Source organism: Streptomyces sp. NPDC006610, from assembly GCF_040611575.1.
GTDB lineage: Bacteria > Actinomycetota > Actinomycetes > Streptomycetales > Streptomycetaceae > Streptomyces.
In genome coordinates, this window is record NZ_JBEXOP010000034.1 from 1 (window position 1) to 57,327 (window position 57,327).

50 protein-coding genes (1 of these 50 only partly in view) are annotated in these 57,327 nt (G+C 72.2%); 34 read left to right on the plus strand and 16 right to left on the minus strand.

The features are described 5' to 3' along the window. The 4 genes from ABZY13_RS24615 to ABZY13_RS24630 form a co-directional block, all read right to left on the minus strand. A partial coding sequence (locus ABZY13_RS24615) for a DUF3488 and transglutaminase-like domain-containing protein (RefSeq protein WP_356634262.1) occupies positions 1 to 2,126 on the minus strand: 2,126 nt, incomplete at its 3' end. After that, entirely contained in the window at positions 2,123 to 3,502 is a 1,380-nt protein-coding gene (locus ABZY13_RS24620; protein WP_356634264.1) for a DUF58 domain-containing protein, read from the minus strand. The genes ABZY13_RS24620 and ABZY13_RS24615, both read right to left, overlap by 4 nt. Then, positions 3,502 to 4,533, minus strand: a complete 1,032-nt coding sequence (locus tag ABZY13_RS24625; RefSeq protein ID WP_356634266.1) for a MoxR family ATPase — start codon at positions 4,531 to 4,533, stop codon at positions 3,502 to 3,504. Before ABZY13_RS24625 ends, ABZY13_RS24620 begins: the two co-directional genes overlap by 1 nt. Positions 4,534 to 4,785: 252 nt before the next feature. After that, positions 4,786 to 5,334 carry a carbonic anhydrase gene (locus tag ABZY13_RS24630; protein ID WP_356634268.1) on the minus strand — a complete coding sequence of 183 codons (549 nt, stop codon included), beginning with the start codon at positions 5,332 to 5,334 and terminating at the stop codon, positions 4,786 to 4,788. A gap of 424 nt (positions 5,335 to 5,758) precedes the next feature. Between ABZY13_RS24630 and rsmH the strand changes: the two genes are divergently transcribed. From rsmH to ABZY13_RS24710, 16 genes are all read left to right on the plus strand, one after another. Then, entirely contained in the window at positions 5,759 to 6,727 is a 969-nt protein-coding gene (gene rsmH / locus ABZY13_RS24635; RefSeq protein ID WP_356634270.1) for a 16S rRNA (cytosine(1402)-N(4))-methyltransferase RsmH, read from the plus strand. 6 nt (positions 6,728 to 6,733) lie between these two features. Then, the gene (locus ABZY13_RS24640) at positions 6,734 to 7,183 is read left to right on the plus strand and encodes a hypothetical protein (RefSeq protein WP_356634272.1); all 450 of its coding nucleotides are present in this window, start codon (positions 6,734 to 6,736) and stop codon (positions 7,181 to 7,183) included. Positions 7,184 to 7,454: 271 nt separating this feature from the next. Continuing rightward, the gene (locus ABZY13_RS24645; protein ID WP_356634274.1) at positions 7,455 to 9,395 is read left to right on the plus strand and encodes a penicillin-binding protein 2; all 1,941 of its coding nucleotides are present in this window, start codon (positions 7,455 to 7,457) and stop codon (positions 9,393 to 9,395) included. A gap of 186 nt (positions 9,396 to 9,581) precedes the next feature. After that, positions 9,582 to 11,102 carry a UDP-N-acetylmuramoyl-L-alanyl-D-glutamate--2,6-diaminopimelate ligase gene (locus ABZY13_RS24650; protein WP_356634276.1) on the plus strand — a complete coding sequence of 507 codons (1,521 nt, stop codon included), beginning with the start codon at positions 9,582 to 9,584 and terminating at the stop codon, positions 11,100 to 11,102. A gap of 4 nt (positions 11,103 to 11,106) precedes the next feature. Beyond that, the gene (gene murF / locus ABZY13_RS24655) at positions 11,107 to 12,537 is read left to right on the plus strand and encodes a UDP-N-acetylmuramoyl-tripeptide--D-alanyl-D-alanine ligase (RefSeq protein ID WP_356634278.1); all 1,431 of its coding nucleotides are present in this window, start codon (positions 11,107 to 11,109) and stop codon (positions 12,535 to 12,537) included. After that, positions 12,537 to 13,607 carry a phospho-N-acetylmuramoyl-pentapeptide-transferase gene (gene mraY, locus ABZY13_RS24660; RefSeq protein ID WP_356634400.1) on the plus strand — a complete coding sequence of 357 codons (1,071 nt, stop codon included), beginning with the start codon at positions 12,537 to 12,539 and terminating at the stop codon, positions 13,605 to 13,607. The genes murF and mraY overlap by 1 nt, the downstream gene beginning before the upstream one ends. Then, a complete protein-coding gene (gene murD, locus ABZY13_RS24665) occupies positions 13,589 to 15,022 on the plus strand; it encodes a UDP-N-acetylmuramoyl-L-alanine--D-glutamate ligase (protein WP_356634280.1) in 1,434 nt (477 codons plus the stop codon). Before mraY ends, murD begins: the two co-directional genes overlap by 19 nt. Before the next feature lie 72 nt (positions 15,023 to 15,094). Beyond that, positions 15,095 to 16,444, plus strand: coding sequence for a putative lipid II flippase FtsW (ftsW, locus tag ABZY13_RS24670; protein ID WP_356634283.1), 1,350 nt, complete (start codon positions 15,095 to 15,097; stop codon positions 16,442 to 16,444). Positions 16,445 to 16,450: 6 nt separating this feature from the next. Further along, positions 16,451 to 17,551: an undecaprenyldiphospho-muramoylpentapeptide beta-N-acetylglucosaminyltransferase gene (gene murG / locus ABZY13_RS24675; RefSeq protein ID WP_356634285.1), complete on the plus strand. Its 1,101-nt coding sequence runs from the start codon at positions 16,451 to 16,453 to the stop codon at positions 17,549 to 17,551. A 23-nt stretch (positions 17,552 to 17,574) separates the two neighbouring features. After that, positions 17,575 to 18,372 carry an FtsQ-type POTRA domain-containing protein gene (locus ABZY13_RS24680; protein WP_356634287.1) on the plus strand — a complete coding sequence of 266 codons (798 nt, stop codon included), beginning with the start codon at positions 17,575 to 17,577 and terminating at the stop codon, positions 18,370 to 18,372. Between the two features lie 288 nt (positions 18,373 to 18,660). Then, entirely contained in the window at positions 18,661 to 19,851 is a 1,191-nt protein-coding gene (ftsZ, locus tag ABZY13_RS24685) for a cell division protein FtsZ (RefSeq protein WP_356634289.1), read from the plus strand. Next, on the plus strand, positions 19,848 to 20,576 hold the full coding sequence (gene pgeF / locus ABZY13_RS24690; RefSeq protein WP_356634291.1) for a peptidoglycan editing factor PgeF: 729 nt from the start codon (positions 19,848 to 19,850) through the stop codon (positions 20,574 to 20,576). Before ftsZ ends, pgeF begins: the two co-directional genes overlap by 4 nt. Before the next feature lie 6 nt (positions 20,577 to 20,582). Next, on the plus strand, positions 20,583 to 21,302 hold the full coding sequence (locus ABZY13_RS24695; RefSeq protein ID WP_356634293.1) for a YggS family pyridoxal phosphate-dependent enzyme: 720 nt from the start codon (positions 20,583 to 20,585) through the stop codon (positions 21,300 to 21,302). 127 nt (positions 21,303 to 21,429) lie between these two features. Further along, complete coding sequence (gene sepF, locus ABZY13_RS24700; protein WP_356634295.1) at positions 21,430 to 22,071, plus strand: cell division protein SepF; 642 nt, start codon at positions 21,430 to 21,432, stop codon at positions 22,069 to 22,071. 50 nt (positions 22,072 to 22,121) lie between these two features. Continuing rightward, complete coding sequence (locus ABZY13_RS24705) at positions 22,122 to 22,412, plus strand: YggT family protein (RefSeq protein WP_356634297.1); 291 nt, start codon at positions 22,122 to 22,124, stop codon at positions 22,410 to 22,412. Between the two features lie 52 nt (positions 22,413 to 22,464). After that, positions 22,465 to 23,595, plus strand: coding sequence for a DivIVA domain-containing protein (locus ABZY13_RS24710; protein ID WP_356634299.1), 1,131 nt, complete (start codon positions 22,465 to 22,467; stop codon positions 23,593 to 23,595). A gap of 133 nt (positions 23,596 to 23,728) precedes the next feature. Here the strand turns inward: ABZY13_RS24710 and ileS are convergent, their stop codons facing one another. After that, entirely contained in the window at positions 23,729 to 26,866 is a 3,138-nt protein-coding gene (gene ileS / locus ABZY13_RS24715; RefSeq protein WP_356634301.1) for an isoleucine--tRNA ligase, read from the minus strand. 565 nt (positions 26,867 to 27,431) lie between these two features. Here ileS and ABZY13_RS24720 point away from each other — a divergent pair. The 4 genes from ABZY13_RS24720 (at position 27,432) to ABZY13_RS24735 (ending at position 30,718) form a co-directional block, all read left to right on the plus strand. Then, a complete protein-coding gene (locus ABZY13_RS24720; RefSeq protein ID WP_356634303.1) occupies positions 27,432 to 28,607 on the plus strand; it encodes a TraR/DksA C4-type zinc finger protein in 1,176 nt (391 codons plus the stop codon). 65 nt (positions 28,608 to 28,672) lie between these two features. Then, positions 28,673 to 29,254, plus strand: coding sequence for a signal peptidase II (gene lspA, locus ABZY13_RS24725; RefSeq protein ID WP_356634305.1), 582 nt, complete (start codon positions 28,673 to 28,675; stop codon positions 29,252 to 29,254). A 43-nt stretch (positions 29,255 to 29,297) separates the two neighbouring features. After that, complete coding sequence (locus tag ABZY13_RS24730; RefSeq protein WP_356634307.1) at positions 29,298 to 30,242, plus strand: RluA family pseudouridine synthase; 945 nt, start codon at positions 29,298 to 29,300, stop codon at positions 30,240 to 30,242. After that, a complete protein-coding gene (locus tag ABZY13_RS24735) occupies positions 30,239 to 30,718 on the plus strand; it encodes a GNAT family N-acetyltransferase (protein ID WP_356634309.1) in 480 nt (159 codons plus the stop codon). The genes ABZY13_RS24730 and ABZY13_RS24735 overlap by 4 nt, the downstream gene beginning before the upstream one ends. Before the next feature lie 218 nt (positions 30,719 to 30,936). Here ABZY13_RS24735 and ABZY13_RS24740 read toward each other — a convergent pair whose 3' ends face one another. After that, complete coding sequence (locus tag ABZY13_RS24740) at positions 30,937 to 32,061, minus strand: mechanosensitive ion channel domain-containing protein (protein ID WP_356634311.1); 1,125 nt, start codon at positions 32,059 to 32,061, stop codon at positions 30,937 to 30,939. Positions 32,062 to 32,168: 107 nt separating this feature from the next. On the opposite strand from ABZY13_RS24740, the gene ABZY13_RS24745 reads away from it, so the two are divergent. Continuing rightward, positions 32,169 to 32,738, plus strand: a complete 570-nt coding sequence (locus tag ABZY13_RS24745) for a dienelactone hydrolase family protein (RefSeq protein ID WP_356634313.1) — start codon at positions 32,169 to 32,171, stop codon at positions 32,736 to 32,738. Between the two features lie 38 nt (positions 32,739 to 32,776). On the opposite strand, the gene ABZY13_RS24750 is transcribed toward ABZY13_RS24745, so the two are convergent. The 5 genes from ABZY13_RS24750 to ABZY13_RS24770 all read right to left on the minus strand — a co-directional run bounded on the left by ABZY13_RS24750 (position 32,777) and on the right by ABZY13_RS24770 (position 38,932). Next, complete coding sequence (locus tag ABZY13_RS24750) at positions 32,777 to 33,781, minus strand: zinc metalloprotease (protein WP_356634315.1); 1,005 nt, start codon at positions 33,779 to 33,781, stop codon at positions 32,777 to 32,779. Between the two features lie 339 nt (positions 33,782 to 34,120). Next, entirely contained in the window at positions 34,121 to 35,782 is a 1,662-nt protein-coding gene (locus ABZY13_RS24755) for an alkaline phosphatase D family protein (RefSeq protein WP_356634317.1), read from the minus strand. 97 nt (positions 35,783 to 35,879) lie between these two features. Then, positions 35,880 to 36,680, minus strand: coding sequence for a DsbA family protein (locus ABZY13_RS24760; protein ID WP_356634319.1), 801 nt, complete (start codon positions 36,678 to 36,680; stop codon positions 35,880 to 35,882). 78 nt (positions 36,681 to 36,758) lie between these two features. Continuing rightward, positions 36,759 to 37,454 carry a hypothetical protein gene (locus ABZY13_RS24765; RefSeq protein ID WP_356634321.1) on the minus strand — a complete coding sequence of 232 codons (696 nt, stop codon included), beginning with the start codon at positions 37,452 to 37,454 and terminating at the stop codon, positions 36,759 to 36,761. A gap of 149 nt (positions 37,455 to 37,603) precedes the next feature. Continuing rightward, on the minus strand, positions 37,604 to 38,932 hold the full coding sequence (locus ABZY13_RS24770; RefSeq protein ID WP_356634323.1) for a DUF2252 domain-containing protein: 1,329 nt from the start codon (positions 38,930 to 38,932) through the stop codon (positions 37,604 to 37,606). A 193-nt stretch (positions 38,933 to 39,125) separates the two neighbouring features. Between ABZY13_RS24770 and dnaE the strand changes: the two genes are divergently transcribed. After that, positions 39,126 to 42,665, plus strand: coding sequence for a DNA polymerase III subunit alpha (dnaE, locus tag ABZY13_RS24775; RefSeq protein ID WP_356634325.1), 3,540 nt, complete (start codon positions 39,126 to 39,128; stop codon positions 42,663 to 42,665). Positions 42,666 to 42,810: 145 nt separating this feature from the next. Here the strand turns inward: dnaE and ABZY13_RS24780 are convergent, their stop codons facing one another. After that, positions 42,811 to 42,975, minus strand: coding sequence for a hypothetical protein (locus ABZY13_RS24780; RefSeq protein WP_356634327.1), 165 nt, complete (start codon positions 42,973 to 42,975; stop codon positions 42,811 to 42,813). Between the two features lie 221 nt (positions 42,976 to 43,196). Between ABZY13_RS24780 and ABZY13_RS24785 the strand changes: the two genes are divergently transcribed. The 4 genes from ABZY13_RS24785 (at position 43,197) to ABZY13_RS24800 (ending at position 47,724) form a co-directional block, all read left to right on the plus strand. Next, on the plus strand, positions 43,197 to 44,426 hold the full coding sequence (locus tag ABZY13_RS24785) for an NYN domain-containing protein (RefSeq protein WP_356634329.1): 1,230 nt from the start codon (positions 43,197 to 43,199) through the stop codon (positions 44,424 to 44,426). 692 nt (positions 44,427 to 45,118) lie between these two features. Further along, positions 45,119 to 46,093, plus strand: coding sequence for an ABC transporter ATP-binding protein (locus tag ABZY13_RS24790; protein ID WP_356634402.1), 975 nt, complete (start codon positions 45,119 to 45,121; stop codon positions 46,091 to 46,093). Positions 46,094 to 46,214: 121 nt separating this feature from the next. Further along, entirely contained in the window at positions 46,215 to 47,036 is an 822-nt protein-coding gene (locus ABZY13_RS24795; protein ID WP_356634331.1) for an ABC transporter permease, read from the plus strand. A gap of 34 nt (positions 47,037 to 47,070) precedes the next feature. After that, positions 47,071 to 47,724, plus strand: coding sequence for an AAA family ATPase (locus tag ABZY13_RS24800; RefSeq protein WP_356634333.1), 654 nt, complete (start codon positions 47,071 to 47,073; stop codon positions 47,722 to 47,724). A gap of 174 nt (positions 47,725 to 47,898) precedes the next feature. Here the strand turns inward: ABZY13_RS24800 and ybaK are convergent, their stop codons facing one another. The 3 genes from ybaK to ABZY13_RS24815 are packed head-to-tail and all read right to left on the minus strand — an operon-like array spanning position 47,899 to position 50,796. Further along, positions 47,899 to 48,399 carry a Cys-tRNA(Pro) deacylase gene (ybaK, locus tag ABZY13_RS24805; protein WP_356634335.1) on the minus strand — a complete coding sequence of 167 codons (501 nt, stop codon included), beginning with the start codon at positions 48,397 to 48,399 and terminating at the stop codon, positions 47,899 to 47,901. A 16-nt stretch (positions 48,400 to 48,415) separates the two neighbouring features. Continuing rightward, positions 48,416 to 49,156 carry an LON peptidase substrate-binding domain-containing protein gene (locus tag ABZY13_RS24810; RefSeq protein ID WP_356634337.1) on the minus strand — a complete coding sequence of 247 codons (741 nt, stop codon included), beginning with the start codon at positions 49,154 to 49,156 and terminating at the stop codon, positions 48,416 to 48,418. Positions 49,157 to 49,215: 59 nt separating this feature from the next. Further along, complete coding sequence (locus tag ABZY13_RS24815) at positions 49,216 to 50,796, minus strand: oxidoreductase (protein ID WP_356634339.1); 1,581 nt, start codon at positions 50,794 to 50,796, stop codon at positions 49,216 to 49,218. Positions 50,797 to 50,991: 195 nt separating this feature from the next. Between ABZY13_RS24815 and hisD the strand changes: the two genes are divergently transcribed. The 8 genes from hisD to hisF are packed head-to-tail and all read left to right on the plus strand — an operon-like array spanning position 50,992 to position 56,713. Next, a complete protein-coding gene (gene hisD, locus ABZY13_RS24820; protein WP_356634341.1) occupies positions 50,992 to 52,317 on the plus strand; it encodes a histidinol dehydrogenase in 1,326 nt (441 codons plus the stop codon). A gap of 14 nt (positions 52,318 to 52,331) precedes the next feature. Beyond that, the gene (locus tag ABZY13_RS24825) at positions 52,332 to 53,438 is read left to right on the plus strand and encodes a histidinol-phosphate transaminase (protein WP_356634404.1); all 1,107 of its coding nucleotides are present in this window, start codon (positions 52,332 to 52,334) and stop codon (positions 53,436 to 53,438) included. Continuing rightward, entirely contained in the window at positions 53,435 to 54,028 is a 594-nt protein-coding gene (gene hisB, locus ABZY13_RS24830) for an imidazoleglycerol-phosphate dehydratase HisB (protein WP_356634343.1), read from the plus strand. Before ABZY13_RS24825 ends, hisB begins: the two co-directional genes overlap by 4 nt. Further along, complete coding sequence (locus ABZY13_RS24835) at positions 54,025 to 54,189, plus strand: hypothetical protein (RefSeq protein WP_356634345.1); 165 nt, start codon at positions 54,025 to 54,027, stop codon at positions 54,187 to 54,189. The genes hisB and ABZY13_RS24835 overlap by 4 nt, the downstream gene beginning before the upstream one ends. Continuing rightward, positions 54,180 to 54,830 (plus strand): imidazole glycerol phosphate synthase subunit HisH, encoded by a 651-nt coding sequence (hisH, locus tag ABZY13_RS24840; RefSeq protein ID WP_356634347.1) that lies wholly within the window; start codon positions 54,180 to 54,182, stop codon positions 54,828 to 54,830. Before ABZY13_RS24835 ends, hisH begins: the two co-directional genes overlap by 10 nt. A 4-nt stretch (positions 54,831 to 54,834) precedes the next feature. Continuing rightward, complete coding sequence (gene priA / locus ABZY13_RS24845; protein WP_356634349.1) at positions 54,835 to 55,560, plus strand: bifunctional 1-(5-phosphoribosyl)-5-((5-phosphoribosylamino)methylideneamino)imidazole-4-carboxamide isomerase/phosphoribosylanthranilate isomerase PriA; 726 nt, start codon at positions 54,835 to 54,837, stop codon at positions 55,558 to 55,560. Next, positions 55,557 to 55,961, plus strand: a complete 405-nt coding sequence (locus ABZY13_RS24850) for a RidA family protein (protein WP_356634351.1) — start codon at positions 55,557 to 55,559, stop codon at positions 55,959 to 55,961. The genes priA and ABZY13_RS24850 overlap by 4 nt, the downstream gene beginning before the upstream one ends. Continuing rightward, on the plus strand, positions 55,958 to 56,713 hold the full coding sequence (hisF, locus tag ABZY13_RS24855) for an imidazole glycerol phosphate synthase subunit HisF (protein ID WP_356634354.1): 756 nt from the start codon (positions 55,958 to 55,960) through the stop codon (positions 56,711 to 56,713). The genes ABZY13_RS24850 and hisF overlap by 4 nt, the downstream gene beginning before the upstream one ends. 13 nt (positions 56,714 to 56,726) lie before the next feature. Here the strand turns inward: hisF and ABZY13_RS24860 are convergent, their stop codons facing one another. Further along, positions 56,727 to 57,327, minus strand: the 3' portion of a protein-coding gene (locus tag ABZY13_RS24860; protein ID WP_356634356.1) for a TIGR03085 family metal-binding protein. The gene runs 35 nt beyond the window's last position; the window shows 601 of its 636 coding nt (coding positions 36–636); its start codon lies off the right edge, out of view — the gene reads right to left on this strand; it ends in the stop codon at positions 56,727 to 56,729.

Consider the following 57,327-nt stretch of genomic DNA (forward strand, 5'->3'; position numbering starts at 1 on the left):
CATAGGCCTTGGCGGCGGTGACGATGTGCTGGGGGTCGGCGCCGCGTTCGATGGCGGCGATCCAAGCCTTCTTGGCCTCTTCCTTGGCTTTCCGCGACCCCGTCGACGCTCCCCGAACCGCCGCGCTCCCCCCGGGCGAGCGCACCCGGCGCCGACGCCGTGTGCAGCGCGGAGCCCAGCCGCACGGACCGCCGCCTGAGCCGCCACAGCATCGGCAGCAGCAACAGCACGACCACCGTGACCCCCAGCAGCACCCAGGCCGCCGTGCGGTACCAGGGCGGACCACTGTCCTCGGGGGTCTCCGGGGTGAGCGGCAGCACCGCGCCACAGGTGGCCGCCCGCTGGTCCCCGGCCGCGCAGCTCGCGCTCGCCGACGCCTCGGCGGACGGAACCGGCTGCGCGGAGCGGGACGCCTCGGGAAGCTCGGGGGTGCCGGTGCCCGGCAGGTCCGGCATGGTGTACTCCGGCGTCGTGCCGCGGCTGGGGGTCGGCTCGAAGCGGGTCCAGCCCACCCCCTCGAAGTACAGCTCCGGCCAGGCGTGCGCGTCGCGCAGCCCCACCGCCACCGTGTCGTCGGCCTGCGGGGTGCCGGGCGCGAAACCCACCGCGACCCGGGCCGGTATGCCGAGCGTGCGGGCCATCGACGCCATCGTGAAGGCGAAGTGGACACAGAAGCCCCGCTTGTCCTGCAGGAAGGTGACGATCGCCTTCGTCCCGCTGTCGCCGTCCACCTCGGTGTCGTACTGGTACCCGCCGGTGATCGCGAAGTGCTCCTGGAGCGCGACGGCCTGCTCGTAGGGGTTGTCGGCCTCCGCCGTGATCTCCCGTGCCCTGCGCTCCACCACGCCCGGCAGATCGTCCGGCACTTCGGTGAACTCCCGCACCAGGGCCTCGGGCGGCTGAGCGGCCGAGGCCAGCTGATCCGCCGTCGGGCGCAGGTCGAGGCTGGTCACCTCGTAGGTCGCCCCGCGGGTGTTCTGGCCCCGGTCGCCGACGAGGGTCATGCCGACCGGCTCGTACCTCCAGCGGCCGTTCACCTTCACGTCGCGCGGCGGATACGGCATCGGCAGCCAGTCCTGGTCGTACGTGTCGGCGGCCGCGATCGTCGTGCGCACCTCGGTGCGCACGACCTCGGGGCCGAGCCCGGGCGGCGTCGGCAGATCCTCCGGCACGTCGACGACGTTGCGGTGGGACGGCCTCCAGTCCTTGCCGTCGAAGTCGTCCACGGAGACGATCCGCAGATACATGCCGGACCGGTCCTCGCTGTCGGTGCGCAGGGTCAGGACCTGGCGGTCCTCCTCCACCTTGAGGCTGTTGCTCAGACTCACCACCGGGTTGACCGAGGAGATGATGCCGCCGCCCCCGACGCCGGTGCCCGCACCGGTGCCCGCGGCCTCCAGCAGCCCGCCGCTCATCGTGGGCAGGCCGAGCGGCACCACCAGGGCGATGCCCAGCGCCACCACGCCGATCCGCCGCCCGGTGCGCACCGGCGCCACCGGGTCGCCGGGCTCCCGGCCCGGACCGCGCGACGCGCCGCCGAAGACCCGGCCCCACTGGGACAGCCGGTCCCGGCTCTCAGCCAGCAGCATCATCAGATAACCGGCCGCCGCGATCAGGAACCACAGCCAGCCGCCGGCGCCGTCGGCCAGCCCCGCCGCCACCGAGTACAGCGCGAGCAGCGGCAGCCCGGCCGGGGCCGCGCTGCGGAAGGTGACCGCGATGACGTCCACCAGCAGCCCGATCACCAGCACACCGCCGACGACCATCAGCTCGATGCCGTCCGACAGCGGCGCCGGAATGGCATACCGGCTCACGTCGTCGGCGCCCTGCCGGAGCAGGTCGCCGAAGTGCGCGAAGGCCTCGGGACCGGGCAGCACCCCGGCGACCGCGTGACGCCGCGCGAAGACCACGGTCAGCAGCAGCAGCGTGACCAGCGCCTGCACCGCCACCGTCAGCGCACGGGCCAGCGGCACCCGCCGGGCCGCCGCGCCCACACCGGTCTGAACCAGCAGCAGAACCGCCGCCTGGAGGAACCAGCCGGGTGTGTCGACCAGCGGCAGCAGGGCGCACGCGGCCATCAGCGTGGCCGCCATCGCGCACAGCGCCATCCGTGCCCGCGCGCTCATGACCTTCCCTCCCCGCCGGCGTCGTGCGCCGTCACGATGCCCGACCGCTCCCGGTCCGCCTGCCGCCACAGATCGTGCAGTGAGGCGCCCCGCGGCACCGGCACCACCGTCCAGCCCCCGCCGCGCAGCATCCGCAGCGACTTTTCGTTGCCGGCGGGCGGCGCGGCCGCCTCGCCCGGCTGCCGCGTCCAGGCCTCACTGTCCAGCACGAAGGCGACCGCGCCGCCGCCGCGCCGGCTCATCTTGGCCGCCATCGCGGCCTGCTCCTCGTCGAGGTCGCCGAAGAACGCCACCAGCAGCCCCTCGTTGCCGCCGCGCAGCACGTCGTACGCCCGCGACAGACTGGTGCCCTCGGAATGCTCGATCACCGCGAGGGTGTCCATCAGCAGCCCGGCCGCGTCCGCCGACTCCTGGCTGACGCCCGCGTAACCGTCGGCGCCCTCGCCCGGCACGCAGCCGCCGGTGTCCGTCAGCAGCCGCACCGAGAAGCCCCGCTCCAGCAGGTGCACCAGCGCGGACGCGCTGGCCGAGACGGCCCACTCGAAGGCCGAGCCCGGACCCGCACCCTGGAAGGCCACGCCCCGGGTGTCCAGCAGCACCGTGCAGCGGGCGCGCTGCGGCTGCTCCTCGCGGCGCACCATCAGCTCGCCGTAGCGCGCGGTCGAACGCCAGTGCACGCGGCGCAGGTCGTCGCCGTAGCGGTAGCCGCGCGGGATGACGTCGTCCTCCCCGGCCAGGGCGAGCGAGCGCTGCCGTCCGTCGCCGTGCCCGGCGGAGGACTCGCCGGTCAGCCTGACCGGCGGCAGCGCCTCCACGCGCGGTATCACCGTCAGCGTGTCGAACGTCGAGAAGGCCCGGGTCAGCTCGCACATCCCGAACGGGTCGGTCAGCCGCAGCTGGAGCGGCCCCAGCGGATAGCGGCCGCGCAGGTCGGACCGGACCCGGTAGGACACCTCCCGCCGGCCGCCCGGCTCCACCCGGTCCAGCACGAAACGGGGACGCGGGCCCAGCACGTAGGGCACCCGGTCCTGAAGCATCAGCAGGCCCGTGGGCAGCCGCGAGACGTTGTCCATCCGCAGGTGCACCCGGGCCTCGGAGCCGGCGGGCACCCGCGCGGGGGAGAGTCGGCGGCTGCCGGCGACCCGGTAGCGCGTGCGGTACAGCACCGTGGCGCACAGCAGCGGCAGCACCGCAAGCAGCAGCCCCACCCGCAGCAGATCGCTCTGCCCGAGCACGTAGGCGCTCACGGCGGAGGCGACCCCCGCGGCCAGGAAGGACCGGCCGCGGGTGGTCAGGCCGGCCAGCGCCGTGCGCAGGCCGCCGCGGTCGCCCCGGTCCTCGTCGGCGGGCGCCGCGGGCCCTGCCGCCGAGGTCATCACAGCCTCCGCGGCGGCTGCTGGCCGTAGGTCCCGGCGCCCAGGCCGCCGAAGGCGCCCTGCTGGGGCGCCGCGGGCACCGGGGTGCGCTGCAGGATCTCCTGCACGACCTGCTCCGAGGTACGGCGGTTGAGCTGGGCCTGCGCGGTCGGCAGCAGACGGTGGGCCAGGACGGCGACGGCGAGGGCCTGCACGTCGTCCGGCAGCGCGTACTCCCGGCCGCTCAGGGCGGCGGACGCCTTCGCCGCGCGCAGCAGATGCAGCGTCGCGCGCGGGGAGGCGCCCAGTCTCAGGTCCGGGTGGGTGCGGGTGGCGGCGACCAGGTCCACCGCGTAGCGCCGGACGGTCTCGGCGACGTGCACGCCGCGCACCGCCTCCACCAGCTTCACGATGTCGTGCGCGTGCGCCACCGGCTGGAGGTCGTCCAGCGGGCTGACGCCGCCGTGCACGTCCAGCATCTGCAACTCGGCCTCGGGGCTCGGGTAGCCGATGGAGACACGGGCCATGAAGCGGTCGCGCTGCGCCTCGGGCAGCGGATAGGTGCCCTCCATCTCGACCGGGTTCTGCGTGGCCACCACCATGAACGGGCTCGGCAGCTCGTACGTCTGCCCGTCCATCGTGACCTGCCGCTCCTCCATGGACTCCAGCAGCGCCGACTGGGTCTTGGGGGAGGCGCGGTTGATCTCGTCCCCGATCACGATCTGCGCGAAGATCGCTCCCGGCTTGAACTCGAAGTCCCGGCGCTGCTGGTCCCAGATGGACACCCCCGTGATGTCCGAGGGGAGCAGGTCGGGGGTGAACTGGATACGGCGCACCGAACAGTCGATGGACCGGGCCAGCGCCTTGGCCAGCATGGTCTTGCCCACGCCGGGGACGTCCTCGATCAGAAGGTGTCCCTCGGCGAGCAGCACGGTCAGCGAAAGCCGTACGACCTCGGGCTTGCCCTCGATCACTTCCTCCACCGCACTGCGGACCCGCTCCACGGTGGCAGTCAGATCTGTGAGGCTCGCTCGATCGTCATAGGTCGTCACCCGGCCCTCCTCGGCCCGTTACTTTCTCCGGGCCGACGCTCTGCGATGCGGACCGGCCCACCCCGAACACGGACGGCAGGCGGGAAAAGTTCCGCGCGACGTCCACCACCCGCATTCTTGCCGCCGTTATCGATTCGTGTCACTCGCCCGTGGACAACTGGCCGCGACACATCGGCGCTGAAGACGTTTTGTCTTGTTCCGGGCCCGGGAATCCTCCGGAAAGCGATCCCGGGCCCGTTCCGTCGTCGGGGTTCAGGCCGGGTCGACCTCGCGCAGCAGACCCGTCTTCACGTCGAAGACGAACCCCCGCACGTCGTCGGTGTGCAGAAGGAACGGCGAGGTGCGCACGCGCTGCATGGACTGCCGTACGTCCTGGTCGACGTCGCGGAAGGCCTCCACCGCCCAGGCGGGGCGCTGGCCGACCTCCATCTCCAGGTCGTGGCGGAACTCCTCGGTGAGGGTCTCCAGGCCGCAGCCGGTGTGGTGGATCAGCACGACGCTGCGGGTGCCGAGCGCGCGCTGGCTGATGGTGAGGGAGCGGATCACGTCGTCGGTGACGACGCCGCCCGCGTTGCGGATGGTGTGGCAGTCGCCGAGGTCCAGGCCCAGCGCGGCGTGCAGGTCGAGCCGGGCGTCCATGCAGGCCACGACCGCCACCTGGAGCACCGGACGGGCGTCCATGCCGGGGTCGGTGAAGGCGGCGGCGTACCTCTTGTTCGCCTCGACGAGGCGGTCCGTCACGGTGTCGGCGCCCGTTATGGCGCCCTCGGAGCCGGCGGGAACCGATGCAGAAGTCGTCATGTCGATGACGTTACTGGTCACGCCACCCGCGGGCCTGCTGTGAGAGCGGACAAAGAACGTCATCACACCTTGTGTGTGACGTAACCCACAAGCGTGACCGTCGCGGGGCCGAGCGGGTGATTCGCCGTCCCCGGGAGCGTGATCCACCGCCGTCGCCGCCACGCGCGGGCCGGTTGATTGACCGCGAGACAGGGTGGACTAAAGTGACGCGAAGCGGGAGGCGAGGCTCTCCCCGCTGGACTGACATCCCGAGGACCCCGGCCGCGACCGGAGTCCTCCCACGTGCGCGGCGCGTACGTGCGGCTCGGCCTCCACCCGCTCCCGGCCGGCCGACGCTCTCGGCGCCGGCAGGTCTCCCCTTCACGAGCGGGCGGGGACCCGGCGGTGCGTACGGCCCGCCGGACCTGAGAGGGCCCCGAAGGAAATGGTGCGCGAAGCGCATTCGAGCCGACACGTCCCGGTGATGCTCCGGCGCTGCCTCGACGTGCTGGCCCCCGCGCTCCAGGAGCCCGGCGCCGTGGTCGTGGACTGCACCCTGGGACTCGGCGGCCACAGCGAGGCGCTGCTCCAGCGGTTCCCCGGCGTCCGGCTGATCGGCCTCGACCGCGACCGCGAGGCCCTGCGGCTGTCCGGCGAGCGGCTCGCCCCCTACGGCGAACGCGCCTCGCTCGTCCACGCGGTCTACGACGAACTGCCCGACGTGCTGGCCCGCCTGCGCGTGCCGCGCGTCCAGGGCGTCCTGTTCGACCTCGGCGTCTCCTCCATGCAGCTCGACGAGGCCGGCCGCGGCTTCGCCTACGCGCAGGACGCCCCGCTCGACATGCGCATGGACCAGACGACCGGGATCAGCGCCGCCGAGGTCCTCAACACCTACCCGGCGGGCGAGCTGGTGCGGATCCTGCGCGCGTACGGCGAGGAGAAGCAGGCCAAGCGGATCGTCGCCGCCGTGGTGCGCGAGCGGGAGAAGGAGCCGTTCACCAACAGCGCGCGGCTCGTGGAGCTGATCCGGGACGCGCTGCCGCAGGCCGCCAAGCGCACCGGCGGCAACCCCGCCAAGCGGACCTTCCAGGCGCTGCGGATCGAGGTGAACGGCGAGCTGAGCGTGCTGGAACGGGCCGTCCCGGCGGCCGTGAAGGCGCTGGCGGTGGGCGGGCGGATCGCCGTGCTGTCGTACCACTCGCTGGAGGACCGGCTGGTCAAGCAGGTGTTCGCGGCCGGCGCGGCGACCACCGCGCCGCCCGGGCTCCCGGTGGTGCCCGAGCGGTACCAGCCCCGGCTCAAGCTGCTCACCCGGGGTGCCGAACTTCCCAGCGAGGAAGAGATCGCCGAGAACCGCCGCGCGGCGCCCGCGCGACTGCGCGCGGCCGAGCGCGTCAGGGAGGACGTCGGGTGAGGGCCAGTGAGTAGGAAACCCGAACTGAGGGGGCGGGCCGCCCGGCTCGCCCGGCTGCTGCCGGCCGGCCGGGGCCAGGCCGCGCGCACCCCGTTCGTCCTGCTGGTGGTGCTGCTCCTCGGCGGCGGGCTGATCGGGCTGCTGGTGCTGAACTCCGCGCTCAGCGAGGGCTCGTTCCGCCTGGACGACATCCGCAAGGAGACCAAGAACCTCACCGACGAGGAACAGGCCCTCCAGCGGGACATCGACGCCTACTCCGCCCCCGACGCCCTCCAGCGCCGCGCCCAGGAACTGGGCATGGTCCCCGGCGGCGACCCCGCCTTCCTGTCCCCCGACGGCACCGTCAAGGGCGTCCCGTCCCCCGCGGCCCCCACCCCGGCCGCGGCCCGCCCGCCCGCGGTCCTCCCCCCGGAGGCCCTCCCCACCGCCCCGCCCACCCCGACCTCCGGCAGGTGACGGACGTGACCGACAGGACTTCGCCGCGCCGCCCGGCCCCCGGTGCCGCCGGGCCCCCGGCCTCGCCCGCCGGACTGTGCCCTGCCGCCGCGCGGGGCTGCGCCGCGGCCCCGGTTCCCACCGCCGCGCCCGGCCGGCCCGCGGCCCGTGTCCGCAGGGCGGCCGGCCCGCTGCCGGCCCGTGTCCGTACGGCGGCCCGCCCGCCCGCGGCCTTCCCCCCGGAGGCCCTCCCCACCGCCCCGCCCACCCCGACCTCCGGCAGGTGACGGACGTGACCGACAGGCAACCGCCGCGTCGCCGGGTGCCCGGGCCCGCTCGGCCCGCTCGGCCGGTGCGGCCCGCTGCCGGACGCCGGCCGGGGCGGGCGCCGGCGCGCAGGCCCGCGCCCGCGCTGAGGCTGGGCAGCCCCCGGCCGCGGCTGCGCATGGTCGGGCTCGGGCTGACGCTCGTGCTCTGCGTCTTCGTCGTACGGCTGCTCCAGGTGCAGGCCGTCGACGCCGGCGCCTACGCCGCGAAGGCCGAGCGGAACCGGTACGTGGTGCACACCCTCGCCGCCCAGCGCGGGGAGATCACCGACCGCAACGGCGTCGCCCTGGCGACCAGCGTCGACGCGTACGACATCACCGCCGACCCCACCCTGTTCACCCCCGAGCAGCTCAAGGTCGACGACGGCCCCGAGCAGGCGGCCGCGCTGCTCGCGCCGATCCTCGGGCTCGACCAGCAGGAGCTGACCGACAAGCTCCGCCCCGCGGACAAGAAGCTGCGCTACGTCCGGCTCGCCGTGCGCCAGACGCCGCAGGTCTGGAAGCAGATCCGCGACCTGAGATCCGCGCTCGCCGCCAAGGCCGAGACCGACCGCAGCACCGTCAACGTCCTCGCCGGCGTCCTCGCCGAACCCAGCAGCAAGCGCGTGTACCCCAACGGCGAGCTGGCCGCCGGGATACTGGGCTGGGTCAACGCCGAGGGCAAGGGAGGCGGCGGCGTCGAGCAGCAGCTGGACGAGCGGCTGGCCGGCGAGGACGGGAAGATCCGCTACGCCCAGTCCGGCGGCCACCAGGTGCCGACCGTCGGCTCCACCGAGACGCCCGCGGTCCCCGGCTCCGACGTCGAGCTGACCATCGACCGCGACATCCAGTGGGCCGCGCAGAACGCCATCGGCGAGCAGGTCGAGAAGTCCCGCGCGGACCGCGGCTACGTCATCGTCCAGGACACCCGCACCGGCGAGATCCTCGCCATGGCCAACTCGCCGGGCTTCGACCCCAACGACCTGTCCACCGCCGACGCCGCCGCCATGGGCAACGCGGCCCTCCAGGACGCCTACGAGCCCGGCTCCACCGCCAAGGTCATGTCGATGGCCGCCGTACTGGAGGAGAGCGCCGCCACCCCCCTGACACACGTCGTCGTGCCCAACCGCCTGCACCGGGGCGACCGGTTGTTCAAGGACGACATCGACCACCCGACCTGGTACCTCACGCTCAACGGCGTGCTCGCCAAGTCCAGCAACATCGGCACGATCCTCGCCGTCGGCCAGCTCGGCAAGACCCAGGAGCAGGCCAACGAGGTCCTCTACCGCTACCTGCGCGAGTTCGGCATCGGCGAGTACACCGGCCTCGGCTTCCCCGGCGAGACGAGGGGCATCCTCGCACCGCCGGACACCTGGTCGACCTCCCAGCAGTTCACGATCCCCTTCGGCCAGGGCGTCTCCATCAACGCGATGCAGGCGGCCTCCGTCTACTCGACCATCGCCAACGGCGGCGTCCGCGTCGAACCCACCCTGGTGCGCGGCACCAAGGAGGCCGACGGCCGCTTCATCCCGGCGCCCGAGCCGAAGAAGACCCGGGTGGTGAGCGCCAAGACGGCCAAGACCCTCGCCCGGATGCTGGAGTCGGTCGTCGACGACGAGGAGGGCACCGGCACCCGGGCGCGCATCCCCGGCTACCGCGTCGCGGGCAAGACGGGCACCGCCAACCGGGTGGACCCGGACACCGGCAAGTACCACGGCTACACCTCGTCGTTCGCCGGGTTCGCGCCCGCCGACAAGCCCCGCATCACCGTCTACTGCGCCATCCAGAACGCCACCAGGGGCGACTACTTCGGCGGCCAGATCTGCGGCCCCGTCTACAAGAAGGTGATGGCGTTCGCCCTGAAGACCCTGCAAGTCCCGCCGACGGGAGCGAAGCCCGCCAACATCCCGGTCACCTTCCGACCGTGACACGACAGTGCCGGACAACGCCGTCCGGCACCGAGCCACCAGGAACCACCCGTGACGACGACCACCCCCGATCCCCGGAACCCCGGCACCCCCGGCCCCTCGCTTCGCTCCGGAGCGGGTGCGCCCGGTACGCTCACCGCCGTGCCACACCCTGATCAGTCCCAAACCACCCAGAAGGGCCATCCCGTGACCCATCCGGGACCGCCCCGGCCGGCCCGGGTCTCCGCCACACCCCTCGCGGAACTCGCCGATCAACTGGGTGTCACCGCGCCCGAGACTCCCGCCGAGGTCATGGGCATCACCCACGACTCGCGCGCCGTCCGCCCCGGCGACCTGTACGCCGCGCTGCCCGGCGCCCGCGCGCACGGCGCCGACTTCGTCACCCAGGCCGCCGGCCTCGGCGCCGCCGCCGTGCTGACCGACCCGGCCGGCGCCGAACGCGCCGCGGCGACCGGCCTGCCCGTGCTCACCGTCGACGACCCGCGTGCGCGAATGGGCGAGCTGGCCGCCACCATCTACGGCCGGCCGGGCCGCGACCTGCTGCAGATCGGCATCACCGGCACCTCCGGCAAGACCACCACCGCCTACCTGGTGGAGGGCGGCCTGAAGACCGCCCGCTCCACCGGACTGATCGGCACCGTCGAGATGCGCATCGGCGAGGAGCGCATCAAGTCCGAGCGCACCACCCCCGAGGCCACCGACCTCCAGGCCCTGTTCGCCGTCATGCGCGAACGCGGCGTCGAGGCGGTCGCGATGGAGGTCTCCAGCCACGCCCTGGTCCTCGGCCGCGTCGACGGCTGCGTCTTCGACGTGGCGGTCTTCACCAACCTCAGCCCGGAGCACATGGAGTTCCACTCCGGCATGGAGGACTACTTCCAGGCCAAGGCGCAGCTGTTCACGCCGGAGCGCAGCAGGCTCGGCGTGGTCAACGCCGACGACGAGTACGGCCGCAGGCTCGCCCGCGAGGCCGGCGTCCCCGTCGTCACCTACTCCGCCGAGGGCCACCCCGACGCCGACTGGCGGGCCGAGGACGTCCGGGTGGGGCCGCTGGACTCGCAGTTCACGGTCGTCGGCCCCCGGGGCGAGCGGATCGCCGCCAAGTCCCCGCTGCCGGGCCCCTTCAACGTGGCCAACACCCTCGCCGCGATCGTCGCCCTCGCCGCCGCCGGACTCGACCCGCAGGCCGCCGCCGACGGCGTCGCCGCCGTGCCGGGCGTGCCGGGCCGGCTGGAGCGGGTGGACGCCGGGCAGCCGTACCTCGCGGTGGTCGACTACGCCCACAAGACGGACGCCGTCGAGTCGGTCCTCAAAGCACTGCGCAAGGTCACCGAGGGCAGGCTGCACGTCGTCCTCGGTTGCGGCGGCGACCGGGACACCACCAAGCGCGCCCCGATGGGCGCCGCCGTGGCGCGGCTCGCCGACACCGCCGTACTGACGTCGGACAACCCCCGCTCCGAGGACCCCCTCGCGATCCTCGCCACCATGCTCCAGGGCGCGGCGTCCGTGCCCGCGCACGAGCGCGGCGAGGTCCAGGTCTTCGAGGACCGGGCCGCCGCCGTCGCCGCCGCGGTCGCCCGGGCACGGCCCGGCGACACCGTGCTGGTGGCGGGCAAGGGCCACGAGCAGGGGCAGGACATCGCCGGGGTGGTGCGTCCCTTCGACGACCGCCAGGTGCTTCGCGAAGCCATCAAGAAGACCCAGGGATGAACTTGTGATCGCCCTCTCTCTCGCCGAGATCGCTGAAGTCGTCGGCGGGCAGACGCACGACATACCGGATCCGACGGTGCGGGTGACCGGACCGGTCGTCCGGGACTCGCGGGAGGCGGGTCCCGGAAGCCTGTTCGCCGCCTTCGCCGGCGAGCGCGTCGACGGCCACGACTTCGCGCGGCAGGTGGTGGAGGCGGGCGCGGTCGCCGTGCTCGCCTCCCGGCCCGTCGGCGTGCCCGCGATCGTCGTGGACGACGTCCAGGCGGCCCTCGGCGCCCTCGCCCGGCACGTGGTGGGCAGGCTCGGCGCCACCCTCGTCGGACTCACCGGCTCGGCGGGCAAGACCAGCACCAAGGACCTCATCGCACAGGTGCTGCGCCGCAAGGCGCCGACGGTGTTCACGCCCGGCTCCCTCAACAACGAGATCGGGCTGCCGCTCACCGCGCTCACAGCCACCGAGGAGACGCGGTTCCTCGTCCTGGAGATGGGCGCCCGCGGCATCGGCCACATCCGCTACCTCGCCGGCCTGACGCCCCCGCGGATCGGCCTGGTGCTCAACGTCGGCTCCGCGCACATCGGCGAGTTCGGCGGCCGGGAGCAGATCGCCCAGGCCAAGGGCGAGCTGGTGGAGGCCCTGCCGCCGGCCGAGGAGGGCGGCGCCGCGATCCTCAACGCCGACGACCCCTTCGTGCGCGCCATGGCGTCCCGGACGAAGGCGAAGGTGGTCCTCTTCGGCGAGGCCGACGAAGCGGACGTACGCGCCGAGAACGTCCGACTCACGGACAGCGGACAGCCCGCCTTCAGGCTTCACACACCCTCCGGTGCAAGCGATGTGACCATGCGCCTGTACGGTGAGCACCACGTGTCGAACGCGCTCGCCGCGGCCGCCGTCGCCCATGAGCTGGGCATGTCCGCGGAAGAGATCGCCACCGCGCTCTCCGAGGCGGACTCCCTCTCCCGCTGGCGGATGGAGGTCACCGAGCGCCCCGACGGCGTGACGGTCGTCAACGACGCCTACAACGCGAACCCCGAGTCCATGCGGGCCGCCCTGCGCGCGCTCGTCGCCATCGGCAAGGCCGCACGGGCGAAGGGGGGGCGTACGTGGGCGGTGCTCGGCAAGATGGCCGAGCTCGGGGACGAATCGCTCGCCGAGCACGACGCGGTCGGACGGCTCGCCGTCCGGCTCAACGTCAGCAAGCTCGTCGCGGTCGGGGGCAGGGAAGCCGCCTGGCTGCAACTGGGCGCATATAACGAGGGTTCGTGGGGTGAGGAGTCGGTGCACGTGTCCGACGCACAGGCGGCGGTCGACCTGTTGCGCAGCGAGTTGCGCCCGGGGGACGTGGTGCTCGTGAAGGCGTCCCGTTCGGTCGGTCTGGAGAGCGTTGCCCAGGCGCTGCTGGAGACCGGTGCCGAGGGTGAGGTCAGCGCCCGATGATGAATCAGGTCCTGTTCGCAGGAGTCATTGGCCTCTTCCTGACGCTGATCGGCACCCCGCTGCTGATCAAGCTCCTGGCCCGCAAGGGCTACGGGCAGTACATCCGCGACGACGGCCCGCGCGAGCACGCCAGCAAGCGCGGTACGCCGACCATGGGCGGCATCGCCTTCATCCTGGCCACCGTGGCCGCCTACTTCCTCAGCAAGGTGATCAGCGGGGAGCCGCCGAGGTACTCGGGCGTGCTGGTGCTCGGCCTGATGGTCGGCATGGGCCTGGTCGGCTTCCTGGACGACTACATCAAGATCGTCAAGCGGCGTTCGCTGGGTCTGCGGGCCAAGGCGAAGATGGCCGGCCAACTGATCGTCGGCATCGCCTTCGCCGTGCTGTCGCTGCAGTTCGCGGACAGCCGCGGGCAGACGCCGGCCTCCACCAAGCTGTCGTTCATCACGGACTTCGGCTGGACCATCGGCCCGGTGCTGTTCGTCGTCTGGGCGCTGTTCATGATCCTCGCCATGTCGAACGGCGTGAACCTCACCGACGGTCTCGACGGCCTCGCCACCGGCGCCTCGGTGCTCGTCTTCGGCGCCTACACGTTCATCGGCGTCTGGCAGTTCCAGGAGTCCTGCGCCAACTCGCAGACGCTGACCAACCCGGGCGCCTGCTACGAGGTGCGCGACCCGCTGGACCTCGCCGTGGTCGCCTCCGCGCTGATGGGCGCCTGCCTCGGCTTCCTGTGGTGGAACACCTCGCCGGCCAAGATCTTCATGGGCGACACCGGCTCGCTCGCGCTCGGCGGCGTGCTGGCGGGCCTCGCCATCTGCTCGCGCACCGAGCTGCTGCTGGCGATCCTCGGCGGCCTCTTCGTCCTCATCACCATGTCGGTGGTCATCCAGGTCGGCTCGTTCCGCATGACGGGCAAGCGGGTCTTCCGGATGGCGCCGCTCCAGCACCACTTCGAACTCAAGGGCTGGTCCGAAGTGCTCGTGGTGGTCCGTTTCTGGATCATCCAGGGCATCTGCGTCATCGTCGGACTGGGCCTCTTCTACGCGGGATGGGCAGCGGAAAAGTGACCTCGACGGCGTCTGCGGAGTTCCAGGGCAAGCACGTCACGGTAGCGGGACTCGGCGTCTCCGGAGTCCCGGCGGCCAGGGTCCTGGCCGGCCTCGGCGCGCACGTCACCGTCGTCAACGACGGCGACGACGAACGCGCCCGCGCCCAGGCCGCCGAGCTGGAGGCGCTCGGCGTCACCGTGCGCCTCGGCGACGGCGCCACCCTGCCCGCAGGCGCCGAGCTGATCGTCACCGCCCCCGGCTGGAAGCCCGACAAGCCCCTGTTCACGGCCGCCGCCGAGGCCGGCGTCCCGGTCTGGGGCGACGTCGAACTCGCCTGGCGGCTCAGGGGACCGGACGCCGCCCCCTGGCTCGCGGTCACCGGCACCAACGGCAAGACCACCACCGTCCAGATGCTCGCCTCCATCCTCCGGGCGGCCGGCCTGCGCACGGCGGCCGTCGGCAACATCGGCGTCTCCCTGCTGGACGCGGTGCTCGGCGAGGAGACGTACGACGTGCTCGCCGTCGAGCTGTCGAGCTATCAGCTCCACTGGGCGCCCTCCCTGCGCGCCCACTCCGCCGCCGTGCTGAACCTCGCCCCCGACCACCTCGACTGGCACGGCTCCATGGAGGCGTACGCACGCGACAAGGGCCGTATCTACGAGGGCAATCGGGTCGCCTGCGTCTACAACGCCGCCGACAGGGCCACCGAGGACCTGGTGCGCGCGGCGGACGTCGAGGAGGGCTGCCGGGCGATCGGCTTCACCCTCGGCACCCCTGGCCCCTCCCAACTCGGCGTGGTGGAGGGCATCCTGGTCGACCGCGCCTTCGTCGAGGACCGGCACAAGAACGCGCAGGAGCTCGCCGAGGTTTCCGACGTCAACCCGCCGGCCCCGCACAACATCGCCAACGCCCTCGCGGCGGCGGCCCTCGCCCGGGCCTACGGCGTGCCCGCCGCGGCCGTGCGCGACGGGCTGCGGGCCTTCCGGCCGGACGCCCACCGCATCGCGCACGTCGCCGACGTGGACGGCGTCGCCTACGTCGACGACTCCAAGGCCACCAACACCCACGCCGCCGAGGCGTCGTTGGCGGCATACGAGTCGATCGTGTGGATCGCGGGCGGCCTAGCCAAGGGCGCCACCTTCGACGAACTGGTCGCCAAGTCGGCGAAGCGGCTGCGCGGCGTCGTGCTGATCGGCGCCGACCGCGCCCTGATCCGCGAAGCCCTGGCGCGACACGCCCCGGAAGTACCCGTCGTCGACCTCGACCGGACCGACACTGGGGCGATGCTCCAGGCTGTCCAGGAGGCGCGGCGGCTCGCCGTCGCCGGCGACACGGTGCTGCTGGCCCCCGCGTGCGCCTCCATGGACATGTTCGCCAACTACAACAAGCGCGGTGACGCGTTCGCACAGGCCGTTCGCGAACTCGGCGCCTGACCCGGCCGCCTGCCGGGCGACCTTGGGAGGGACGCGTGGGACCGACTGGGCCGACGTTTCACGGAGGCGCCGATGCCCGGTAGCCGCACCGGCCGCCCGCCCGTACAGCGGGCGGCCCGGCGTCCCGCCGTTCCCCGGCCGCCGCGCGAGAACCCCGTGCAGCGGCTGCACACGCGTCTGCGCAAGGCCTGGGACCGGCCGCTGACCGCCTACTACCTGATCCTCGGCGGCAGTCTGCTGATCACCGTGCTCGGTCTGGTGATGGTCTACTCGGCCTCCCAGATCACCGCGCTGCAGATGTCGCTGCCCGGCTGGTACTTCTTCCGCAAGCAGCTGCTGGCCGCCGTGCTCGGCGCCGTGCTGCTGTTCGCCGCCTCCCGGATGCCGGTCAAGCTGCACCGGGCGCTCGCCTACCCGATCCTCGCGGGCGCCGTCTTCCTGATGGCGCTGGTGCAGGTGCCGGGGATAGGAGTGGCGGTCAACGGCAACCAGAACTGGATCCCCGTCGGCGGCTCCTTCCAGCTCCAGCCCAGCGAGTTCGGCAAACTGGCGCTGGTGCTGTGGGGCGCCGACCTGATGGCCCGCAAACAGGACAAGAGGTTGCTGACGCAGTGGAAGCACATGCTGGTGCCGCTGGTCCCGGCCGCGTTCCTGCTGCTCGGGCTCATCATGCTCGGCGGCGACATGGGCACCGCCATCATCCTCACCGCGATCCTGTTCGGGCTGCTGTGGCTGGCGGGCGCGCCCACCCGGCTGTTCGTGGGCGTGCTGGCCGTCTCCGCGGTCATCGGCGCTTTCCTCATCAGGACCAGCGACAACCGCCTGGAGCGCTTCTCCTGCATCGGCGCCACCGAGATGGGATCCGACGGCTCCTGCTGGCAGGCGGTGCACGGCATCTACGCCCTCGCCTCCGGCGGACTGTTCGGATCCGGGCTCGGTGCGAGTGTGGAGAAATGGGGCCAACTCCCCGAAGCTCACACCGACTTCATCTTCGCCGTCACCGGTGAGGAACTGGGCCTGGCGGGGACGCTGTCGGTTCTCGCCCTGTTCGCCGCTCTAGGCTATGCGGGTATCCGCGTGGCCGGACGCACGGAGGACCCCTTCGTGAGGTATGCCGCGGGAGGTGTGACCACCTGGATCACGGCGCAGACCGTGATCAACATCGGTGCGGTGCTCGGCCTGCTGCCGATCGCCGGCGTCCCGCTCCCGCTGTTCTCCTACGGGGGCTCCGCCCTGCTGCCGACCATGTTCGCCATCGGGCTGCTGATCGCCTTCGCACGCGACGAGCCCGCTGCGCGGGCGGCGCTTGCGATGCGGCAACCCCGCTTTGGTAGAAAGCGGGGGGCTGGGGGCCCGCAGGGGTCCCGGAGATGGAACACGATGCGACGGCGCGCCCCGGCGCGCTCGTCCGGAGAGCGGTGAATTTCGGTGCATGTCGTACTCGCCGGCGGGGGGACCGCCGGCCACATCGAGCCCGCGCTCGCCCTCGCGGACGCCCTGCGCAGGCAGGACCCGACGGTGGGGATCACCGCACTGGGCACGGAGCGCGGACTCGAGACCCGCCTCGTCCCGGAGCGCGGCTACGAGTTGGCGCTGATCCCCGCCGTACCGCTGCCGCGCAAGCCGACCCCCGAGCTGATCACCGTGCCCGGCCGGCTGCGCGGCACGATCAAGGCGGCCGAGCAGATCCTGGAACGCACCAAGGCGGACGTCGTGGTCGGCTTCGGCGGCTATGTGGCGCTGCCCGGCTACCTGGCCGCCAAGCGGCTCGGGGTGCCGATCGTCATCCACGAGGCCAACGCCCGCCCGGGCCTGGCCAACAAGATCGGCTCCCGGTACGCCTCCCAGGTGGCCGTCTCCACCCCGGACAGCAAGCTGCGCGGCGCCCGCTACATCGGCATCCCGCTGCGCCGCTCGATCGCCACCCTGGACCGGGCGGCCGTACGGCCCGAGGCGCGCGCGGCGTTCGGCCTCGACCCCAACCTGCCGACCCTGCTGGTCACCGGCGGCTCGCAGGGCGCCCGCCGGCTCAACGAGGTCGTCCAGCAGGTCGCCCCCTGGCTCCAGCAGGCCGGGATCCAGATCCTGCACGCGGTCGGCCCCAAGAACGAACTGCCGCAGGTCCACCAGATGCCGGGGATGCCCCCGTACGTCCCGGTAAGTTACCTGGACCGGATGGACCTCGCGTACGCCGCGGCGGACATGATGCTCTGCCGCGCGGGCGCGATGACCGTCGCCGAACTCTCCGCCGTCGGGCTTCCGGCCGCCTACGTCCCGCTGCCCATCGGCAACGGCGAACAGCGGCTGAACGCCCAGCCGGTGGTGAAGGCGGGCGGCGGACTGCTGGTCGATGACGCGGAACTCACCCCCGAGTGGGTGCAGCAGAACGTCCTGCCCGTGCTCGCCGACCCGCACCGGCTGTACGAGATGTCCCGCGCCGCCGCCGAGTTCGGCCGCCGGGACGCCGACGAACTGCTCGTCGGCATGGTGTACGAGGCGATCGCGGCACACCGGGCGCATCGCCAGTAACGCTGGACGGAAGGCAGGGGAGCGTGGCCGGACCGACCACCGCCGAGCGCGGTGCACGTCAGCAGGGATCGTCCGGCCCGCCCCCGGCCGCCCGCCGGTGGCGACCGCCCCGGCTCCGTACGATCATCATCCTGGCCATCGCGCTGGTCGTCCTCGCCGCCGGCGGCGGCTGGCTCCTCTACGGCTCGCAGTGGCTGCGCGTCGAGCGGGTGTCCGTCTCCGGCGCGGACGTTCTGACGCCGGCCCAGGTCCGCCGTGCCGCGGCCGTACCGGTCGGCGCGCCGATGGTCTCCGTCGACACCGGTGCGATCGCGTCACGACTGCGCCGGGAATTGCCCCGAATTGACGAAGTTGAGGTGGTGCGTTCCTGGCCGGACGGAATCACGCTGAAAGTCACCGAGCGCACCGCGGTCCTGGTCATGGAAAAGGGCGGCGAGTTCGTGGAGGTGGACGACGAGGGTGTCCGTTTCGCCACGGTTTCCCGGGCCCCGAAAGGCGTTCCCCTGCTGGAATTGACGGTCTCCCGGCAGGGTTCGGCCGCCGCCAGCCTGCGCCGCTTCGGCGAAGCGCGGCTGGTGCGCGAGGCGGTGCGCGTCGCGGGCGACGTCCCGGCCGCGGTCGCCCGGCTGACCCGGGCCGTCAAGGTCCGTTCCTACGACGACATCGCGCTGGAGCTGACCGACGGCCGAACCGTCGTCTGGGGCAGCGCCGAACAGGGGCGCGCCAAGGGCCGTACCCTGACCGCCCTGCTGAAAGCGGCCCCACGGGCCCGGCACTTCGACGTCAGCGTCCCCACCGCGCCCGCGTCATCAGGGAGTTGACGCGCATCGGCGCAGGCCACCACCCTGGTTGGGCATCGCTATGCCTGATCACATAGGGTGAAAAGAAAAACGGGAGGTTCGGCGTGTTCGTTGAACGTGCGCCGCTTGTCGACTTAGTGTCCTGTTCAGAAGACTCCAGGGAACAGACACACTGGTAACCCTAAACTTCAACGTTAGGGTTCGGGTCGGCACAACGGACCGTCCCAATCGGCATCAGTCGTCGGATCGCGAGGCGCAGCTGCGTCCCGGTGAACCGGCGCACGTAACTCGAGGCGAGAGGCCTTCGACGTGGCAGCACCGCAGAACTACCTCGCAGTCATCAAAGTCATCGGTGTCGGCGGCGGTGGTGTCAATGCCATCAACCGGATGATCGAGGTCGGTCTCAAGGGCGTCGAGTTCATCGCCATCAACACCGACGCACAGGCGCTGTTGATGAGCGACGCCGACGTCAAGCTCGACGTCGGCCGCGAACTCACCCGCGGACTCGGCGCCGGAGCCAACCCGGCCGTCGGCCGCAAGGCCGCCGAGGACCACCGCGAGGAGATCGAGGAGGTCCTCAAGGGGGCCGACATGGTCTTCGTGACGGCCGGTGAAGGCGGCGGCACCGGCACCGGCGGCGCGCCCGTCGTGGCCAACATCGCGCGCTCCCTGGGCGCCCTGACCATCGGCGTGGTCACCCGCCCGTTCACCTTCGAGGGGCGGCGCCGGGCCAACCAGGCCGAGGACGGCATCGCCGAGCTGCGCGAGGAGGTCGACACCCTCATCGTCATCCCGAACGACCGGCTGCTGTCCATCTCGGACCGCCAGGTCTCCGTCCTCGACGCCTTCAAGTCGGCGGACCAGGTGCTGCTCTCCGGCGTCCAGGGCATCACCGACCTCATCACCACGCCCGGTCTGATCAACCTGGACTTCGCCGATGTGAAGTCGGTGATGTCCGAGGCCGGTTCGGCGCTCATGGGCATCGGCTCGGCCCGCGGCGACGACCGCGCGGTGGCCGCGGCCGAGATGGCCATCTCCTCGCCGCTGCTGGAGGCGTCCATCGACGGCGCCCGCGGCGTGCTGCTCTCCATCTCCGGCGGCTCCGACCTCGGCCTGTTCGAGATCAACGAGGCCGCCCAGCTGGTCAGCGAGGCTGCCCACCCCGAGGCCAACATCATCTTCGGCGCGGTCATCGACGACGCCCTCGGCGACGAGGTGCGGGTCACCGTGATCGCGGCCGGCTTCGACGGGGGTCAGCCGCCCGCCAAGCGGGACAACGTCCTCGGCTCGTCCTCGGTCAAGCGCGACGAACCCGCGCCCGTACGGCAGCCCGAGAGCCGGCCGTCCTTCGGCACGCTCGGCAGCGTCAAGCCCAAGGAGGAGCCGGAGCCGGCGCCCGAGCCGGTGAGCGAGCTGCCGGCCTCCCCGCCGGTCCCGCCGTCGCGGACCTACACCGACAGCGCGGCCGAGGAACTGGACGTACCGGACTTCCTGAAGTGATAGGACAGCGCGAGACCGTGAGCGGCGCGCACTTCGCCTTCACCGACCGGTGGGGCGGGGTGAGCGCCGCTCCGTATGAGGAGCTCAACCTGGGCGGCGCGGTCGGCGACGACCCGCGGTCCGTGCGCACCAACCGGGAACTGGCCGCCAAGTCGCTGGGCGTCGACCCCGGACGGGTGGTCTGGATGAACCAGGTCCACGGCAACGACGTCGCCGTGGTCGACGGTCCCTGGGGCGCGCGCCCGGCGCCGGAGGTCGACGCGATCGTCACGACGGCCCGGGGACTGGCGCTCGCCGTGCTCACCGCCGACTGCGTGCCGGTACTGCTCGCCGACCCGGTCGCCGGGGTCGTCGCCGCGGCCCACGCCGGCCGGCCCGGCATGGTCGCCGGTGTCGTCCCGGCGGCACTGGGCGCGATGGCGGAACTGGGGGCCGACCCAGCCCGGATCGTCGCCCGCACCGGACCCGCCGTCTGCGGTCGGTGCTACGAGGTGCCGGAGCCGATGCGCGCCGAGGTCGCCGCCCTCGAACCGGCGGCGCACACCGAGACGAGCTGGGGCACGCCGGCGCTCGACGTCGGCGCCGGGGTGCACGCCCAGCTCCAACGGCTCGGGGTGCGCGACCGGGCGCACTCCCCGGTGTGCACCCGGGAATCGCACGACCACTTCTCGTACCGCCGCGACCGGACCACCGGACGGCTCGCGGGCTATGTCTGGCTGGACTGATGGGGCATGACGGACCGTAGGGGCGAACTCGCCACGAACCTGGCGAAAGTAGAGGAGCGCATCGCCGCCGCCTGCGCGGCCGCCGGCCGGAAGCGCGAAGAGGTGACGCTGATCGTCGTCACCAAGACCTATCCGGCGAGCGATGTGCGGATCCTGTCGGAACTCGGTGTGCGTCATGTGGCGGAGAACCGGGACCAGGACGCCGCGCCCAAGGCCGCGGCCTGTTCGGATCTGCCCCTGACATGGCATTTCGTCGGTCAGTTGCAGACCAACAAGGTGCGATCCGTGGTCGGTTATGCCGACCTGGTGCAGTCGGTCGACCGGTCCCGGCTCGTCACGGCTCTGTCGAAGGAGGCGGAGCGCGCCGGGCGCGAGGTGGGGTGCCTGATCCAGGTCGCCTTCGACGCGGGGGCGAGCGGGCGTGGGGACCGGGGCGGCGTGGCCCCCGAGGGGATCGGGGAGTTGGCCGGTCTCGTGGCCGCCGCTCCGGGGTTGCGGCTCGACGGTCTGATGACGGTCGCGCCGCTCACCGGGGAGTACGCGGGACGTCAACGCGAGACGTTCGGGCGGTTGATGGATTTGTCGACCGACCTGCGCAGGGACCATCCGGCTGCCACCATGGTCTCTGCGGGGATGAGCGCGGACCTCGAACAGGCCGTCGCGGCCGGGGCGACACATGTGCGCGTCGGTACGGCGGTACTCGGAGTCCGTGCCGGGCTCGGGTAACGTCGCCAAGAAGTCGGACCACAGCAGAAAATATGGTCATTACCGTCGAAGGGCGGCGTAAGACCTCGTGGATCGCGGGCACTTGGCAGTCGTCAGCCGATCCACCACAGAGCGGAGGACTCAGAGCATGGCCGGCGCGATGCGCAAGATGGCGGTCTACCTCGGCCTCGTGGAGGACGATGGGTACGACGGCCGGGGATTCGATCCCGACGACGACTTCGAACCCGAACTCGACCCCGAGCCCGAGCGGGACCACCGGCGGCACGAGCCGTCCCACCAGTCGCACCTCGCACATCAGTCCCAAAGGGATGAAGAGGTGCGAATCGTGCAGCCTCCGGCGCCCCGTGAGCCGGTGGCGAGATCCTCTTCGCTGTCCGCGGAATCCGGACGTCCCGCGCGCATCGCGCCCGTGGCGTCCATCACACAAGAACGTCAGCCCCTGGAGAAGAACGCGCCGGTGATCATGCCCAAGGTCGTGTCGGAACGAGAGCCTTACCGGATCACCACGCTTCACCCGCGGACGTACAACGAAGCCCGTACCATCGGGGAACACTTCCGTGAGGGCACGCCGGTGATCATGAATCTGACTGAGATGGACGACACAGACGCCAAGCGACTTGTCGACTTTGCGGCCGGTTTGGTGTTTGGTCTTCACGGCAGCATCGAGCGGGTGACGCAGAAGGTGTTCCTGTTGTCGCCTGCTAACGTCGATGTCACGGCGGAGGACAAGGCCCGCATCGCAGAGGGCGGGTTCTTCAACCAGAGCTGAGACGTACCGACCAAGAAGCAGTGGGAACAGGGGAGAGGGAAACATCGGCCATGAGCGTGTTCGCGCAGGTGATCTACATCGCGCTGATGGTTTTCCTCATCGTGCTGATCTTCCGGTTGGTCATGGACTACGTCTTCCAGTTCGCCCGCTCGTGGCAACCCGGCAAGGCGATGGTGGTCGTTCTGGAGGCCACCTACACTGTCACCGATCCACCGTTGAAGCTTCTGCGGCGGTTCATCCCGCCGTTGCGTCTCGGGGGCGTGGCGCTCGACCTGTCCTTCTTCGTACTGATGATCATCGTTTACATCCTCATCTCGATCGTGGGAAGCCTCGCGAGGTGACTGTGAGCGATACGGTCTTGCCGACTGCCGATGACTACGTTGAGGTGAAGAGATGCCGTTGACCCCCGAGGACGTGCGGAACAAGCAGTTCACGACCGTCCGCCTCCGAGAAGGCTATGACGAGGACGAGGTCGATGCCTTCCTCGACGAGGTCGAAGCCGAACTGACCCGCCTGCTCCGCGAGAACGAGGACCTGCGCGCCAAGCTGGCCGCGGCGACCCGTGCGGCCGCGCAGAACCAGCAGAACATGCGCAAGCCCCCGGAACAGCAGGACCAGCAGGGCGGGATGCCCCAGCAGGGCGGCATGCCGCAGCAGGGCATGCGAGGTCCCGGCGCTCCCGTGCCCGCCGGGATATCGGGCCCGCCGCAGCAGCAGATGGGCGGCCCCATGGGTGGCCCGCCCCAGCTGCCGAGCGGTGCCCCGCAGCTGCCCGCCGGCCCCGGCGGTCAGGGTCCGCAGGGTCCCGGTCCGATGGGCCAGGGTCCCGGTCCGATGGGCCAGGGTCCGGGCCCGATGGGCCAGCCCCCCATGCAGCACATGGGCGGTCCGATGGGCGGCCCCATGGGTGGTCAGGGTCCCGGTGGCGACAGCGCCGCGCGCGTGCTGTCGCTGGCCCAGCAGACCGCCGACCAGGCGATCGCCGAGGCCCGTTCCGAGGCCAACAAGATCGTCGGCGAGGCGCGTTCGCGTGCCGAGGGCCTGGAGCGCGACGCGCGCGCCAAGGCCGACGCGCTCGAGCGGGACGCGCAGGAGAAGCACCGTGTCGCGATGGGCTCCCTGGAGTCCGCCCGCGCCACGCTGGAGCGCAAGGTCGAGGACCTGCGCGGCTTCGAGCGCGAGTACCGCACGCGTCTGAAGTCGTACCTGGAGTCGCAGCTGCGCCAGCTGGAGACCCAGGCGGACGACTCCCTCGCCCCGCCGCGTCAGCCCGCTGCCGCGTCCCTCCCGCCGTCCCCGGCGCCCTCGATGGCCCCGGCCGGCGCGAGCGCCCCGTCCTACGGCGGCGGCAACCAGGGCATGGGCGGCGCGCCCGGTCCCGGTGGTCCGTCCTACGGCGGTCAGCAGCAGATGTCCCCGGCGATGACCCAGCCGATGGCTCCGGTCCGTCCGCAGGGTCCGTCGCCGATGGGCCAGGCGCCCTCGCCGATGCGCGGCTTCCTGATCGACGAGGACGACAACTGACGGTCATCGGTACGGCGTAGCAGTCGGCAGTGTTCAGGGCGGGGCCCCGGATCTTGGATCCGGGGCCCCGCCCTTTCGCGTGCGCGTCCCGTGTGGGGGCGCCCTTTGGCCCGGGCGCCGGGGGCTTGTGCCGTTACGCCTTGCGCAGGCGGAACGCGAGCGTCAGGCCCTCGTCCGTGAACGGGGCGCCGTAGCTGTCGTCGGCCTCGCCCTGGGCGAAGTCCGTGGCGAGGACCTCGTCGGCGATCAGCCCGGCGTGCCCGGTGAGGGCCGCCACCGTCGCCGGGTCCGTCGCCGTCCAGCGCAGGGCGATCCGGTCGGCGACGTCGAGGCCGCTGTTCTTGCGGGCCTCCTGGATCAGCCGGATCGCGTCACGGGCGAGGCCCGCGCGGCGCAGCTCCTCGGTGATCTCCAGGTCCAGGGCGACCGTCGCACCCGCGTCCGACGCCACCGACCAGCCCTCGCGCGGGGTCTCGGTGATGATCACCTCGTCCGGGGCGAGGGCGACGGTCTCGCCGTCGACCTCCACCGAGGCCGTGCCCTCGCGCAGGGCGAGGGACAGCGCGGCGGCGTCGGCGTTCGCGACGGCCTTGGCGACGTCCTGGACGCGCTTGCCGAACCGCTTGCCCAGCGCGCGGAAGTTGGCCTTGGCGGTCGTGTCCACCAGGGAGCCGCCGACATCGCCGAGCGACGCCAGGGACTCGACGTTCAGCTCCTCCGTGATCTGCGTGTGCAGCTCGGGGTCGAGCGCCTCGAAGCCGGTCGCCGCGATCAGCGCGCGCCGCAGCGGCTGGCGGGTCTTGACGCCCGACTCGGCGCGGGTGGCGCGGCCCAGCTCCACCAGGCGGCGGACCAGGACCATCTGCCGGGACAGCTCCGGGTCGATCGCGGTGAGGTCGGCCTCCGGCCACGCGGACAGGTGCACCGACTCCGGGGCGCCCGGCGTCACCGGTACGACCAGGTCCTGCCAGACCCGCTCGGTGATGAACGGGGTCAGCGGCGCCATCAGCCGGGTGACCGTCTCGACGACCTCGTGCAGCGTGCGCAGGGCCGCCTTGTCGCCCTGCCAGAAGCGGCGCCGGGAGCGGCGGACGTACCAGTTGGACAGGTCGTCGACGAACGCGGACAGCAGCTTGCCGGCGCGCTGGGTGTCGTAGCCCTCCAGCGCCAGGGTGACCTGGTCGGTGAGCGCGTGCAGCTCGGACAGCAGCCAGCGGTCCAGCAGCGGGCGCTCGGCCGGGGCCGGGTCGGCGGCGGAGGGGGCCCAGTTCGACGTGCGGGCGTACAGGGCCTGGAACGCGACCGTGTTCCAGTACGTCAGCAGGGTTTTGCGGACGACCTCCTGGATGGTGCCGTGGCCGACGCGACGGGCCGCCCAGGGGGAGCCGCCGGCCGCCATGAACCAGCGCACCGCGTCGGCGCCGTGCTGGTCCATGAGCGGGATCGGCTGGAGGATGTTGCCCAGGTGCTTGGACATCTTGCGGCCGTCCTCGGCGAGGATGTGGCCGAGGCAGACGACGTTCTCGTACGACGACTTGTCGAAGACCAGCGTGCCGATCGCCATCAGGGTGTAGAACCACCCGCGCGTCTGGTCGATGGCCTCGCTGATGAACTGCGCCGGGTAGCGGCGCTCGAACAGTTCCTTGTTCTTGTACGGATAGCCCCACTGCGCGAACGGCATCGAACCCGAGTCGTACCAGGCGTCGATGACCTCGGGCACGCGCGTGGCCGTCTTCTCGCACTCGGGGCAGGCGAAGGTGACGTCGTCGATGTACGGGCGGTGCGGGTCGAGGCCCGACTGGTCCGCGCCGGTCAGCTCGGTCAGCTCCGCCCGGGAGCCGACGCAGGTGAGATGGCCGTCCTCGCAGCGCCAGATCGGCAGCGGGGTGCCCCAGTAGCGGTTGCGGGACAGCGCCCAGTCGATGTTGTTGTTCAGCCAGTCGCCGAAGCGGCCGTGCTTGACGGTGTCCGGGAACCAGTTGGTGTTCTCGTTCTCCTGGAGCAGACGGTCCTTGACGGCCGTGGTGCGGATGTACCAGGACGGCTGGGCGTAGTAGAGGAGCGCGGTGTGGCAGCGCCAGCAGTGCGGGTAGCTGTGCTCGTACGGCAGATGCTTGAAGAGCAGGCCGCGGTCCTTGAGGTCCTCGGTGAGACTCTCGTCCGCCTTCTTGAAGAAGACGCCGCCGACCAGGGGGACGTCCTCCTCGAAGGTGCCGTCGGGGCGCACCGGGTTGACGACGGGCAGGCCGTAGGAGCGGCAGACCTTGAGGTCGTCCTCGCCGAAGGCGGGGGACTGGTGGACGAGGCCGGTGCCGTCCTCGGTGGTGACGTAGTCGGCGTTGACGACGAAGTGGGCCTCGGCGTCGAAGGGGATCAGCTCGAAGGGGCGGCGATAGGTCCAGCGCTCCATCTCGGCGCCGGTGAAGGACTCGCCGGTGGTCTCCCAGCCCTCGCCGAGCGCCTTGGCGACGAGTGGCTCGGCGACGACGAGCTTCTCCTCTCCGTCGGTCGCGACGACGTAGGTCACCTCGGGGTGGGCGGCGACGGCGGTGTTGGAGACCAGGGTCCAGGGGGTGGTCGTCCACACCAGGAGGGCGGCCTCGCCGGCGAGGGGCCCGGAGGTGAGGGGGAAGCGGACGTAGACGGAGGGGTCGACGACCGTCTCGTAGCCCTGGGCCAGCTCGTGGTCGGACAGGCCGGTGCCGCAGCGGGGGCACCAGGGGGCGACGCGGTGGTCCTGGACCAGCAGGCCCTTCTTGAAGATCTCCTTCAGCGACCACCAGACGGACTCGATGTACTCGGGCTCCATGGTCACGTACGCGTCGTCGAGGTCGACCCAGTAGCCCATGCGGGTCGTCAGCTCGGTGAAGGCGTCGGTGTGACGGAGCACGGACTCGCGGCACTTGGCGTTGAACTCGGCGATGCCGTACGCCTCGATGTCCTTCTTGCCGGAGAACCCCAGCTCCTTCTCGACCGCCAGCTCCACGGGGAGGCCGTGGCAGTCCCAGCCGGCCTTGCGGGAGACGTGGTAGCCGCGCATGGTGCGGAAGCGGGGGAAGACGTCCTTGAAGACGCGGGCCTCGATGTGGTGGGCGCCCGGCATGCCGTTGGCGGTGGGCGGACCCTCGTAGAACACCCACTCGGGGCGGCCCTCGGACTGCTCCAGGCTCTTGGCGAAGATCTTCTGCTCGCGCCAGAAGTCGAGCACGGCGTGCTCGAGGGCGGGCAGGTCGACCTGGGCGGGCACCTGGCGGTACGTAGGCGTTGTCATCAGCGCGCTTCCTCCGGCGGACTTGCTGCCTTCCGTCGGAGGGACGAGAGCCTTGTGCTGTACGCCGTGTGCGGCGCGCTCCCGCGGTACCACCCTCCTTGGCCCCCCGCCGCGCGGTGTGCGCCGGGTGAGCCCCCTCATTGGGGTCGCGATGCCGGTTCTACTCGCCCGCCTCGTCGGCCCGGCTTTCTTCCGGCGGCTCCGGGGTGATCTTCACGTCGCGCTCGCCCCCGGGCTCCCACCGTCCCCGGGTCGCTCTGGACTGCGTACGCCGCTACTCGTCCCCATCCACGCTTCTCGCTCCGCCCAGTGTACGGCGCGGGACGGACAGCGGCCGACCGGTTTCCGGGGCGGGTGTGACGACCCGAACGGTCGACTGCACGATTTTCGTCCCGGGGGAGGCGGGGGTGGCCGGATTACCCGGCGGGGAGCTGGGCACAACGCATGCATGCCGCCCGAGCGGCGGTCTTCGGGGCGGCGAGCCCCGTTGCCGCCCGACTCGAGTCGATTTATCGTCCCAGCACGATGCGCGTGCAAGATCACCACATGTGAAGGGGGCGCGGCCATGGTGGCGAAGAAGACCGCCGTGCAGCAGCCGGCGTCCGGCAGATCCTCCGGCGGCACGGCCGGGGAGACGGGTGGGAAGAGGAGCACGCGGGGGACGGCGAAGCGGGCGGCGTCCGAGGCGCCGGCTGCGGGGAAGCGCGGGTCCGGGAAGGCGACGGGGGCGGAGACGGAGAAGAAGCGGTCGGCCGGGAGGGTGGCCGAGGCGCCGCGCGGGGAGGCGGTCCCCCCGGGAACGACGGGCGGGGAACCGGCGGGGGAGAAGACGGCCACCGCGAAGACGGCCACCGTCAAGACGTCCTCCGCGAAGACAGCGGCTGCTACGACGCCGGCTGCCGGGATGGTCACCGCCGAGTCGGCCGTCGTCAAGCCCGGCGGCGAGGCAGTGGCCGCCGGGAAGCCGTCAGGGAAGGGTGCGGCGGGCGGCAGCAAGAAGGCGGCCGCCGGGAAAACGGGCGGCGACGCCGGCGCCGCGGGAGGGACGGCAGCCGGGAAGGCGCCCCGCAGGCGTGCGGCGGGTGCCGCGGCCGGCGGGAAGGGGGCCGACGCGGGGGAGAGCGGCGGCGGGCGTTCCCGGGGCGCGGGGGCGGGTAAGGATGCGGGGGGCGAGGGGGCGGCGGCGCCTTCGGGCGGGGCCGGCGGGCGTACGGGCAAGAAGGCGGGTGCGGCGCAGGCCGCGGAGCAGACGGGAGCCACGACGGTGGTTGCGAAGAAGACTCCTGGCCAGGCCACGGCGGCGAAGACCGCCGTTCCGAAGGCACGGGTCGCCGCGGCGGAGCCGGGCGACCTCGCGGTGCGCCCCGGCGAGGACCCCTGGACCCCGGAGGAGGTCGCCGAGGCCCGCGCGGAGCTGACGTCGGAGGAGGAGCGGCTGCGCACCGAGATCGCCTCCTCGGAGGCGTCCCTCGTCGGCCTGATGCGCGACTCCGGCGACGGTGCCGGCGACGACCAGGCGGACACCGGCACCAAGAACATCACGCGAGAGCACGAGCTGGCCCTCGCCGCCAACGCGCGCGAGATGCTCGACCAGACCGAGCGCGCCCTGCAGCGCCTGGACGCGGGGACGTACGGTCTGTGCGAGAACTGCGGCAAACCCATCGGCAAGGCCAGGATGCAGGCCTTCCCACGGGCCACCCTGTGCGTGGAGTGCAAGCAGAAGCAGGAGCGCCGGTACTGATCCGGCCGCGCGCGGGGCGTGCCGTACCCTCGTGCTCAGTCAGGCACCTAGGTTGAGGGACTCACGTGGCAGAGGTGGAGCGCGTCATCGGTACGCCGGACGACGATGCGGAGCAGGGCCAGCGGTCCGAGGGCGAGCGGTCCGACGCCGAGCGGCCCCGCGGCAAGCGGCGGATCGCCGTGCTGTTCGCGGTGGCGGCGGTCGCGTACGCCTTCGACCTGGTCAGCAAGATGATCGTGGTCGCCAAGCTGGAGCACCACGAGCCGATCGAGATCATCGGCGACTGGCTGCGGTTCGAGGCGATCCGCAACGCGGGCGCGGCCTTCGGCTTCGGCGAGGCGTTCACCGTCATCTTCACGGTGATCGCGGCGGCCGTGATCGTCGTGATCGCCCGGCTCGCGCGCAAGCTGTACAGCCTGCCGTGGGCGGTCGCGCTCGGCTTGCTGCTCGGCGGCGCGCTCGGCAACCTCACCGACCGCATCTTCCGTTCGCCCGGCGTGTTCGAGGGCGCGGTCGTGGACTTCATCGCGCCCAAGCACTTCGCCGTGTTCAACCTCGCCGACTCGGCGATCGTGTGCGGCGGCATCCTGATCGTGCTGCTGTCCTTCAAGGGGCTGGATCCGGACGGGACCGTCCACAAGGACTGAGCACGCGTTCGGGCTCGCCGGAGCGGTCCGGCATACTCGACGGGTGAGCACGATTCCCGAGATCCGTACCCTGCCCGTGCCCGACGGCCTGGAGGGCGAGCGCGTCGACGCCGCCATCTCGCGCATGTTCGGCTTCTCCCGCACCAAGGCGGCCGAGCTCGCCGCGGCCGGGAAGGTCACGGTCGACGGGTCGGTGGTCGGGAAGTCCGAGCGGGTCAGCGGCGGCGCCTGGCTGGAGGTCGAGATGCCGGCCGCGCCCGCCCCGGTGCAGGTCGTCGCCGAGCCGGTCGAGGGCATGGAGATCGTGCACGACGACGAGGACGTCGTGGTCATCGTCAAGCCCGTCGGCGTCGCCGCCCACCCGAGCCCGGGCTGGACCGGCCCGACCGTCATCGGCGGCCTCGCCGCGGCCGGGTACCGGATCTCCACCTCCGGCGCGGCCGAGCGCCAGGGCATCGTGCACCGCCTCGACGTCGGCACCTCCGGCCTGATGGTCGTCGCCAAGTCGGAGTACGCGTACACGTCGCTCAAGCGCCAGTTCAAGGAGCGCACGGTCGACAAGCGCTACCACACCCTGGTCCAGGGCCACCCGGACCCGACCAGTGGCACCATCGACGCCCCCATCGGCCGCCACCCGCAGCACGACTACAAGTGGGCGGTCACCGCCGAGGGCAAGCCCTCCGTCACGCACTACGACCTCATCGAGGCGTTCCGCGCGGCCTCCCTGCTGGACGTGAAGCTGGAGACGGGCCGCACGCACCAGATCCGCGTCCACATGGCCGCCCACCGCCACCCGTGCGTCGGCGACCTCACCTATGGCGCCGACCCCACGCTCGCCAAACGGCTGGGCCTGACCCGCCAGTGGCTGCACGCCGTGCGCCTGGGCTTCGAGCACCCCGGCGACGGGCAGTGGGCGGAGTTCTCCTGCGACTACCCCGAGGACCTCCGGCAGGCCCTGGACCAGGTCCGTGAGGAGACCTACGGATGAGCCCCGCGGTCCCGCCCGCCTACACCGTCCGCGTCGCCGAGGATGCCGCCGACCGCGAGGCCTGCTTCGCCGTGCGCAAGCAGGTCTTCGTCGCCGAACAGGGCGTGCCGGAGGACATCGAGTACGACGCCTACGACGCCGGCGCGCTGCACGTGCTGGCCGTGCGGGAGGACGGCGTGCCGCTCGGCACCGGCCGGCTGCTGTACGGCGACGGGGTCGCCGCCAAGACCGGCGGCGACCCGGCGGTGGGCTCGCTCGGCCGGCTGGCCGTCGCCAAGGAGGCGCGCGGTCTGGGCGTGGGCGTCGCGCTGGTGCGGGCCATCGAGGACGCGGCTCGCGCCCGCGGGCTCGCCGCCGTCGACCTGCACGCCCAGACGCATGCGCTCGGCTTCTACGAGCGCCTCGGCTACGAGGCGTACGGACCGGAGTTCCCGGACGCGGGGATCGCGCACCGGGCGATGCGCCGCGCCCTGTAGCCGACGGCGCGCGAGCCGTGCGGCCCGGCGCGGGTCCTTCGCCGTGCGCGGGGTTGCCGGGGTTGTCGTCCCAGCCCTCCCAGGTCGGCGCCACTTCGCCCGGAGCGCGCGGTGCGGCCCCTCCGCCCGCGGTGCGCCCGCCGGAAGTCCGTGGGCGGAGGGACCGCCCCCGCGCCCCGCATCCGAGCGCGCCGGAGTCCGTTGCCCGTACGCCCCCCTCAGCCGCGCTCCACACGCGACGGCGTCTCCACCGCGCGCCGCGCGGACGAGCCGTCGGGGGACGGGCGCCGGCCATTGAGGCCGGGGCGCAGGACGGCGTCGGCGGTGTTGACGCGGGGCAGGGCGTACGGGTGCTCCTTGACCAGCCAGCCGATCATCTGCTCGCGGACCGTGACCCGCGCCGACCAGATGTCGTCCGCGTCCTTGGCGGTCACCAGGGCGCGCACCTCCATGGTGTTCGGCGTGGTGTCCGTCACGTCCAGCCCGTAGGTGCGGCCGTCCCAGGCCGGGCACTGGCGCAGGATGTCGCGCAGTTTCTCGCGCATCGCCTCCACCGGCGCCGAGTGGTCCAGCTGCCAGTAGACGGTGCCGGTCATCTGCGGGGTGCCGCGCGACCAGTTCTCGAACGGCTTGGACGTGAAGTACGACACAGGCATGGTGATCCGGCGCTCGTCCCAGGTCCGCACCGTCAGATAGGTCAGCGTGATCTCCTCGACGGTGCCCCACTCGCCGTCCACGACGACCGTGTCCCCGATGCGCACCATGTCGCCGAAGGCGATCTGGAACCCGGCGAACATATTGCTCAGCGTGGACTGCGCGGCCACACCGGCGACGATGCCGATGATGCCGGCGGAGGCCAGCAGCGAGGCGCCCGCCGCACGCATCGCCGGGAACGTCAGCAGCATCGCCGCCACGGCCACCACGCCGACGACCGCCGCCACCACCCGTGTGATGAGCGTCACTTGGGTGCGCACCCGGCGCACGCGCGCCGGATCACGCCGGGCGTGCGAACTGGCGTACCGCGTGTAGGAGGTCTCGACGACCGCGGCCGCGATCCGGATCACCAGCCAGGCCGCCGAGCCGATCAGCACCAGCGTCAGGAACCGGCCGATGCCGAACCGGTGGTCCTGGAGCAGCTGCGCGGAGTCGAACGAGCCTCTCAACAGGGCCGCGCAGAGCAGGAGCTGGTAGGGGATCCGGCCGCGGCGCAGCAGGCCCCACAGCGGTGTGTCGTGGTGCCGTGCGTCCGCCTTGCGCAGCAGGCGGTCGGTGGCCCAGCCGATCACCAGGGTGAGCAGGACCGAGCCGCCGATGACGATCAGGGGGCGGAGTATGTTCTCCATGCCCACGAACGTAACCGGGACGGGGCGGCACTGAACATGTGAATTCGCCGCGGTTCGGGGCAGTGCCCGCACGGGCGTTGTCACACCCGGCTGGCACCATGTCTGCCATGAACGTCATGCTCTTCCACTCGACCTACGGTCTTCGCCCCGCCGTGCGCGACGCGGCGGACCGGCTGCGCGCGGCCGGGCACGAGGTGTGGACGCCCGACCTGTTCGAGGGCCGCACCTTCGAGACGGTCGAGGAGGGCATGGAGTTCAACGCCGGCATCGGCAAGGAGGAACTGCTCAGACGGGCCGTGCTGGCCGCCGCGCCCTACTCGGAGCGGGAGCTGGTGTACGCCGGCTTCTCGCTCGGGGCGTCCGTGGCGCAGACGCTGGCGCTGGGCGACGAGAAGGCTCGCGGACTGCTGCTTCTGCACGGCACGTCCGACATCGCGCCCAACGTCTCGGCGGACGGCCTGCCGGTCCAGCTGCACGTCGCCGAGCCGGACGCGTTCGAGACGGACGACTGGCTGAGTTCCTGGTATCTCCAGATGACCAGGGCGGGCGCGGACGTGGAGGTCTACCGGTACGCCGGAGCCGGTCATCTGTACACCGACCCCGGCCTGCCCGACTACGACGAGGAGGCCGCCGAGGCCACCTGGCGGGTGGCGCTCGGCTTCCTCGACTCGCTGTGACGCACGCCGTGGCGTTGGCGTGACGTGCTGTCAGCCGGTCAGCCCGCGGCGCGGTACGCGGCCCAGTGCTGCTGCATGCGCGTCACCTGTCCCGCGCTGAACTGGTACATGCAGGCGTCGTACGTGTAGTCCATGAAGTTGTGGATCGGGTCGGCGCCGGCCGAGCGGGCGCAGGTGTCCCGGCCCTCCGGGCACTGGTAGGCGGGGCTCTTCTCGGCCGGGGTGTCGGAGACGTAGTCGCCGCTGCCGTTGCAGCCGCCCTGGAACGTGTGGTACAGCCCGAGCCAGTGGCCGACCTCGTGGGTCGCGGTGTCGCCCTGGTCGTAGTTGGCGGCCGAGCCGCCGGGCAGCGAGGCGTCCAGCAGGACCACGCCGTCCATCGTCGGGTTGGACGCGTAGGAGCTGGGGAAGGTGGCCCAGCCGAGCAGCCCGCCGCCGAGGTTGGCGGTGTAGACGTTGAGGGTGCCCGCGCCGCCCCTGCGCAGGGCGGTCTTCATCGCCTTCTCCTCCGGCGAGCCGGAGTTGAGGTTGTACCAGGCGGCGTTGTCCGTGTAGTCGGTGCCGGCCAGCGTGAACTGGAAGCCCGAGTCGGTGTTGCCGGTGCCCTGGCCCGCGTACGCCGAGTTCAGCACGTTCATCTGGGCGTTGACGTCGGCCGACGTGAGCTGGCCCTTCGCGCCGTCGTGGATGACGTGGAAGTAGACCGGGATCGTGGTGGACGCCGTCGCAGAAAGGTTTCGGCGGCTGGACGGCAACTTGTCGAGCTTCTTGCGCAGATCGGCGTTCATCGCCTCGGCCCTGGCCGCGCTGATCTCGTTGGGCTCGGCGGCGTGCGCCTCGGACCCGTGGCCGGGGTGGGCCTCGCGGGCGGCGGTGTGGGTGTCGTCGGCGCACTCCTCGGTCGAGGCGGAAGCGGCGGGGACGCCGGCCGCGGCGACCCCCGTGGGGGCCGACAGCGGGGTGAGCAACAGGGTTCCGGTCACGACGGCCGTGCCGACGAGACGTCTGCGCGTGAGGGGGGATATCCGGGCAAGCGCACGCATACGGGCTCCTAGCGGATGCGGTGGGGAGAGCGGCACAGGGATCTTTCCTGGCCACCGCCGGGAGATTACGTGGACATGCCGAGTCTGGGAAGAGTGGTGATCGGGCCGATCGAATTCCCGGCGAACACGGGCGATTGGGGAAACGGAACGCCCCGGTCCCTCCGGGCGGAGGGGCCGGGGCGTAACACGGGCGGCCGTGGGGAGGGTGGTTGGTCCGGATTCGAGTCCCGGTGCGCACCACCCGTCCCAGCGATGTGATCCGGCCTTGACGACCGTCGGTCGGACTGCCGTTGGCCGGAAAGGGCCTCTCGGTCACCCCGCGGTCGCCGTGGGGCGCGCTCACACGGGGTCGTAGGTGCGCTCCACCTTCTGGGTGCCGCTGCGGGTGCGGTACGAGCGGGCCCACTTGGAGGTGGCGTTGGCCTTGGTGCGGTCGGACAGCACGTAGTAGTCCATCTGCGCGCGCTCGGCGGTGATGTCCAGCACGCCGTAGCCGTGGCGGTCGGTGTCGACCCAGTGGACGTGCCGGTTGGCGGCGCGGATGACCGGCGCGGCGAGGGCGGAGACGGCGCCCTCGGGGACGTTCACCAGGTCGTCCAGGTTGTCGGAGGTGACCGACGTGACGACGAACTCGGTGGCGGCCGACGCGGACAGCGGATACGTCCCCGCGTTCACCGGCACGTCGTTGGCCCACGCCATGTGGATGTCGCCGGTCAGGAAGACGGTGTTGCGGATCGCGTTCGCGCGCAGATGGGCCAGCAGTTCGCGGCGGTCGTCGGTGTAGCCGTCCCACTGGTCGGTGTTGATGGCGAGGCCCTCCTGCGGCAGGCCCAGCAGCTTGGCCAGCGGCTTGAGCAGCTCGGCGGAGAGCGAGCCGATGGCGAACGGCGCGATCATCACCGAGTTGCCGACCAGCCGCCAGGTGGTGTCGGAGGAGGAGAGGCCCGCCTTGAGCCAGTCGAGCTGGGCCCGGCCGGTGAGCGTGCGGTCGGCGTCGTCCACGCCGCCGTTGCCCATGGAGACCTGCTGCGAGCGGAAGGACCGCAGGTCCAGCAGGGACAGGTCGGCGAGCTTGCCGAAGCGCAGCCGCCGGTAGGTGGTGCCGGCGATCGCCGGGCGCACCGGCATCCACTCGAAGTAGGCCTGCTTGGCGGCGGCCTGACGCCCCGAGTAGGCGCCCTCGGCGCCCTCGGTGTGGTTCTCGGCGCCGCCCGCCCAGGCGTCGTTGGCGATCTCGTGGTCGTCCCAGATGGCGATCACGGGCGCGGCGGCGTGCAGGGCCTGGAGGTCCGGGTCGGTCTTGTAACGGCCGTGCCGGGTGCGGTAGTCGGCGAGGGAGAGGATCTCGTGCGCGGGCGCGTGCGGGCGCACCACGGTGCCCCGGGTGCCGTACTCGCCGGCGCCGTACTCGTAGATGTAGTCGCCCAGGTGCAGCCAGGCGTCCAGGTCGCCGCGGGCGGCGAGGTGGCGGTAGGCGGAGAAGTGGCCGGCCTCCCAGTTGGCGCAGGAGACCACGCCGAAGCGCAGTCCGTGGACGGCGGCGTTCGCGGCGGGGGCGGTGCGGGTGCGGCCCGTGGGCGAGTCCACGCCGTCGGCGGAGAAGCGGAACCAGTAGTCCGTGGCGGGCGCCAGGCCGCGTATGTCCGCCTTGACGGTGTGGTCGGTGGCGGCGGACGCGGTGGTGGAGCCCTTGGCGACGACGTCGGCGAAGCCGCGGTCCGTGGCGACGGTCCAGGAGACGGTCACGTCCGGGCCGAGGCCCGAGCCGGGGGTCGCCTCCGCGGTGGGCGTCACGCGGGTCCACAGCAGGACGCCGTCCGGCAGCGGGTCGCCGGAGGCGACGCCGTGCAGGAAGGCGGGGGTCACCGTCGCCGCGCGGGCGGGCAGCGCGGCGGCCAGCGGGGCGCCGAGCACGGCTCCGGCGGCGGCGGCCTTGACGACCGTACGGCGGCGCGGAGCAGGCAGGTTGGGGCTCGTGTGGGAGCTGTTGCGACTGGTCACGGGCGATCAGATTACTGATCGGTAAGCCGCTCGGTAAGACGACGGACAGGACAGGGCGGGCGAACCCGGAAGAGTTCGCCCGCCCTTACGCCGTGCGTTACTTGGTGACGCCCGCGTCCTTGAGCGCCTTCTCCCAGTCGGCGACGCTGCCCGGGTTGCTGATCACCTTGTCGTTGATCTTTATGGTCGGGGTCGAGTCGACGCCCTCGGCGTCGTCGAACGACTTGCTCATCCGCATCGCCCAGGCGTCGTAGGTGCCCTTCTCGACGGCGTCCTGGAACTTCTTGTTGTTCTTCAGGGCGTCGACGGTGTCGGCCACCTTGATCAGGTACTCGTCCTTGGCGAACTCGTCGGTGGACTCGGCCGGGTGGTGCTCCGCCGAGTACAGCGCCGCCTTGTAGTCGAGGAACGCGTCGGTGCTCACGTTCAGCGCGGCCCCGAGCGCGCTGAGCGCGTTCTTCGAGCCCTCGCCGCCGAGGTTGCCGTCGAGGAAGGTGCCGAGGGTCAGGGAGAGCTTGTAGTCGCCGTCCTCCACGCCCTTGTTGACGGTCTCGCCGATGTTCTGCTCGAAGGAGGCGCAGGCCGGGCAGCGCGGGTCCTCGTACAGGTGGACGACGTGGTCGGTCTCGGAGTCGCCGATGAGGATGGTCGTGCCGTCCTTGCCCGAGGTGTTGGCGGGGGCGACCACCTTCGCGTCGGCGACCTCCTCCCAGTGCGTCGGCGCGTTGCCCTGGACGACGGCGTAGCCGATGCCGCCGGCCACCGCGAGGACGCCGACGACCGAGCAGGCGACGACGATCTGCCGCTTCGCCTTCTCGCGCTTGGCCTGACGCTCGCGCTCCTGGCGCAGACGCTCACGGGCGGCCGCCTTGGCGGCCTGGTTGTTCCGCTTGCTCATGGTGATGGTCTCCGTGTGGGACGCGCACATGTCGTACGCGGTTGCGTGTGGGGGTGGAATGCGTGCTCGGGGCGCCGCTCAGACGAGGGCGGGGGAGCACGGCGGGCCACGCCGTCCCAGGGAGTGTGCGAGCAGCAGTTCGCGCTTGGGCGCCGCGCGGCGGACGGGCCGGGGCGCCGGCCGGGCGGGCGCGACGGGCCGGGGGGTGCGCGCGGCGGTGGCCAGCAGCAGCGGCCGGAAGGTGGTGGTGGCTGCCGCCCGCAGCAGCTGGGCCAGCGCGCGCTCGCCGCGGTCGAGCCAGGCGGCGGCGAGCAGGCCGACGCCGACGTGGGCGCCGAGCAGCAGCCAGGCGGTCTGGGGGTGCGCGTCGGCGAGCAGGGCGGCGAGCCGGTCGGTGGCCGTGGAGGTGGTCCCGGCCATCCGCGCCAGTGGGGCGCCGACCTCCCCGGCGCACAGCACGTCCAGGCCGACCGAGCGCAGCGGGCCGGCGACGGGGCCGCCCGCCCGGCCGTAGCAGGCGTGCTGGCCGGCCGTGAACACCGTGTCGGCGGCCAGCTCCAGCGGGATCAGCACGGCGGCGATCCGGCCGAAGCCGCGCTCCCGGCCGGCCAGGGCGTACGCGAGGACGAACACCGCGGCGGCGATGACGGTCACCGTGCTCAGCGGCAGCGGGGCTCCGGACAGCAGCACGTGCGACGCGGTGCTGAGCGTCACGACGACCGCCGTGAACAGCGCCGCGCGTACGGCCCTGAGCTGTCTCCCGGATATGTCCATGGCAGTGGAGAGTGTGACACGGACCGCCTAAGGGACTCCTAAAGGGTTCCTGTGAGCGGCCCGCGCCGGGGCGAGGCGGGTCCGAACGGGGCGAGGGGGGTCCGGAACGGGGCGAGGGCCCGGCGAGGGGCGGGAGTCGCCGGGGCCGGTCAGAGGCCGGGGATGCGGCCGTTGCGGAACAGGTCGAGGAAGGTCTGGTGGTCGGCACGCGCGCGTGCGCCGTAGCTGTGCGCGAAGTCCACCAGCAGCGGCGCGAAGCCCTCCTCGTCGGCCGCGATGGCCGCGTCGATGGCCCGCTCCGTGGAGAACGGCACCAGCTCCGAGTGACCGCTGTCGTCGTCGGCGGCCGAGTGCATGCTGGCCGTGGCCCGGCCGAGGTCGGCCACCACCGCGGCGATCTCCTCCGGGTCGTCGATGTCGCCCCAGTCCAGGTCGACGGCGTACGGCGACACCTCGGCGACCAGCTGCCCGCGCCCGTCCAGCTCGGTCCAGCCCAGCCACGGGTCGGCGTGCGCCTGGAGGGCGCGCTGGGAGATCACCGTGCGGTGGCCCTCGTGCAGGAAGTACTCGCGGATCGCCGGGTCCGTGACGTGCCGGGAGACGGCCGGGGTCTGGGCCTGCTTGATGTAGATCACGACGTCGTTCTCCAGGGCGTCGCTGTGCCCCTCCAGCAGGATGTTGTACGACGGCAGCCCCGCCGAGCCGATCCCGATGCCGCGCCGCCCCACGACGTCCTTGACCCGGTAGGAGTCCGGGCGGGCCAGCGACGTCTCCGGCAGCGTCTCCAGATAGCCGTCGAAGGCGGCCAGCACCTTGTAGCGGGTGGCCGCGTCCAGCTCGACGGAGCCGCCGCCCGGGGCGAACCGGCGCTCGAAGTCCCGGATCTCGGTCATCGAGTCCAGCAGCCCGAACCGGGTCAGCGAGCGGGCGTCGCGCAGCGCGTCCAGCAGCGGCCCCTCGGCGGTGTCCAGGGTGAACGGCGGCACCTCGTCGTTCTTGGCTCCCGTGGCCAGGGAGTGCACGCGCTCGCGGTAGGCGGCGGCGTAGATCCGCACCAGCTCGGTGATCTGCTCGTCGCTGAGCGCCTTGGCGTAGCCGACGAGGGCGATGGAGGCGGCGAAGCGCTTGAGGTCCCAGGTGAAGGGGCCGACGTACGCCTCGTCGAAGTCGTTGACGTTGAAGATCAGCCGGCCGGTGGCGTCCATGTACGTGCCGAAGTTCTCGGCGTGCAGATCGCCGTGGATCCACACCCGCGAGGTGCGCTCGTCCAGATACGGCCCGCCGCGCTTCTCGTCCGCGAGGTCGTGGTAGAAGAGGCACGCCGTGCCCCGGTAGAACGCGAACGCCGAAGCGGCCATCTTCCGGAACTTCACCCGGAACGCGGCCGGGTCGGCGGCCAGGAGTTCGCCGAACGCGGTGTCGAGGACGGCGAGGATCTCCTCGCCGCGTCGCTCGTCGCTGAGCTGCGGAAACGACATCGCCGGGTGCCTCCTGGTACGGGGTGGTGCCTCACCTGTGCGGACGCTGCGTCCGTCACCTTCCAACGTCCGAAGGTACGCCGGAGTGCCCGCACGATGTCAGCGGCGAGGCATAGACTTCGCAGCTGTCTCCCGGACCGTCCCCGGCCGGTCGGGACCCCGTCGACGTCCGTTTGCCCTGGAGGCCGAAACCGTGTCAAAGCCGCCGTTCACGCACCTGCACGTCCACACCCAGTACTCGCTGCTGGACGGTGCCGCGCGGCTGAAGGACATGTTCAACGCCTGCAACGAGATGGGCATGACGCACATCGCCATGTCCGACCACGGCAACCTGCACGGCGCCTACGACTTCTTCCACTCCGCGCAGAAGGCCGGCATCACCCCGATCATCGGCATCGAGGCGTACGTCGCCCCCGAGTCCCGGCGCAACAAGCGCAAGATCCTCTGGGGCCAGCCGCACCAGAAGCGGGACGACGTCTCCGGCTCCGGCGGTTACACCCACAAGACGATGTGGGCGGTGAACAAGACCGGCCTGCACAACCTCTTCCGCCTCTCCTCGGACGCCTACGCCGAGGGCTGGCTGCAGAAGTGGCCCCGGATGGACAAGGAGACCATCTCGCAGTGGTCCGAGGGCATCGTCGCCTCCACCGGCTGCCCCTCCGGCGAGGTGCAGACCAGGCTGCGCCTCGGCCAGTTCGACGAGGCCCTCAAGGCCGCCGCCGACTACCAGGACATCTTCGGCAAGGACAAGTACTTCCTGGAGCTGATGGACCACGGCATCGACATCGAGCACCGGGTCCGTGACGGACTGCTGGAGATCGGCCGCAAGCTCGGCATCCCCCCGCTGGTCACCAACGACTCCCACTACACGTACGCGCACGAGGCCGGCGCCCACGACGCGCTGCTGTGCATCCAGACCGGCAAGAACCTCTCGGACCCGGACCGCTTCAAGTTCGACGGCACCGGCTACTACCTGAAGTCCACGGACGAGATGTACGCCATCGACTCCTCGGACGCCTGGCAGCAGGGCTGCGCCAACACGCTCCTGATCGCCGAGATGGTCGACACCACGGGCATGTTCGAGAAGCGCGACCTCATGCCCAAGTTCGACATCCCCGAGGGCCACACCGAGGTCACCTGGTTCAAGGAGGAGGTCCGCCGCGGCATGGAGCGCCGCTACCCCGGCGGCATCCCCGAGGACCGGTGGAAGCAGGCCGAGTACGAGATGGACGTCATCATCTCGATGGGCTTCCCGGGCTACTTCCTCGTCGTCGCCGACTTCATCATGTGGGCCAAGAAGCAGGGCATCGCGGTCGGCCCCGGCCGGGGCTCCGCGGCCGGCTCGATCGTCGCCTACGCCATGGGCATCACCGACCTCGACCCCATCCCGCACGGCCTGATCTTCGAGCGGTTCCTCAACCCCGAGCGCATCTCCATGCCCGACGTCGACATCGACTTCGACGAGCGCAGGCGCGTCGAGGTGATCCGGTACGTCACGGAGAAGTACGGCGCCGACAAGGTCGCCATGATCGGCACGTACGGCACCATCAAGGCGAAGAACGCCATCAAGGACTCCGCGCGCGTGCTGGGCTACCCGTACGCCATGGGCGACCGTCTGACCAAGGCCATGCCGCCGGACGTCCTCGGCAAGGGCATCCCGCTCTCCGGCATCACCGACCCGAGCCACCCCCGCTACTCCGAGGCGGGCGAGATCCGGGCGATGTACGAGAACGAGCCCGACGTGAAGAAGGTCATCGACACCGCGCGGGGCGTGGAGGGCCTGGTCCGGCAGATGGGCGTGCACGCGGCCGGCGTGATCATGTCCAGCGAGACCATCACCGACCACGTCCCCGTCTGGGTCCGGCACACCGACGGCGTCACCATCACCCAGTGGGACTACCCGAGCTGCGAGTCGCTCGGCCTGCTGAAGATGGACTTCCTGGGCCTGCGCAACCTCACCATCATGGACGACGCCGTCAAGATGGTGAAGGCCAACAAGGGCATCGACATCGACCTGCTGTCGCTGCCCCTGGACGACCCCACGACCTTCGAACTGCTGCAGCGCGGCGACACCCTCGGCGTCTTCCAGTTCGACGGCGGCCCCATGCGCTCGCTGCTGCGGCTGATGAAGCCCGACAACTTCGAGGACATCTCCGCCGTGTCGGCCCTGTACCGGCCGGGCCCGATGGGCATGAACTCCCACACGAACTACGCGCTGCGCAAGAACGGGCAGCAGGAGATCACGCCGATCCACCCCGAGCTGGAGGAGCCGCTCAAGGAGGTCCTGGACGTCACCTACGGCCTGATCGTCTACCAGGAGCAGGTGCAGAAGGCCGCCCAGATCATCGCGGGCTACTCGCTCGGCGAGGCCGACATCCTCCGCCGCGTGATGGGCAAGAAGAAGCCCGAGGAACTGGAGAAGAACTTCGTCATCTTCCAGGCCGGCGCCCGCAAGAACGGCTACAGCGACGAGGCCGTCCAGGCGCTGTGGGACGTGCTGGTGCCGTTCGCCGGCTACGCCTTCAACAAGGCGCACTCGGCGGCGTACGGACTGGTGTCGTACTGGACCGCCTACCTCAAGGCGAACCACCCCGCCGAGTACATGGCCGCCCTGCTCACGTCCGTCAAGGACGACAAGGACAAGTCGGCGATCTACCTCAACGAGTGCCGCCGCATGGGCATCCGGGTCCTGCCGCCGAACGTCAACGAGTCCGAGGCCAACTTCGCCGCGCAGGGCGACGACGTGATCCTCTTCGGCCTGTCCGCGGTCCGCAACGTCGGGCAGAACGTCGTCGAGTCGATCATCAAGTGCCGCAAGGCGAAGGGGAAGTACGCCTCCTTCCCCGACTACCTCGACAAGGTCGACGCGGTCGTCTGCAACAAGCGCACCACGGAGTCGCTGATCAAGGCCGGCGCCTTCGACTCGATGGGCCACACCCGCAAGGGCCTGACGGCGCAGTACGAGCCGATGATCGACAACGTGGTCGCGGTCAAGCGCAAGGAGGCCGAGGGCCAGTTCGACCTCTTCGGCGGCATGGGCGAGGACACCGGCAGCGAGCCCGGCTTCGGGCTGGACGTGGAGTTCTCCACCGACGAGTGGGAGAAGACGTACCTGCTCGCCCAGGAGCGCGAGATGCTCGGCCTGTACGTCTCCGACCACCCGCTGTTCGGCCTGGAGCACGTGCTGTCCGACAAGGCCGACGCGGGCATCGCCCAGCTCACCGGCGGCGAGCACGCGGACGGGGCGGTCGTCACCATCGGCGGCATCATCTCCGGCCTCCAGCGCAAGATGACCAAGCAGGGCAACGCCTGGGCGATCGCCACCGTCGAGGACCTCGCCGGTTCCATCGAGTGCATGTTCTTCCCGGCGACCTACCAGCTGGTGTCCACCCAGCTCGTCGAGGACGCCGTGGTGTTCGTCAAGGGCCGGCTCGACAAGCGCGAGGACGTGCCGCGGCTGGTCGCGATGGAGCTGATGGTCCCCGACCTGTCCATGGCCGGGACCAACGCCCCCGTCGTCCTCACCATCCCGGCCACCCGGGTCACCCCGCCCATGGTCAGCCGTCTCGGTGAGATCCTCAGCCACCACAAGGGCGACAGCGAGGTCCGGATCAAGCTCCAGGGCCCGACCAGGACGACCGTGCTGCGCCTGGACCGGCACCGGGTCAAGCCGGACCCGGCGCTCTTCGGCGATCTGAAGGTGCTGCTGGGACCGTCCTGCCTGGCCGGCTGAGCGACCGTCGTGACACGAGGGGCGCACCCCGGCAGCGGGTGCGCCCCTCGTCGTGCGTCCGGACCGCGGCGGCCCGGTCCGCCACCGATCGGATGTGGCCGACCGGGTGCGGCCGACCGCGTCGTGGTCGATCAGCCCGGGCCGCTCAGTTGTGGCCGAAACGCTTGTGCCGGCCCTTGGGGCTCATGGCGCCCGGCGTCACCTGTGTGGTGCGCTCCTCGGCGGGCGGCTCCATCACGGACGGCTGGGCATCCTGCCGGGCGCGCTCGGATCGCGGCTGCTTCCGGTCACGGTTCTTGTTCTTGGCCATGGGGTGCCTCCTGTGGGGTATCTAGGGGCCAGGGCCGGGACCAGATTCACATAGCCCGACACGGACCGCATGTCGGATAATTACCGTCTGTGACAAGGGGCATGGCCGGTCGAAACCGCGAAACGCCACGCCGAAGATCCAGTTCCGGCCGTTAACCCACGCGTGGTCGGGCAGACTCGAAGCAAGCCGGAAGCAAACCTCCCGGAAAGAGGGTGGATCGCGTGGACCGCTGCATCGTCCTGGTGGACGCCGGGTATCTGCTGGGGGCCGCGGCGAGTCTCCTCGCCGGGGAACCCTCACGGTCCCGGATCACCGTGGACCACGCCGCCCTCATCCAGGGGCTGCGCGAGCGCGCCGAGTCCGACACGCGGCAGCCGCTGCTGCGCATCTACTGGTTCGACGGCGCCCCCGACCGCGTCCCGCAGCCCGAGCACCGAAGACTGCGCGTGATGCCCCGCGTCACGGTCCGCCTCGGCGCCCTGACCCGCAGCGACGGCCGCTGGAACCAGAAGGGCGTCGACGCCGCCATGCACGCCGAGCTGACCGAGCTGGCCCGCAACCGCGCCTGCTCCGACGTCGTGCTGGTCACCGGCGACGGCGATCTGCTGCCGGGCATGATGGCCGCCAAGGAGCACGGGGTCGCCGTGCACCTGTGGGCCGTTCAGGCCGCCGACGGCGACTACAACCAGTCCGAGGACCTGGTCGCCGAGGCCGACGAACGGCGGGTGCTGGACCGCGCCTGGATCACTCAGGCCGTACGGGCCAAGGAGCTGACCGGGGTGTGCGCGCCGCCGCCCGCGCCGCGTCCCGAGATCGCGGCGATCCTCTCCGCGCCGCTGCCCGAGTCCGCTCTCGCCACCACGCCCGAGCGGACCACCGAGCCGAGCCCGCACCGGACGCCGGCCGCCGCCGGGCACAACGGCTCCACCGAGCGCCCGCCGACCGTCAAGGGCGTGCCCACCCCGAAGGACCTGGCCGCCCTGCGCGCGCACGGCAGCCAGGCCCAGCCCGCCGACCGGCAGCCGCCGACCGCGACCCTGCGCTGGTCCTCCGACAAGGGCTGGGTCGACCGGCCCGGCGCCGCAGCCGAGCCGCCCGAGGTCGCCTCCATGCCGACGCTGGCCCAGCTGACCACGGCCGAGCAGCGCTGGGCGGACCGCGAGGAGGACATCACCACCGTCGGCGGCGACCCCTACGAGGTCGGGCAGGTGTTCGCTCGGCGGTGGATGTCCCGGCTCGGCGACCAGACCCATCTGCAGCGGCTCTCCGGAATGTACCCGCGCATTCCGCACCGCATCGACGGCGAACTGCTGCGCTACGCCGCCCGCTTCGGGCTGCTCGCCCACAAGGACGACCAGATCGACGAGCACGACCGGTACGCGATCCGGGCCGGTTTCTGGCGCGAGGTCGACGTCCGCACGGCGGCGGAGCAGGCGCCTGCGGCGGAGTGACGGCAGCACGGGCGCGCGGCGGGCGCGTACGGGGCGGGGCGCGGTACGGGTCCCGTGCGTCGAAAGCCCGCACCCGTGGCCCGGAGCGCGCCGGCGGCGCCCGAGTGGCGGTCTGTGCCCGCGGGGAAGCGTCCCGGGGGTGGCGGCGGGCCCGCCCCGCGGTGGGGTGGCAACGTGGCCGTGGGGTGGCGGTGCACGGGGGCCTGCGGGGGAGCACGAGGCCGTGAGGGCCTGACCGGCGGCGCCTGCGGCTTGGGAACGCGCGTGGCCGAGTGGCGGCCTGCGTCCGTCCGGCAGGGCATGTCCCACGGCGTGAACTGTCGCGTCCCCGCCCCCGCCCCGCCCTCGCCTCGCGGCTCGCGGAGAGGGCGGGCGGCCCCGTTCCGCCGTGGCGGAGGGGAGAAGTGGCGGCCCCGCCCGTGCGCGACAGCGCGCCCGCGGCGGCGCGACGGCCCGGGCGGGCCGCCTCACGCCGCCCGTCGTGGAGCGGTGGCGGAGGGGCGCTCGAGTCCCGGGGGAGCCGTGGTCGAGCGGTGGTGGACGCCGCGGTGCACTGCTGCCGTGATTGATCTGCGTTGCGGCCGAATTCTCCCCGGGGGCCGCCCCCGGGGCGAGCGGGGGCCGGGGACCCCGTAGTCTCGTTCCTTGTGAGTACGCGCATGGCACAGGACTTCGGGACCGGTGGGGAGGTCGTGTGTGCGGTGCGCGGGCTGACGAAGACCTATCCGGCGGTCCGCGCGCGGCGCGGCGCGCCGGGGACTCCCGAGGTGCGTGCCACCGACGACGTACGGCTCGACGTACGGCGCGGTGAGATCTTCGGGCTGCTCGGACCCAACGGGGCCGGCAAGTCCACCCTCGTCCGGCAGATCACCGGGCTGATGCGGCCCGACGGCGGGAGCGTCGAGATCCTCGGCCACGACATCGTGCGCCACCCTGAGCGCGCCTCGCGCATCCTCGCCTACCTCGGTCAGGAGTCCACGGCCCTGGACGAGCTGACGGTGTCGCTCGCGGCCGAGACGACCGGGCGGCTGCGCGGCCTGGACGCACGCAGGGCGCGCGCCGAGCGCGACGAGGTACTCGACGAGCTGGGTCTGACCGGGATCGCCGGGCGCCCCCTGAAGAAGCTGTCCGGCGGGCAGCGGCGGCTGGCCTGCTTCGCGGCGGCGCTGGTCGGGGAGCGTCCGCTGCTGGTGCTGGACGAGCCGACCGCCGCCATGGACCCGGCGGCCCGGCGGGCGGTGTGGTCGGCCGTCGACCGGCGGCGCGCCGAGCGCGGCACGACCGTGCTGCTGGTCACCCACAACGTCATCGAGGCCGAGACGGTCCTGGACCGGGTCGCCGTCCTCGACCGCGGCCGGGTGATCGCCTGCGACACCCCGGCCGGACTGAAGGAACAGGTCGCCGGCGAGGTACGGGTCGACCTGGTGTGGCGGGAACGGGCGCCGCTGGACGTGCCCGAGGTCGCCGCGCTGCGCGACCGGGCGGAGGAGTCGGGACGCCGCTGGACGCTGCGGCTGGCCCCCGAGGAGGCCCGCGCGGTCGTCTCCACCGTGACCGGCGGGGCCGCCTTCGCCGCGCTGGACGACTTCACGCTCACCACGCCCAGCCTGGAGGACGTGTACATGGCGCTGGGCGGGGCGGCCCGGCAGGGGCTGGTGAAGGCGTGAGCGCGCGCACGGCGGCACGGGCCCGCGAGGCAACACGCCTGAGCGGCGGGACCGCGGCATCCGTACCCGTACGGAACAGGACGGCCGCCCCAGTGGACACCGGGAGAGGGAGCACCGCGACGTGAGTGTCGTACCCGCAGAGGCTCTGCCGGGCAGTGCCCGGGCCGTCGAGGGCCCCGCCCGGCGCGCGGCCGAACTGGCCCCGGCGGCCCGGCTGTGGCCGTCGCTGGCGGCCGTGTACCGGGCGCAGCTGTCCCGGGCGCGGGTCGCGCGCATACCGCTGCTGTTCGTCGCCACCTTCCAGTCCGTCGGCATCATGATCATGATGCGCGGCGTGGTGGACGGCGCGGGCGAGGCGCGGTTCGTGGTGGCCGGCTCCTCGGTGGTGGTCGTCGCCTTCGTCGCGCTGAACCTGCTCGCGCAGTACTTCGGGCAGCTCAGGGCCACCGGAGGGCTCGACCACTACGCCACGCTGCCGGTGCCGCCCGCGGCGGTGGTGCTGGGGGCGGCCGGGGCCTACGCGTCGTTCACCGTGCCGGGGACGATCGTCACGGCCGTCTTCGGGTGCCTGCTGTTCGGGCTGCCGCTGACCCATCTGTGGGTGCTGCTGGCGGTGATCCCGCTGGCCGGGGCCGCGCTCGCCGGGCTCGGCGCGGCGTGCGGGCTGCTCGCGCCGCGTCCCGAGCTGGCCACGCTGCTCGGGCAGCTGGGCATGTCGGGGGCGCTGCTGCTGGGTGTGCTGCCGCCCGACCGGATGCCGGGGATCGTCCGCCTGGTGCGGGAGCTTCTGCCGTCGACGTACGGCGTCGAGGCGTACGCCCGGACCTTCGCCGCCGAGCCGGACTGGGCGCTGGTCGCGGGGAACCTCGCGGTGTGCGCCGGGGTCGGGATGATCTCGCTGGCCGTGGCCACCCTGGCGTACCGGCGGGCTGCCGTCCGGTGACGCGCCGGGCGGGCGGGCCTGGCACGATGTCAGGGTGACAGCACCGTTGACGCCGCCTCCACAGCCGCACGAACCGTCCTCGCACCAGCCGTGGTCGCCTTCGCCCGCCGACGCGGCGCCCCCGGTCCCGGCCGTGGACGACGGCGCCGGGATAGGCGCCGAGGTGCGCGAGGCCGTGCTGATCACGGTGGCCGTCGCCCTCGCCGGGCTGGTGCTCGGCCTGCTGTGGAACCTGCTCGCGCCCCGCGTCCCGCTGGTCGGCGACGTCGTGGACGGCGGCTGGGTGGTGTACCTCAAGGACACCGAGGGCGAGCAGTCGATCGGCGTCGACGGAACGTTCACCCTGCTCGCTCTGGCCTTCGGCGCCGTCAGCGCGGTGGCCGTGTTCCTGCTGCGCCGGCGCGGGGGAGTGCCGGGCGTGGTCGCGCTGGCCGTCGGCGGCCTGCTGGGCTCGCTGGTCGCCTGGCGAGTGGGCGTCTGGCTGGGGCCCGCCGAGGACGTGCTGGCCCACGCGAAGGAGGTCGGCCGGGGAACGGCGTTCTCCGCGCCCCTCAAGCTCTCGGCCAAGGGCGCCCTGCTGGCCTGGCCCATGGCGGCCCTGCTGACCCACCTGGGCCTGATGGCCCTGTTCACGTCCCGGGAGCCGGACCCCGTGGGACCCCTTCCCTACGGCCCGCCCCCGAAGTAGCCGGAAGCAGCCTCCTGCCCTACGACCGGCCCGAAGCAACCCTCCACCTGCACGACCGGCTCCCCAGGCAGCCGCAAGCAGCCGCAAGCAGCCGCAAGCAGCCGCCAGCCGCGGGGCCGGCGCGGCCCGGTCGCTCCCCTCCGGGCGCGGCAGCGGGCCGGAACGGTCGGGGCGTCAGGGGCGGCCGATCGGGGCCACGGTCGCGTCCGTCAGTTCGGCCAGGGCCGACGGAGACAGCTCCACCTCCAGGCCGCGGCGGCCCGCCGAGACGCAGATGGTGGCGTGGGCGCCCGCCGAGGCGTCCAGGACCGTGGGGAGCTTCTTGCGCTGGCCCAGCGGGGAGATGCCGCCGCGCACATAGCCGGTCGTGCGCTCCGCGAGGGCCGGGTCGGCCATGGTCGCGCGCTTGCCGCCCACCGCAGACGCCAGGGCCTTCAGGTCCAGGGAGCCGGCCACCGGCACCACCGCCACCGTCAGGGCGCCGTCCACGTCCGCCACCAGCGTCTTGAACACCCGGTCGGGGGACACGCCCATCGCCTCGGCCGCCTCCTCGCCGTAGGAGGGGTGGGCCGGGTCGTGGTCGTAGGAGTGGATCGTGTGCTCCACCCCCGCCGCGGTCAGCGCCACCGTCGCGGGCGTGCCGCCGGACTGCTGCTTCTTGGACTTCTTCGCCATCCGCTCGTCACCAGGTTCAGTTGAGGCTCGTAGGGTTCCGCGTCAGGTCCGGCGCGGGCAGTGACGGCAGGGTACGGATGATCGCCGTCTCCGAGCGCAGCAGCCTCAGCTCGTCGCGCAGCCGCGAGGCGGTGTCCGGCGCCTGCAGCAGCCGCTGCTTGGTGGGCGTGTCCAGCATCATCGCCGCCGCCACCAGGTACGACACCACCGACGGCTCGTCCGGCAGCTCCGCACCCGTCGTCAGCGACCGCTCCCGCGCCCCCGCCAGCCGCTTCTGGTACTGCCGGAAGGCCCGCAGCACCCCCTCGGCCAGCGCCCCCGCCTCGTCGCCGGGGTCCTCCTCCAGTTCCTCCAGCTCCGCCGTCAGATACGGCCCCGACGCGTCCACCGACAGCAGCCGCACCCGGGTCGTGCCCGTCGCCAGCACCTCGAACGTGCCGTCCGCCCGCTCCCGGATCGTCGCCGCGTCGGCCACGCAGCCCACGCCGTGGAACGCCTTCACCGGATCGGCGCCGAAACCGGCCGCGGGACCCCGTTCGGGCCGGGCCGTCGGGTCGGGCATGCCGGGCGCGGTCGCCGCCACCTCGTGTCCGTCGCGGATCGCCACGACGGCGAAACGCCGCGGCTCGTCCTCCGGCGTCTTCGACAGGGCGCGCATCATCGCGCGATAGCGCTCCTCGAAGACGTTCAGCGGGAGGACGAGTCCCGGGAACAGCACCGAGTTCAGGGGGAAGAGCGGCAGCCGGACGGTGGTCACGACGCAAGAGCCTAATGGTCGGCGCGGCGCGCGCGTCCGCCCCGCCCCCGCCCGGCCCCTCAGCTGCGCCGCAGCAGCCGGGTCGCGCCCGCCGCGACCGTCGTCGCCAGGACCCAGCCCAGCAGGATCATCGCAGCCGCCAGCCACTGCCAGCCGCCGCTCAGATGCCAGAACCCGGTCTGCCCCAGCTCGATCACCGGAAGCAGCAGGTCCAGGGCGAACAGCGCCGGATTCCACGGGGGGTGGCCGTCCCGCCCGCCCGTCTCCGGCCGCCCCGCCGACGCGAACGCCAGCGACCCCGCCGCCCACAGCACCGCCATCCACACCGCGGCCCGCCCCGGCCGGTACCCGTAGGCCACCGTCCAGTCCTGGGCGTACCCCCAGAGCTTCGCGGCCGGCGGCAGCGTCTCGCGGCGCCGCCGCTGCTTGGCGAGCAGCACCTCGCGGGCGTCCTCGTCCTCGCCGCACGCCCGCAGCACCGCGGCCAGCCGCTCGTACGGCTCCGGGTTGTACTCGGCGGTCGCCGCGGCCACCCACCGCAGGCGCTCGGCCAGCGAGAAGGGGCCGCGCGGCACGAGCGTGTCGTAGGCGAAGCCGGGCATGTGCAGACCGCCCGGCGCCGGCCAGCTGCTCGCCCGGTCGACCAGGTTGCCCACCCGCGCCCCGGACAGCACGACCGAGCCCCGCTTCGGCCGCTCCCCGAGGAACCGCAGCTCCGGCACCTGCACCCGGCGCAGCGACAGCTCCTGCTCGTCGGTCAGGACGAAACGCGCGCCGTCGAAGTCCACCGCGTCCCCGAACCGCCCGTCGTCCAGCCGCACCCCGCCCTGGCACTCGAAGTTCTGCACCCGGGTGCCCTGCGCCGGAGTGGTCCCGCTCAGCTGCGGGCCGCCGATGCCGGCCGGCGTCAGATAGAGCGTGCGCCCGACGCTCAGCTGCGGGGCGTTGAGCGCGCGGCGCGTGTACGGGTTGAGCAGCCGCGCCCCGCGCAGGCTCAGCGAGCCGCCGACCGTCGCACTGCGCAGGCTCACCTCGCCGTGCGCCTCCAGCATCTCGGACTGCAGGTCCTGCCCGACGCCGATGCCGTCCGCCGCGATCGCCCGCCCGTTGCGGTCCCGGTACACCACGGCCTGGTTGAGCAGCAGGTCGGTGCCTATCTGCGCGTCGGTCAGCCGGATCCCGGCGTGGAACCGGCAGCGCGGCAGGTGCAGATCGCCCTCGGTGTGCATCCGCGCCGCCTCCAGCCGCGGCACCGAGCAGTTCACCAGCCGCACGGTCTTGAACTGGGTCTCCGGCAGCAGCACCTCCCGCTCGAAACGGCAGTCGTGCAGCTCCACGTACGGCACGACCGTGCCGCCCGCCAGATCCAGCGTGCCGCTGACCCGCACGCCCACCAGCTTCAGCGCGGACACCCGGCCCGCCAGCGCCGGCGGCCCGTCCAGCAGCAGCCAGCACACGATGCGCGCCCGCACGGTCCGCCCGTCGTCCCACTCGCGCGCCCCGTGCGGGTCGTCCTCCTCGGTGTCACCGCTGCGCAGGTCGTACACCGTGCCGTTGCGGAACGCCTGCCACATCCCGGCCTCCGCGGCGGTCAGCCCCTCCGGCAGCTCCCCGTCGCGGACGCCGGCCCCGTCGGTCACGATGGTCCCTCCTTCCTCCCGCGTTCCTCACGCGCCTCACTTCCCTCGTACAGCTGTTCATGCCCGTTCGGTGACGCCTTGAACACTCAACGTGACCATCTCTTTGGGTGACGGTCACCCCGCGTGAGCGGAGTCTCGTATCAGCCATTGGGACACGCGGACGACGCCCCTGCCGGGTCTGCGAGAATTGAGGGCGTGATCTCCCGAATCGATCTGCGCGGCGACGCCCTCCCGGAGGGTCCCGCCCTGCGCGACCTGCTGCCCCGAGCCGACTTCGACGTTGCGGCCGCCCTGGAGAAGGTGCGGCCGATCTGCGAGGCCGTGCATCATCGGGGCGACGCGGCGCTGATCGACTTCGCCGAGAAGTTCGACGGCGTCACGCTCGACCAGGTGCGGGTCCCGGCCGCGGCGCTGGAGCGCGCCCTGGAGGAACTGGACCCGGCCGTGCGCGCGGCCCTGGAGGAGTCCATCCGCCGCGCCCGCCTCGTCCACCGCGCACAGCGCCGTACGACCCACACCACCCAGGTCGTGCCCGGCGGCTCCGTGACCGAGAAGTGGGTCCCCGTCGAGCGGGTCGGGCTGTACGCGCCCGGCGGCCGGTCGGTCTACCCGTCCTCCGTGATCATGAACGTCGTGCCCGCCCAGGAGGCCGGCGTCGGTTCGGTGGCGCTCGCCTCCCCGGCCCAGGCCGAGTTCGGCGGGCTCCCGCACCCGACGATCCTCGCCGCCTGCGCCCTGCTCGGCGTGGACGAGGTGTACGCCGCGGGCGGCGCCACCGCCGTCGCGATGTTCGCGTACGGCACCGAGTCCTGCCCGCCCGCCAACATGGTCACCGGCCCCGGCAACATCTGGGTCGCCGCCGCGAAGCGCTACTTCACCGGCCGGATCGGCATCGACGCCGAGGCCGGCCCCACCGAGATCGCGGTGCTGGCCGACGCCACCGCCGACCCGGTGCACGTCGCCGCCGACCTGATCAGCCAGGCCGAGCACGACCCGCTGGCCGCCGCCGTGCTGGTCACCGACTCGCCCGGACTGGCGGACGCCGTCGAGAAGGAGCTGGAGCCGCAGGTCGCGGCCACCAAGCACGTCGACGACCGGATCGTCCCGGCCCTGGCGGGCCGGCAGTCCGCCATCGTCCTGGTCGACGGCGTCGAGGAAGGGCTGCGGGTGGTCGACGCCTACGGCGCCGAGCACCTGGAGATCATGACCGCCGACGCGGCGGCCGTCGCCGACCGGGTGAAGAACGCCGGCGCGATCTTCATCGGCCCCTGGGCCCCCGTCTCGCTCGGCGACTACGCGGCCGGCTCCAACCACGTCCTGCCCACCGGCGGCTGCGCCTGCCACTCCTCCGGCCTGTCCGTCCAGTCCTTCCTGCGCGGCATCCACATCGTGGACTACACGCGGGAGGCGCTCGCCGAGGTCGCGCACCACGTCGTGACGCTGGCCGAGGCGGAGGACCTGCCCGCGCACGGCGCGGCGATCAAGGCGAGGTTCGACTGGAAGGTTCCCGAGGGCAAGTGACCGCCAACATCCCCATGTCCCCGTGGGACGAGCTCCCCGTCCGCGACGAGCTGCGCGGCAAGTCCCCCTACGGCGCGCCCCAGCTGGACGTGCCGGTACGGCTGAACACCAACGAGAACCCCTACCCGCTGCCCGAGCCGCTCGTCGAGCGGATCGCCGAGCGGGTGCGCGAGGCGGCCCGCCACCTCAACCGCTACCCGGACCGGGACGCGGTCGAGCTGCGCACCCGCCTCGCCGCGTACCTGACCGACACCACCGGCCATCCGGTCGGCCTCGCCAACGTCTGGGCGGCGAACGGCTCCAACGAGGTCATCCAGCAGCTGCTGCAGACCTTCGGCGGACCCGGCCGCACCGCGATCGGCTTCGAGCCGTCGTACTCGATGCACGGCCTCATCGCGCGCGGCACCGGCACCGGCTGGATCTCCGGACCCCGCAACGACGACTTCACGATCGACCTCGCGGCGGCCGAGAAGGCCATCGCCGAGCACCGGCCGGACGTCGTCTTCGTCACCACCCCGAACAACCCGACCGGCACCGCCGTGCCGCCCGAGACGGTGATCGCGCTCTACGAGGCCGCGCAGGCCGCCAAGCCGTCGATGGTGATCGCGGACGAGGCGTACGTCGAGTTCAGCCACGGCGACTCGCTGCTGCCGCTGATGGAGGGCCGCCCGCACCTGGTGATCTCCCGCACCATGTCCAAGGCGTTCGGCGCGGCGGGCCTGCGCCTGGGCTACCTCGCCGCGCACCCGGCCGTCGTCGACGCCGTCCAGCTGGTCCGGCTGCCCTACCACCTGTCGGCCGTCACCCAGGCGACCGCGCTGGCCGCCCTGGAGCACACCGACACGCTGCTCGGATACGTGGAACAGCTGAAGGCCGAACGGGACCGCCTGGTGGGCGAACTGCTCGCGACCGGCTACGAGGTCACGGCCTCGGACGCCAACTTCGTGCAGTTCGGCCGCTTCGCCGACGCCCACGAGGCGTGGCGCAGGATCCTCGACCGGGGCGTCCTGGTCCGGGACAACGGCGTGCCCGGATGGCTGCGGGTCACCGCCGGAACCCCCGAAGAGAACGACGCGTTCCTCGACGCGGTCCGTGAGCTGAAGAAGGAGATGAACGCATGAGCCGCGTGGGACGCGTGGAACGAGTCACCAAGGAGACCTCGGTCCTGGTCGAGATCGACCTCGACGGGTCCGGCAAGGTCGACGTGGCGACCGGCGTCGGCTTCTACGACCACATGCTCGACCAGCTCGGCCGGCACGGTCTGTTCGACCTCACCGTCAAGACCGAGGGCGACCTGCACATCGACTCCCACCACACCATCGAGGACACCGCCCTCGCGCTCGGCGCCGCCTTCAAGCAGGCCCTCGGCGACAAGGTGGGGATCTACCGCTTCGGCAACTGCACGGTCCCCCTGGACGAGTCCCTCGCCCAGGTCACCGTCGACCTCAGCGGCCGGCCGTACCTCGTGCACACCGAGCCGGAGAACATGGCACCGATGATCGGCGCGTACGACACCACCATGACCCGGCACATCCTGGAGTCCTTCGTCGCCCAGGCCCAGATCGCGCTGCACGTGCACGTGCCCTACGGGCGCAACGCCCACCACATCGTGGAGTGCCAGTTCAAGGCGCTCGCCCGGGCCCTGCGCTACGCCTCGGAGCGCGACCCGCGCGCGGCCGGCATCCTCCCCTCCACGAAGGGCGCGCTGTGAACGGGCTGTCGACGCTGCTGATCGTCGTCGGGCTGTTCTTCCTCGGCGGCGTCTACTCCTTCGTCAAGCAGGAGATGCCCAAGGGCCTGATCGTGCTGCTCTCCGTCGGCGCCGCGATGTGCCTCGTCGCCGGCGTCCTGCGGCTGGAGGTGTGGAATTGACCGGCAACACCAAGCGGGTCGTCGTCTTCGACTACGGCTTCGGCAACGTCCGCTCCGCCGAACGCGCCCTCGCGCGCGTGGGCGCCGACGTCGAGATAACCCGTGACTTCGACAGGGCCATGAACGCCGACGGCCTGCTCGTCCCCGGCGTCGGCGCCTTCGCCGCCTGCATGCGCGGGCTCAGGGAGGCCCGCGGCGACTGGATCGTGGACCGCAGGCTCGCCGGCGGGCGCCCCGTCATGGGCATCTGCGTCGGCATGCAGATCCTCTTCGGGCGCGGCATCGAACACGGCGTCGAGACCGAGGGCCTGGACGAGTGGCCCGGCACGGTCGGACCGCTCCAGGCCGACATCGTGCCCCACATGGGCTGGAACACCGTCGACGCGCCGGCCGGCTCCGAGCTGTTCGCCGGCCTGGACGCGGACGCGCGCTTCTACTTCGTCCACTCCTACGCCGTCCACGACTGGACGCTGGAGGCGCACAACCCGGCGATGACCGCCCCCAGGGTCACCTGGTCGACCCACGGCAAGCCCTTCGTGGCCGCCGTGGAGAACGGCGCCCTGTGGGCCACGCAGTTCCACCCCGAGAAGTCCGGCGACGCCGGCGCGCAGCTGCTCACCAACTGGATCGGAACCCTGTAGAGACATGGCCAAGCTCGAACTGCTCCCCGCCGTCGACGTCCGCGACGGCCAGGCCGTCCGCCTCGTGCACGGCGAGTCCGGCACGGAGACCTCGTACGGCTCCCCCCTGGAGGCCGCCCTCGCCTGGCAGCGGGCGGGCGCCGAGTGGCTGCACCTGGTGGACCTGGACGCCGCCTTCGGCACCGGCGACAACCGCGAGCTGATCGCCGAGGTCACCGGCGCGATGGACATCAAGGTCGAGCTGTCCGGCGGCATCCGCGACGACGACACCCTCGCCGCCGCCCTCGCCACCGGCTGCACCCGCGTCAACCTCGGCACCGCCGCCCTGGAGACCCCCGAGTGGGTCGCCAAGGTCATCGCCGAGCACGGCGACGAGATCGCCGTCGGTCTCGACGTCCGCGGCACCACCCTGCGCGGCCGCGGCTGGACCCGCGACGGCGGCGACCTCTACGAGACGCTGGAGCGCCTCGACAACGAGGGCTGCGCGCGGTACGTGGTCACGGACATCGCCAAGGACGGCACCCTGCAGGGCCCCAACCTGGAGCTGCTGCGGAACGTCTGCGCCGCCACCGACCGGCCGGTCGTGGCCTCCGGCGGGGTGTCCTCCCTGGACGACCTGCGCGCCATCGCCGAACTGGTGCCCCTCGGTGTCGAGGGCTCCATCGTCGGGAAGGCGCTGTACGCGAAGGCGTTCACCCTGGAAGAGGCCTTGGAGGCTGTGTCGCGATGACGTCCGATGCCGTGCGGCGTGTGCAGAGCGGAAGTCCCTGGGAAGAGAGTTTCGGTTTCGCGCGCGCCGTCGCGGCGGGCGACCGCGTGCTGGTGGGGGGCACCACGTCCTTCAAGGGCAGCGTGCTCCACGGGGAGGGCGACCCCTACGAACAGGCGAAGACCGCCTTCGCCGGCGCCGTCGAGGCGCTCGGCGAGTTCGGGCTCGGCGTCGAGTCCGTGATCCGCACGCGGATGTACCTGACCCATGCGCGGGACGTCGAGGACGTGGGCCGGGCCCACAAGGAGTTCTTCGACACCGTCCGGCCCGTCTCCACCCTGCTGGTCGTGGAGGGCTTCGTCGACCCGCGCATCCTGGTCGAAGTGGAAATAGAAGCATTCAGAGGAGCCGTGGATTCATGACCCTGGCGGTCCGAGTCATCCCCTGCCTGGACGTGGACAACGGCCGGGTCGTCAAGGGCGTGAACTTCCAGAACCTGCGCGACGCGGGCGACCCCGTCGAGATGGCCAAGGTGTACGACGCCGAGGGCGCCGACGAGCTGACCTTCCTCGACATCACCGCGTCCTCGGGCGACCGGGAGACCACGTACGACGTGGTGCGCCGCACCGCCGAGCAGGTGTTCATCCCGCTCACCGTCGGCGGGGGCGTGCGGGCCGCCGAGGACGTCGACAAGCTGCTGCGGGCCGGCGCCGACAAGGTGGGCGTCAACACCGCCGCCATCGCCCGCCCCGACCTGATCCGCGAGATCGCCGAACGGTTCGGGCGCCAGGTGCTGGTGCTGTCCGTGGACGCCCGCCGCACCGAGTCCGGCTCCTTCGAGGTCACCACGCACGGAGGTCGCCGGGGCACCGGCATCGACGCCGTCGAGTGGGCGCACCGGGCCGCGGAGCTGGGCGCGGGCGAGATCCTGCTCAACTCCATGGACGCCGACGGCACCAAGGACGGCTACGACCTGGAGATGATCGCGGCCGTCCGCAAGCACGTCACCGTCCCGGTGATCGCCTCCGGCGGGGCCGGCGCGCTCGCCCACTTCCCGCCCGCCATCGAGGCGGGCGCCGACGCGGTCCTCGCCGCCTCCGTGTTCCACTTCGGCGACCTGCGCATCGGCGAGGTCAAGGACACCCTCCGCGCGGCCGGCCACCCGGTGCGCTGACCCCGCGCGGGCCTCACAGGCCCAGCTGCCTGCCCGCCCGCAGCCGCTCGATCGCCTCCTGCTCGCCGTCCACGTCGACCTTGGCGGCGCTCATCCGGCCGTGCAGGAACAGCAGCAGCTCCGACGGCTCGCCGGTCACCGTCACGACCGGCGTGCCCCGGTGCGCGACCGCCGTCCGGCCGTCCGGGCGGCGCAGCACCAGACCCGTCGGCGCGCTGCGGCCCATCAGCCGGGAGGTGCGCTCCAGCCGGGTCCACAGGGCGTCCTGGAAGACCGGGTCCAGCGGGCGGGCCGTCCAGTCGGGCTGGGCCCGGCGCACGTCCTCGGCGTGGACGTAGAACTCGACGGTGTTGGACATCTCGTCGATCTGTTTGAGCGAGAAGGGCGAGAAGCGCGGCGGCCCGGTGCGGACGAGCCGGATCAGCTCCTCGTACGGCTTCGCGGCGAACTCCTCCATCGCCTTCTCCAGGCGCGGAGCGAGCTGCTTGATCAGGATGCCGCCGGCGGCGTCCGGGCGGCGCTCGCGCACCACGACGTGCGCGGCCAGGTCCCGGGTCCGCCAGCCCTCGCACAGGGTCGGCGCCTCGGGACCGGCGGTCTCCAGCAGGTCGGCG

Excerpts from the sequence above, each read along its gene's own strand:
- ABZY13_RS24620 (WP_356634264.1), bottom strand. The coding sequence starts at position 3,502 with ATGACCTCGGCGGCAGGGCCCGCGGCGCCCGCCGACGAGGACCGGGGC.
- ABZY13_RS24630 (WP_356634268.1), bottom strand. The coding sequence starts at position 5,334 with ATGACGACTTCTGCATCGGTTCCCGCCGGCTCCGAGGGCGCCATAACG.
- rsmH (WP_356634270.1), top strand. The coding sequence starts at position 5,759 with ATGGTGCGCGAAGCGCATTCGAGCCGACACGTCCCGGTGATGCTCCGG.
- mraY (WP_356634400.1), top strand. The coding sequence starts at position 12,537 with ATGAATCAGGTCCTGTTCGCAGGAGTCATTGGCCTCTTCCTGACGCTG.
- murD (WP_356634280.1), top strand. The coding sequence starts at position 13,589 with ATGGGCAGCGGAAAAGTGACCTCGACGGCGTCTGCGGAGTTCCAGGGC.
- ftsW (WP_356634283.1), top strand. The coding sequence starts at position 15,095 with ATGCCCGGTAGCCGCACCGGCCGCCCGCCCGTACAGCGGGCGGCCCGG.
- ABZY13_RS24695 (WP_356634293.1), top strand. The coding sequence starts at position 20,583 with ATGACGGACCGTAGGGGCGAACTCGCCACGAACCTGGCGAAAGTAGAG.
- sepF (WP_356634295.1), top strand. The coding sequence starts at position 21,430 with ATGGCCGGCGCGATGCGCAAGATGGCGGTCTACCTCGGCCTCGTGGAG.
- ABZY13_RS24705 (WP_356634297.1), top strand. The coding sequence starts at position 22,122 with ATGAGCGTGTTCGCGCAGGTGATCTACATCGCGCTGATGGTTTTCCTC.
- ABZY13_RS24710 (WP_356634299.1), top strand. The coding sequence starts at position 22,465 with ATGCCGTTGACCCCCGAGGACGTGCGGAACAAGCAGTTCACGACCGTC.
- ileS (WP_356634301.1), bottom strand. The coding sequence starts at position 26,866 with ATGACAACGCCTACGTACCGCCAGGTGCCCGCCCAGGTCGACCTGCCC.
- ABZY13_RS24720 (WP_356634303.1), top strand. The coding sequence starts at position 27,432 with ATGGTGGCGAAGAAGACCGCCGTGCAGCAGCCGGCGTCCGGCAGATCC.
- ABZY13_RS24735 (WP_356634309.1), top strand. The coding sequence starts at position 30,239 with ATGAGCCCCGCGGTCCCGCCCGCCTACACCGTCCGCGTCGCCGAGGAT.
- ABZY13_RS24740 (WP_356634311.1), bottom strand. The coding sequence starts at position 32,061 with ATGGAGAACATACTCCGCCCCCTGATCGTCATCGGCGGCTCGGTCCTG.
- ABZY13_RS24745 (WP_356634313.1), top strand. The coding sequence starts at position 32,169 with ATGAACGTCATGCTCTTCCACTCGACCTACGGTCTTCGCCCCGCCGTG.
- ABZY13_RS24750 (WP_356634315.1), bottom strand. The coding sequence starts at position 33,781 with ATGCGTGCGCTTGCCCGGATATCCCCCCTCACGCGCAGACGTCTCGTC.
- ABZY13_RS24760 (WP_356634319.1), bottom strand. The coding sequence starts at position 36,680 with ATGAGCAAGCGGAACAACCAGGCCGCCAAGGCGGCCGCCCGTGAGCGT.
- ABZY13_RS24765 (WP_356634321.1), bottom strand. The coding sequence starts at position 37,454 with ATGGACATATCCGGGAGACAGCTCAGGGCCGTACGCGCGGCGCTGTTC.
- ABZY13_RS24770 (WP_356634323.1), bottom strand. The coding sequence starts at position 38,932 with ATGTCGTTTCCGCAGCTCAGCGACGAGCGACGCGGCGAGGAGATCCTC.
- ABZY13_RS24780 (WP_356634327.1), bottom strand. The coding sequence starts at position 42,975 with ATGGCCAAGAACAAGAACCGTGACCGGAAGCAGCCGCGATCCGAGCGC.
- ybaK (WP_356634335.1), bottom strand. The coding sequence starts at position 48,399 with ATGGCGAAGAAGTCCAAGAAGCAGCAGTCCGGCGGCACGCCCGCGACG.
- ABZY13_RS24825 (WP_356634404.1), top strand. The coding sequence starts at position 52,332 with ATGTCCCCGTGGGACGAGCTCCCCGTCCGCGACGAGCTGCGCGGCAAG.
- hisB (WP_356634343.1), top strand. The coding sequence starts at position 53,435 with ATGAGCCGCGTGGGACGCGTGGAACGAGTCACCAAGGAGACCTCGGTC.
- priA (WP_356634349.1), top strand. The coding sequence starts at position 54,835 with ATGGCCAAGCTCGAACTGCTCCCCGCCGTCGACGTCCGCGACGGCCAG.
- ABZY13_RS24850 (WP_356634351.1), top strand. The coding sequence starts at position 55,557 with ATGACGTCCGATGCCGTGCGGCGTGTGCAGAGCGGAAGTCCCTGGGAA.
- hisF (WP_356634354.1), top strand. The coding sequence starts at position 55,958 with ATGACCCTGGCGGTCCGAGTCATCCCCTGCCTGGACGTGGACAACGGC.